The organism is Microbacterium sp. NPDC091676 (assembly GCF_044756645.1).
Lineage (GTDB): Bacteria > Actinomycetota > Actinomycetes > Actinomycetales > Microbacteriaceae > Microbacterium > Microbacterium paraoxydans_D.
The window spans coordinates 2267441-2321526 of sequence record NZ_JBIVTI010000001.1; the positions used below are offsets into that span (position 1 = coordinate 2267441).

Annotated in this window: 61 protein-coding genes (2 of these 61 running past the window's edge); 35 read left to right on the forward strand and 26 right to left on the reverse strand. The window is 71.1% G+C overall.

What is annotated here, in order from left to right:
- Positions 1-78 carry the start of a DeoR/GlpR family DNA-binding transcription regulator gene (locus tag ACIQID_RS11020; RefSeq protein ID WP_400284802.1) on the reverse strand. 672 nt of this gene lie to the left of the window's left edge, so 78 of the gene's 750 nt are visible here — the first part of the coding sequence; its start codon is at positions 76-78; its stop codon lies off the left edge, out of view.
- A 54-nt stretch (positions 79-132) separates the two neighbouring features.
- Here ACIQID_RS11020 and ACIQID_RS11025 point away from each other — a divergent pair, with 54 nt between their 5' ends.
- Both ACIQID_RS11025 and ACIQID_RS11030 read left to right on the forward strand, forming a co-directional pair.
- Entirely contained in the window at positions 133-498 is a 366-nt protein-coding gene (locus ACIQID_RS11025) for a DUF4406 domain-containing protein (RefSeq protein WP_400284805.1), read from the forward strand.
- A 9-nt stretch (positions 499-507) separates the two neighbouring features.
- Entirely contained in the window at positions 508-684 is a 177-nt protein-coding gene (locus ACIQID_RS11030) for a hypothetical protein (RefSeq protein ID WP_400284808.1), read from the forward strand.
- 95 nt (positions 685-779) lie between these two features.
- On the opposite strand, the gene ACIQID_RS11035 is transcribed toward ACIQID_RS11030, so the two are convergent.
- The 6 genes from ACIQID_RS11035 to ACIQID_RS11060 form a co-directional block, all read right to left on the reverse strand.
- On the reverse strand, positions 780-2147 hold the full coding sequence (locus ACIQID_RS11035) for an LLM class flavin-dependent oxidoreductase (RefSeq protein WP_331201480.1): 1368 nt from the start codon (positions 2145-2147) through the stop codon (positions 780-782).
- Between the two features lie 74 nt (positions 2148-2221).
- Complete coding sequence (gene pnuC, locus ACIQID_RS11040; protein WP_400284812.1) at positions 2222-2926, reverse strand: nicotinamide riboside transporter PnuC; 705 nt, start codon at positions 2924-2926, stop codon at positions 2222-2224.
- Between the two features lie 2 nt (positions 2927-2928).
- On the reverse strand, positions 2929-3456 hold the full coding sequence (locus ACIQID_RS11045) for a GNAT family N-acetyltransferase (RefSeq protein ID WP_400284815.1): 528 nt from the start codon (positions 3454-3456) through the stop codon (positions 2929-2931).
- Between the two features lie 74 nt (positions 3457-3530).
- The gene (locus tag ACIQID_RS11050; RefSeq protein ID WP_312674515.1) at positions 3531-3668 is read right to left on the reverse strand and encodes a hypothetical protein; all 138 of its coding nucleotides are present in this window, start codon (positions 3666-3668) and stop codon (positions 3531-3533) included.
- Between the two features lie 46 nt (positions 3669-3714).
- On the reverse strand, positions 3715-4632 hold the full coding sequence (locus ACIQID_RS11055) for a DUF808 domain-containing protein (RefSeq protein ID WP_400284820.1): 918 nt from the start codon (positions 4630-4632) through the stop codon (positions 3715-3717).
- 49 nt (positions 4633-4681) lie between these two features.
- Entirely contained in the window at positions 4682-5404 is a 723-nt protein-coding gene (locus tag ACIQID_RS11060; RefSeq protein WP_312674518.1) for a FadR/GntR family transcriptional regulator, read from the reverse strand.
- A gap of 130 nt (positions 5405-5534) precedes the next feature.
- Between ACIQID_RS11060 and ACIQID_RS11065 the strand changes: the two genes are divergently transcribed.
- The 10 genes from ACIQID_RS11065 (at position 5535) to msrA (ending at position 15613) form a co-directional block, all read left to right on the forward strand.
- Entirely contained in the window at positions 5535-7130 is a 1596-nt protein-coding gene (locus tag ACIQID_RS11065; protein ID WP_400284823.1) for an ABC transporter substrate-binding protein, read from the forward strand.
- 76 nt (positions 7131-7206) lie between these two features.
- A complete protein-coding gene (locus ACIQID_RS11070; protein ID WP_400284826.1) occupies positions 7207-8163 on the forward strand; it encodes an ABC transporter permease in 957 nt (318 codons plus the stop codon).
- 1 nt (position 8164) lies between these two features.
- Positions 8165-10216: a dipeptide/oligopeptide/nickel ABC transporter permease/ATP-binding protein gene (locus tag ACIQID_RS11075; RefSeq protein ID WP_400284829.1), complete on the forward strand. Its 2052-nt coding sequence runs from the start codon at positions 8165-8167 to the stop codon at positions 10214-10216.
- Positions 10213-11013, forward strand: a complete 801-nt coding sequence (locus tag ACIQID_RS11080) for an ABC transporter ATP-binding protein (RefSeq protein WP_400284832.1) — start codon at positions 10213-10215, stop codon at positions 11011-11013. Before ACIQID_RS11075 ends, ACIQID_RS11080 begins: the two co-directional genes overlap by 4 nt.
- 15 nt (positions 11014-11028) lie before the next feature.
- Positions 11029-11973, forward strand: coding sequence for a dihydrodipicolinate synthase family protein (locus tag ACIQID_RS11085; RefSeq protein ID WP_331201475.1), 945 nt, complete (start codon positions 11029-11031; stop codon positions 11971-11973).
- Positions 11973-12905, forward strand: a complete 933-nt coding sequence (locus ACIQID_RS11090) for an ROK family protein (protein ID WP_400284835.1) — start codon at positions 11973-11975, stop codon at positions 12903-12905. Before ACIQID_RS11085 ends, ACIQID_RS11090 begins: the two co-directional genes overlap by 1 nt.
- Positions 12902-13588, forward strand: a complete 687-nt coding sequence (locus ACIQID_RS11095) for an N-acetylmannosamine-6-phosphate 2-epimerase (RefSeq protein ID WP_331201473.1) — start codon at positions 12902-12904, stop codon at positions 13586-13588. The genes ACIQID_RS11090 and ACIQID_RS11095 overlap by 4 nt, the downstream gene beginning before the upstream one ends.
- Positions 13585-14502 carry a DUF4862 family protein gene (locus tag ACIQID_RS11100; protein WP_400284840.1) on the forward strand — a complete coding sequence of 306 codons (918 nt, stop codon included), beginning with the start codon at positions 13585-13587 and terminating at the stop codon, positions 14500-14502. The genes ACIQID_RS11095 and ACIQID_RS11100 overlap by 4 nt, the downstream gene beginning before the upstream one ends.
- A gap of 104 nt (positions 14503-14606) precedes the next feature.
- The gene (gene msrB / locus ACIQID_RS11105) at positions 14607-15074 is read left to right on the forward strand and encodes a peptide-methionine (R)-S-oxide reductase MsrB (RefSeq protein ID WP_312674531.1); all 468 of its coding nucleotides are present in this window, start codon (positions 14607-14609) and stop codon (positions 15072-15074) included.
- A complete protein-coding gene (gene msrA, locus ACIQID_RS11110) occupies positions 15071-15613 on the forward strand; it encodes a peptide-methionine (S)-S-oxide reductase MsrA (protein ID WP_025102782.1) in 543 nt (180 codons plus the stop codon). The genes msrB and msrA overlap by 4 nt, the downstream gene beginning before the upstream one ends.
- A gap of 86 nt (positions 15614-15699) precedes the next feature.
- Here msrA and ACIQID_RS11115 read toward each other — a convergent pair whose 3' ends face one another.
- The 5 genes from ACIQID_RS11115 to ACIQID_RS11135 form a co-directional block, all read right to left on the reverse strand.
- Positions 15700-16500, reverse strand: a complete 801-nt coding sequence (locus tag ACIQID_RS11115; RefSeq protein ID WP_400284845.1) for an alpha/beta fold hydrolase — start codon at positions 16498-16500, stop codon at positions 15700-15702.
- A 116-nt stretch (positions 16501-16616) separates the two neighbouring features.
- The gene (locus ACIQID_RS11120) at positions 16617-18086 is read right to left on the reverse strand and encodes a catalase (protein ID WP_136052327.1); all 1470 of its coding nucleotides are present in this window, start codon (positions 18084-18086) and stop codon (positions 16617-16619) included.
- A gap of 64 nt (positions 18087-18150) precedes the next feature.
- Positions 18151-18570, reverse strand: a complete 420-nt coding sequence (locus ACIQID_RS11125; protein WP_187662721.1) for a Fur family transcriptional regulator — start codon at positions 18568-18570, stop codon at positions 18151-18153.
- 69 nt (positions 18571-18639) lie between these two features.
- Positions 18640-19557: a DnaJ domain-containing protein gene (locus ACIQID_RS11130; RefSeq protein WP_400284850.1), complete on the reverse strand. Its 918-nt coding sequence runs from the start codon at positions 19555-19557 to the stop codon at positions 18640-18642.
- A gap of 65 nt (positions 19558-19622) precedes the next feature.
- The gene (locus tag ACIQID_RS11135; protein WP_400284853.1) at positions 19623-20276 is read right to left on the reverse strand and encodes an IMPACT family protein; all 654 of its coding nucleotides are present in this window, start codon (positions 20274-20276) and stop codon (positions 19623-19625) included.
- Between the two features lie 133 nt (positions 20277-20409).
- Between ACIQID_RS11135 and ACIQID_RS11140 the strand changes: the two genes are divergently transcribed.
- The 3 genes from ACIQID_RS11140 (at position 20410) to ACIQID_RS11150 (ending at position 22802) form a co-directional block, all read left to right on the forward strand.
- The gene (locus ACIQID_RS11140; protein ID WP_400284856.1) at positions 20410-21651 is read left to right on the forward strand and encodes a sensor histidine kinase; all 1242 of its coding nucleotides are present in this window, start codon (positions 20410-20412) and stop codon (positions 21649-21651) included.
- On the forward strand, positions 21648-22271 hold the full coding sequence (locus tag ACIQID_RS11145; protein WP_400284859.1) for a response regulator: 624 nt from the start codon (positions 21648-21650) through the stop codon (positions 22269-22271). The genes ACIQID_RS11140 and ACIQID_RS11145 overlap by 4 nt, the downstream gene beginning before the upstream one ends.
- Before the next feature lie 78 nt (positions 22272-22349).
- The gene (locus ACIQID_RS11150) at positions 22350-22802 is read left to right on the forward strand and encodes a DUF2871 domain-containing protein (protein ID WP_312674542.1); all 453 of its coding nucleotides are present in this window, start codon (positions 22350-22352) and stop codon (positions 22800-22802) included.
- Positions 22803-22806: 4 nt separating this feature from the next.
- Here the strand turns inward: ACIQID_RS11150 and cycA are convergent, their stop codons facing one another.
- Positions 22807-24276 carry a D-serine/D-alanine/glycine transporter gene (gene cycA / locus ACIQID_RS11155; RefSeq protein WP_396654645.1) on the reverse strand — a complete coding sequence of 490 codons (1470 nt, stop codon included), beginning with the start codon at positions 24274-24276 and terminating at the stop codon, positions 22807-22809.
- Positions 24277-24446: 170 nt separating this feature from the next.
- On the opposite strand from cycA, the gene ACIQID_RS11160 reads away from it, so the two are divergent.
- Together ACIQID_RS11160 and ACIQID_RS11165 are read left to right on the forward strand one after the other, a co-directional pair.
- Positions 24447-25919: an MATE family efflux transporter gene (locus tag ACIQID_RS11160; protein ID WP_312674545.1), complete on the forward strand. Its 1473-nt coding sequence runs from the start codon at positions 24447-24449 to the stop codon at positions 25917-25919.
- Between the two features lie 114 nt (positions 25920-26033).
- Positions 26034-26435, forward strand: a complete 402-nt coding sequence (locus ACIQID_RS11165; RefSeq protein ID WP_400284864.1) for a hypothetical protein — start codon at positions 26034-26036, stop codon at positions 26433-26435.
- A 3-nt stretch (positions 26436-26438) separates the two neighbouring features.
- On the opposite strand, the gene ACIQID_RS11170 is transcribed toward ACIQID_RS11165, so the two are convergent.
- Complete coding sequence (locus ACIQID_RS11170) at positions 26439-28148, reverse strand: AMP-binding protein (protein WP_400284867.1); 1710 nt, start codon at positions 28146-28148, stop codon at positions 26439-26441.
- Between the two features lie 42 nt (positions 28149-28190).
- Positions 28191-28658, reverse strand: a complete 468-nt coding sequence (locus ACIQID_RS11175; protein ID WP_025102769.1) for an Lrp/AsnC family transcriptional regulator — start codon at positions 28656-28658, stop codon at positions 28191-28193.
- A 112-nt stretch (positions 28659-28770) separates the two neighbouring features.
- Between ACIQID_RS11175 and ACIQID_RS11180 the strand changes: the two genes are divergently transcribed.
- Together ACIQID_RS11180 and ACIQID_RS11185 are read left to right on the forward strand one after the other, a co-directional pair.
- Entirely contained in the window at positions 28771-30009 is a 1239-nt protein-coding gene (locus ACIQID_RS11180) for a trans-sulfuration enzyme family protein (RefSeq protein WP_400284871.1), read from the forward strand.
- Positions 30010-30159: 150 nt separating this feature from the next.
- Positions 30160-31587 carry a hypothetical protein gene (locus ACIQID_RS11185; RefSeq protein WP_400284874.1) on the forward strand — a complete coding sequence of 476 codons (1428 nt, stop codon included), beginning with the start codon at positions 30160-30162 and terminating at the stop codon, positions 31585-31587.
- A gap of 94 nt (positions 31588-31681) precedes the next feature.
- Here ACIQID_RS11185 and ACIQID_RS11190 read toward each other — a convergent pair whose 3' ends face one another.
- Complete coding sequence (locus tag ACIQID_RS11190) at positions 31682-32152, reverse strand: acyl-CoA thioesterase (RefSeq protein ID WP_081811533.1); 471 nt, start codon at positions 32150-32152, stop codon at positions 31682-31684.
- Between the two features lie 136 nt (positions 32153-32288).
- Between ACIQID_RS11190 and ACIQID_RS11195 the strand changes: the two genes are divergently transcribed.
- Together ACIQID_RS11195 and ACIQID_RS11200 are read left to right on the forward strand one after the other, a co-directional pair.
- Positions 32289-32903 (forward strand): ATP-dependent Clp protease proteolytic subunit, encoded by a 615-nt coding sequence (locus ACIQID_RS11195; RefSeq protein ID WP_312674551.1) that lies wholly within the window; start codon positions 32289-32291, stop codon positions 32901-32903.
- A complete protein-coding gene (locus ACIQID_RS11200; protein WP_312674552.1) occupies positions 32900-33502 on the forward strand; it encodes an ATP-dependent Clp protease proteolytic subunit in 603 nt (200 codons plus the stop codon). The genes ACIQID_RS11195 and ACIQID_RS11200 overlap by 4 nt, the downstream gene beginning before the upstream one ends.
- Before the next feature lie 70 nt (positions 33503-33572).
- Here ACIQID_RS11200 and ACIQID_RS11205 read toward each other — a convergent pair whose 3' ends face one another.
- The 3 genes from ACIQID_RS11205 to ribA form a co-directional block, all read right to left on the reverse strand.
- The gene (locus ACIQID_RS11205; RefSeq protein WP_400284879.1) at positions 33573-33923 is read right to left on the reverse strand and encodes a helix-turn-helix domain-containing protein; all 351 of its coding nucleotides are present in this window, start codon (positions 33921-33923) and stop codon (positions 33573-33575) included.
- Between the two features lie 62 nt (positions 33924-33985).
- Entirely contained in the window at positions 33986-34456 is a 471-nt protein-coding gene (locus ACIQID_RS11210) for a MarR family transcriptional regulator (RefSeq protein ID WP_312674554.1), read from the reverse strand.
- A gap of 17 nt (positions 34457-34473) precedes the next feature.
- Entirely contained in the window at positions 34474-35124 is a 651-nt protein-coding gene (gene ribA, locus ACIQID_RS11215; RefSeq protein WP_400284883.1) for a GTP cyclohydrolase II, read from the reverse strand.
- A 106-nt stretch (positions 35125-35230) separates the two neighbouring features.
- Here ribA and ACIQID_RS11220 point away from each other — a divergent pair, with 106 nt between their 5' ends.
- Positions 35231-36070, forward strand: coding sequence for a sulfurtransferase (locus ACIQID_RS11220; RefSeq protein ID WP_400284886.1), 840 nt, complete (start codon positions 35231-35233; stop codon positions 36068-36070).
- On the opposite strand, the gene ACIQID_RS11225 is transcribed toward ACIQID_RS11220, so the two are convergent.
- Positions 36058-36984: a hypothetical protein gene (locus ACIQID_RS11225; protein ID WP_312674557.1), complete on the reverse strand. Its 927-nt coding sequence runs from the start codon at positions 36982-36984 to the stop codon at positions 36058-36060. The genes ACIQID_RS11220 and ACIQID_RS11225 overlap by 13 nt on opposite strands.
- Before the next feature lie 290 nt (positions 36985-37274).
- Between ACIQID_RS11225 and ACIQID_RS11230 the strand changes: the two genes are divergently transcribed.
- The 3 genes from ACIQID_RS11230 to ACIQID_RS11240 are packed head-to-tail and all read left to right on the forward strand — an operon-like array spanning position 37275 to position 39764.
- Positions 37275-37925, forward strand: coding sequence for an acyl-CoA synthetase (locus tag ACIQID_RS11230; protein ID WP_312674558.1), 651 nt, complete (start codon positions 37275-37277; stop codon positions 37923-37925).
- Positions 37922-38281, forward strand: coding sequence for a hypothetical protein (locus ACIQID_RS11235; RefSeq protein WP_400284890.1), 360 nt, complete (start codon positions 37922-37924; stop codon positions 38279-38281). Before ACIQID_RS11230 ends, ACIQID_RS11235 begins: the two co-directional genes overlap by 4 nt.
- A gap of 49 nt (positions 38282-38330) precedes the next feature.
- Entirely contained in the window at positions 38331-39764 is a 1434-nt protein-coding gene (locus ACIQID_RS11240) for an MFS transporter (RefSeq protein WP_400284893.1), read from the forward strand.
- A 12-nt stretch (positions 39765-39776) separates the two neighbouring features.
- Here the strand turns inward: ACIQID_RS11240 and purB are convergent, their stop codons facing one another.
- Positions 39777-41159 carry an adenylosuccinate lyase gene (purB, locus tag ACIQID_RS11245; protein WP_331201800.1) on the reverse strand — a complete coding sequence of 461 codons (1383 nt, stop codon included), beginning with the start codon at positions 41157-41159 and terminating at the stop codon, positions 39777-39779.
- Between the two features lie 14 nt (positions 41160-41173).
- Positions 41174-41632 (reverse strand): low molecular weight protein-tyrosine-phosphatase, encoded by a 459-nt coding sequence (locus tag ACIQID_RS11250; protein ID WP_396654660.1) that lies wholly within the window; start codon positions 41630-41632, stop codon positions 41174-41176.
- Positions 41633-41856: 224 nt separating this feature from the next.
- On the opposite strand from ACIQID_RS11250, the gene ACIQID_RS11255 reads away from it, so the two are divergent.
- Positions 41857-42111 (forward strand): hypothetical protein, encoded by a 255-nt coding sequence (locus ACIQID_RS11255; protein WP_400284896.1) that lies wholly within the window; start codon positions 41857-41859, stop codon positions 42109-42111.
- Complete coding sequence (locus ACIQID_RS11260) at positions 42108-43403, forward strand: hypothetical protein (protein WP_400284899.1); 1296 nt, start codon at positions 42108-42110, stop codon at positions 43401-43403. The genes ACIQID_RS11255 and ACIQID_RS11260 overlap by 4 nt, the downstream gene beginning before the upstream one ends.
- A 10-nt stretch (positions 43404-43413) precedes the next feature.
- Here the strand turns inward: ACIQID_RS11260 and ACIQID_RS11265 are convergent, their stop codons facing one another.
- The 3 genes from ACIQID_RS11265 to ACIQID_RS11275 are packed head-to-tail and all read right to left on the reverse strand — an operon-like array spanning position 43414 to position 44446.
- Positions 43414-43818 (reverse strand): phage holin family protein, encoded by a 405-nt coding sequence (locus ACIQID_RS11265; protein WP_312674569.1) that lies wholly within the window; start codon positions 43816-43818, stop codon positions 43414-43416.
- Positions 43819-43852: 34 nt separating this feature from the next.
- A complete protein-coding gene (locus tag ACIQID_RS11270; RefSeq protein ID WP_312674571.1) occupies positions 43853-44236 on the reverse strand; it encodes a type II toxin-antitoxin system death-on-curing family toxin in 384 nt (127 codons plus the stop codon).
- 3 nt (positions 44237-44239) lie between these two features.
- Complete coding sequence (locus ACIQID_RS11275; protein WP_312674573.1) at positions 44240-44446, reverse strand: ribbon-helix-helix protein, CopG family; 207 nt, start codon at positions 44444-44446, stop codon at positions 44240-44242.
- Positions 44447-44513: 67 nt separating this feature from the next.
- Here ACIQID_RS11275 and ACIQID_RS11280 point away from each other — a divergent pair, with 67 nt between their 5' ends.
- From ACIQID_RS11280 to ACIQID_RS11305, 6 genes are all read left to right on the forward strand, one after another.
- Entirely contained in the window at positions 44514-45581 is a 1068-nt protein-coding gene (locus ACIQID_RS11280) for a histidinol-phosphate transaminase (RefSeq protein WP_331201451.1), read from the forward strand.
- A 105-nt stretch (positions 45582-45686) separates the two neighbouring features.
- Positions 45687-46814: a thiamine pyrophosphate-dependent dehydrogenase E1 component subunit alpha gene (locus ACIQID_RS11285; RefSeq protein ID WP_400284905.1), complete on the forward strand. Its 1128-nt coding sequence runs from the start codon at positions 45687-45689 to the stop codon at positions 46812-46814.
- Positions 46815-46825: 11 nt separating this feature from the next.
- Positions 46826-47791 (forward strand): alpha-ketoacid dehydrogenase subunit beta, encoded by a 966-nt coding sequence (locus tag ACIQID_RS11290; protein WP_400285741.1) that lies wholly within the window; start codon positions 46826-46828, stop codon positions 47789-47791.
- Between the two features lie 28 nt (positions 47792-47819).
- Positions 47820-49184, forward strand: a complete 1365-nt coding sequence (locus ACIQID_RS11295; protein WP_331201449.1) for a dihydrolipoamide acetyltransferase family protein — start codon at positions 47820-47822, stop codon at positions 49182-49184.
- Positions 49185-49236: 52 nt separating this feature from the next.
- Complete coding sequence (locus ACIQID_RS11300) at positions 49237-49860, forward strand: flavin reductase family protein (RefSeq protein ID WP_136052303.1); 624 nt, start codon at positions 49237-49239, stop codon at positions 49858-49860.
- 17 nt (positions 49861-49877) lie between these two features.
- Positions 49878-50549 (forward strand): ArsR/SmtB family transcription factor, encoded by a 672-nt coding sequence (locus ACIQID_RS11305; protein WP_400284910.1) that lies wholly within the window; start codon positions 49878-49880, stop codon positions 50547-50549.
- Positions 50550-50780: 231 nt separating this feature from the next.
- Here the strand turns inward: ACIQID_RS11305 and ACIQID_RS11310 are convergent, their stop codons facing one another.
- A complete protein-coding gene (locus ACIQID_RS11310) occupies positions 50781-51995 on the reverse strand; it encodes an ROK family protein (RefSeq protein WP_400284913.1) in 1215 nt (404 codons plus the stop codon).
- A gap of 93 nt (positions 51996-52088) precedes the next feature.
- Here ACIQID_RS11310 and ACIQID_RS11315 point away from each other — a divergent pair, with 93 nt between their 5' ends.
- Together ACIQID_RS11315 and ACIQID_RS11320 are read left to right on the forward strand one after the other, a co-directional pair.
- Entirely contained in the window at positions 52089-53417 is a 1329-nt protein-coding gene (locus ACIQID_RS11315; protein WP_400284915.1) for an ABC transporter substrate-binding protein, read from the forward strand.
- Positions 53414-54086, forward strand: the 5' portion of a protein-coding gene (locus ACIQID_RS11320; protein WP_172400071.1) for a carbohydrate ABC transporter permease. The gene runs 272 nt beyond the window's last position; only the first 673 of its 945 coding nucleotides appear in the window; it begins with the start codon at positions 53414-53416; its stop codon lies beyond the right edge, outside the window. The genes ACIQID_RS11315 and ACIQID_RS11320 overlap by 4 nt, the downstream gene beginning before the upstream one ends.

Consider the following 54086-nt stretch of genomic DNA (forward strand, 5'->3'; position numbering starts at 1 on the left):
GGCCGCAACCTTCGCCACGACCCGTCCCTCGCGGGCGAGCACGTCGAGCAGGTGGTCCTTGCGCTGAGCAGCGAGCATACGTTTCCTCACGAAGTTGCACGTTTATGCATGATTCAGACTACAGTCATCTCCATGATGAAGCCACTCCTGATCCTGATCGCCGGCCCCTACCGTTCCGGCACGAACGGCGACCCCGTCCTGATCGCTCGGAATCTCGCGCGTCTGGAGGAGGCGTCCGGTCCGATCTTCCGCCTCGGCCACGTGCCGATGATCGGGGAGTGGGTCGCATTGCCGGTCCTGCGTACCCTCGAGCCGGGCGACTCCGGTGAGGGCGACGTCATGTACGAGACCGCTCGCCGACTGCTGCAGCACTGCGACGCGGTGCTCCGGCTGCCGGGGGAGTCATCCGGGGCGGACAAGGACGTCGAGATCGCCCACGAGCTCGGGCTGCCCGTGTACCGGTCGCTCGCGGAGATTCCCGCAGCTTCGACTCCGTAGGCTGGAGGCATGACCAAGAACCTCTGGACCATCCTCGGCGTCATCCTCGCCGTCGTGATCGCGTGGTGGATCGTGAGCGCCCTGTTCTCGGTCCTCGCGTTCATCTTCAAGCTCGGGATCGTCGCGGTCGTGGCCGTGGTGGTCTTCCTCGTGCTGCGAGGGATCTTCAGCAGCAGCGACGACTGACGTCTACGACCCTGGCTCGTATAGGGACTTTCGAATCGCGCAAATGGTGGGGAAACGGCGCCCGAAGCAACCAGTTGCGCGATTCGAAGGGGGGACTAGCCGACGCGATACCTCGCGGCGCGGTGCGTGGGCTGGACCCGGTCGCCGCGGCCGTGGAGCTTGTGGCGGAGCGTGCCGGGGACGTACTCCTCGGGGTAGGCGCCCCGCTCGCGCAGCACCGGGATGACGTGCTCGATGACGTCCTGCCAGGTGCCGGGCGTGACCGCGTAGGCGAGGTTGAAGCCGTCGATGTCGGTCTCCTCGACCCACGACTGCAGCTCGTCGGCGATCTCGACCCCGGAGCCGACGATCGTCGGACCGAGCCCGCCGATCGCGTTGTGGCGGCCGAAGTCGCCCACTGTCCACTCGCGCCCCAGGTCGGCCTCCTCCTTCAGGTGCTGCAGCACGGACTGGATCGCGTTCGACTCGACGTTCCCGACCGGCTCGTCCTCGGCGTACTGCGACAGGTCGACGCCCATCCATCCCGACATGAAGGTGAGCGCCCCCTCCGGGCTCGCGTAGGAGAGGTACTCGGCGTGCTTCGCGGCCGCCTCCTCGCTCGTCGCCGCGGTGATCACCGTCAGCAACGTGTAGATGCGGGCGTCGTAGCGATCGCGCCCCGCGGCCTCGAGGGCGTCCCGGATGCGCTTCACGGTGCCGGCGAGCACCTCCTTCGAGGGTGCCGCGACGAAGATGGCTTCGGCGTTCTCGGCCGCGAACCTCACCCCGCGCGGGCTCGCGCCGGCCTGATAGATCACGGGAGTCCGCTGCGGGGACGGCTCCGAGATATGGATGCCGGGCACGGAGAAGTGCTTCCCCTCGTGCCGGATCGGGTGCACCTTCGACGGGTCGGTGAAGATGCCGCGCTCGCGGTCCTCCACCACCGCGTCATCCTCCCACGAGCCCTCCCAGAGCTTGTAGAGAACCTCGACGTACTCGTCCGCGTGGTCGTAGCGGTCGTCGTGGGCGAGCTGGTCCTCCTGACCCATGTTGCGCGCGGCGCTGGGCAGATACCCGGTCACGACGTTCCAGCCGACACGGCCCTGAGTGAGGTGGTCGAGCGTGCTGAGTCGTCGAGCGAACGGGTAGGGGTGCTCGAACGCGGTGCCGGCCGTGACGCCGAACCCCAGATGCTCGGTCACCGCGGCCATCGCGCTGACGAGGAGGATCGGGTCGTTCACCGGCACCTGGGCGCCGTTGCGGATGGCGGCCTCGTTCGTGCCGCCGTAGACGTCGTAGGTGCCGAGGACGTCGGCGATGAAGATGCCGTCGAAGGTCGCGCTCTCCAGCAGCTTCGCCAGGTCGGTCCAGTACGAGATGGTGTTGTACTGCCGCGACCGGTCGTCGGGATGGCGCCACAGGCCGGACGACTGGTGGGCGACGCAGTTCATGTCGAACGCGTTGAAGCGGATCTGCCGGGTCATGGGCTCCATGAAACGGGACCGGACGCCATCGGGGCGAACGGCCTCGACACGCACCGAAACAATCCGCGCGCGGCTCAGGCCTCGTCCGGACGGCGGGGGCTCGGGTCGGGAGGGAGGATCTCGATCGGACGCGCGGCCTGTCGCTGCGCTCGCCACCAGATCACGAACCCGACCGCTGTGAAGACGCCGTAGAACACGTACATGAGGCCGGTCGCGTAGTAGCCGGAGCTGAACAGCAACGGCACCCCCACCACGTCCACGGCGATCCAGATGAGCCAGAACTCGGTCCAGCCCTTCGCCATGCCGTACGTCGCCAGCAGTGACCCGACGAAGGTCCAGGCGTCGGCCCAGACCGGTTCCCACGAACCGAGGGCGCGGAACAGGGGGGTGAGCGCCACGGTCCCGACGACGAGGACCACGACCAGACCGATGCGGGCCCCGGTCGGCGCCCACCGCGGCACGATGCGACCGCCGTCGGCATTGCGCCAGCGGATCCACCCGTAGATCGCGACGGCGATGAACATGATCTGCCGCCCGGCCTGACCGAGCAGATGCGGGAGCGACGGGTCGGGGCTCAGCGCGGATCCGAGGAACACCGTGAGCAGCAGGAGATTGCCGACGATGCCGACCGGCCACGCCCAGACCTTGCGCCGCATGCCGCCGAGGGCGCTCGCGAGTCCGAACGCGTTCCCGACGACCTCACGCACCAGGAGCGTCTGCCCACCCGGAAGCACCCAGGACGAGGAGAAGGCGTCGACGAGCCACTGCAGGAAGCCCATCGCTAGCGCGCCGCGTCGGGGGTGGGGCGCTCGTCGAGCACGAGCTGCAGCAGGCTGAGGTCGAGCCACCGGCCGAACTTCGCGCCGACCTGGGGCATGCGGCCCACCTCCCGGAATCCGAGGCGCTCGTGGAGGGCGAGGGAGGCGGTGTTGCCGCTCTCCACACCGCCGATCATCACGTGCATCCCGGCTGCCCGGGCCCGGGCGATGAGCTCGATCATGAGGAGCGTGCCGATGCCGCGTCCGCGCTGATCGCCGTGTACGTAGACGGAGTGCTCCACGGTGAGGCGGTAACCGCTGTGCGGGCGCCACTGGGCGTAGGACGCATAGCCCACGACGCCGCTCTCGTCGGCGGCGACGATCACGGGGCAGCCGCGCGCGGTCCGGTCGGCGAGCCACGCCTCACGGTCGGCGCGATCCACCTCCTCCTCGTTCCAGATCGCCGTCGTGTGCAGGACGGCGTGGTTGTGGATCTCGGTGATCGTGTCGAGGTCGGCGCTCTCGACGGGCCTGAGGTGCACGGCGGTCATCGCAGGTTCTTCCTTCTTCGCGCTTCGGGTGCGCACGCCGACGTTAGCAGGATCGGCGCAGGCGGCGGCTGACGTCAGCGTGCGCCGCGGCGGCCGAGCTCGTCGCGCACGAGGATGGCACGATGCATGTCGGCCATGATCGGGTCGAAGAAGCGCTCGCGGTACCGCGCCTCGCTCACGGCCGAGAAGACGAAGGGCAGCGCCGCGATCACCGCCAGCAGCGGATCGTCGAGACGACGTCACCCCGTCCCGACGGACTCAGACGTGGATGTCGGCGGGGGAGGCCTCGCCCTCGTGGAAGCTCGGCTTCCTGCCGAAGAGCTTCGCGATGCCGAGGACGACGCCGACGATCACGAGGCCCCAGACGAGACCGGCGATCGCGGAGATGATCGTGTCGACCACCCACACCACGAAGCCGCCGAGGGGCTCCAGCGCGTGCTCGACCGCGTGGAGAACGTCGGCCGGAGCGTGCAGCCCGACCTCGCCGAGGTTGATGAGGACGAGGTGTCCGCCGACCCACAGCATCGCGACGGTGCCGAGCACGCTGATGAAGCGGAAGACCGCGGGCATGGACCGGACGATCCGGGTGCCGGTGTGCCGGACGCGCTGTGCGGGGTTCTTCGCCATCTTCAGGCCGATGTCGTCGATCTTCACCAGGAGCGCCACGGCCCCGTACACCGCGACGGTCATGACCAGCGCGATCACGGCGAGGATCGCCAGGGTGGACCAGATGCCGAGTCCCTTGTCGAGGCTGGCGAGGGAGATGAGCATGATCTCGGTCGAGAGGATGAGGTCGGTGCGGACGGCGCCGAGCACGAGCTTCCTCTCGTCGCGGGCGCCCTCGTCGGCGTGGCCGTGCTGCACGCCGAACCACTCGAGCACCTTCTCCGCGCCCTCGAAGCACAGGTACGAGCCGCCGAGGATCAGGAGGTAGGGCAGCACCCACGGCGCGAAGGCCGTGAGCAGCAGCGCGATCGGGATGATGATGACGAACTTGTTCACCAGCGACCCGAGGGCGATCTTGCCGACCACGGGGAGTTCGCGGGCCGGGGTGAGGCCCTGCACGTACTGCGGGGTCACGGCGGCGTCGTCGATGACGACTCCCGCGGCCTTCGCCGACGCCTTCATCGCGGCGCTCAGGATGTCGTCGACGACGGCGAGCAGTCCAACGGACATGCGGGTCCTCTTTCCGTGGTGGGAAGGTCAGACTACCGAGTCCCCGGGCTCAGCCCCGCACGTCCTCCGCGGTCGCCAGCACCCGCTGCAGCGGCTGGTAGTGCTCGATGACGGCCTGGCGATAGCGCTCGACGTCGCCGGAGCGCGCGGCGTCCAGCATGTCGCCGTGCGCCTTGGCGGTCTTGTGGATGTCGTCGGGCTGCGCGATGCCGAGCTGCGGGAGCACGGCGGTGTGCACGTCCCAGAACGCTCCGACGAGCTGGCCGACGAGACGGTTGTCGATGGCGCCGAAAAGGCGGGTGTGGAACGCCCTGTCCTCGTCGAGGAAGTACTCGCCGCGGCCGGCCTTGTCGACCATGTCGGCGACGAGCTCGTCGAGCTCCGGGTCCGCCTGCGCCTGAGCGGCCTCGACCACGCGCTCCGCCATGGAGAGGTCGAGGGCGAGACGCACCTCCACGACTTCCCGCAGCGCCTGCAGCGACCCCTCGGGGGAGAGCACGCCGCGGAAGACGAGCGCCTCGACCATCGGGTCCAGCGACATCGGGCCCACGTAGGTGCCGTGTCCGTGCCGGACGTCGACGATGTCGAGGGTGGAGAGCGTGCGGATCGCCTCGCGGACCGAGGAGCGCGACACGTCGAGCTCCTCGCAGAGCTCGGCCTCGGTCGGCAGCGGATCGCCGGGGGTGAGTCCGCGAGTGAGGATGAGCTGCTTGATCTGATCCGCCGTCGTGGCTCGCCGCATCCGCGACGCCCTCCCCGTGGTGGACTTCATAGGGTCCCTCTCCTGCCTGCCGGAAACGCTCCGATCCTCTCACTCTTGTGATCCGGTCGAACGTGTGTTTAGAGTACATCAGACGTCTGATGTCCTCAAGGCGTCGCCCCCCCCACCACCTGGAGCACACATGAACCGACACAGCACCCGCCGCCGCGCGGGTCGTCTCGCGATGGCGGTCGCCGGCACGGTCGCCGCGTCCCTCGCCCTCGCCGGCTGCGGCGGCGGCGCCGCCAGCACCGCCGAGAGCCCCGCCGCGAGCGACATCGACCCGGACGGCATCATCGAGGCCGGGATCTCCTACACCCTGAACGGCAGCTTCGACCCGATGGTCGCGTCCGGCGCCGTGACGGTCTCGGCGAACTGGCACGTCTTCGAGGGACTCATCGACCTCGACCCCGTCACGCAGGAGCCCGCCCCCGCCCTCGCCGCCGACTTCCCGACGAAGGTCGACGAGACGACCTTCGACATCGACCTCCGCGAAGGCGCGACGTTCCAGAACGGGAACCCGGTCACCGCCGACGACGTGGTCTTCAGCTACGAGCGGGTCCTCGACCCGGCGAACAACTCCCTGTTCCGCTCGTTCGTCGAGTTCATCGACACGGTCACCGCCGTCGACGAGGACACCGTCCGGATCACCACCGACTACCCGTTCTCCCTCATCGACGATCGACTCGGGGTCGTCAAGATCGTGCCGAAGGCCGTGGTCGAGGCCGACCCCGAGGAGTTCGGCGCGAACCCGATCGGCTCCGGCCCCTACGCCCTCGTCTCCGCCGTCCCTGAGGACAAGATCGTCTTCGAGCGGTACGACGACTACAACGGCCCGCGTCCCGCGCTCGCCGCGGGCATGAACTGGAACCTCCTCGCGGACGCGTCCGCCCGCGTCACCGCGATGTCGACCGGCACGGTGCAGGCGATCGAGGATGTGCCGTACATCGATGCCGACGGACTGGCCGCCTCGGCCGAGGTCGAGAGCGTGCAGTCGTTCGGTCTGCTCTTCATGATGTTCAACACCAAAGCCGAGCCGTTCGACGACGTCCGCGTCCGTCAGGCCCTGCACTACGCACTCGACATGGACAAGATCATCGAGACCGGCATGCTCGGCAACGCCACCCCGGCCACGTCGTTCCTACCCGAGGACTACCCGAACTACCACGAGGCCTCCACGGTCTACTCCTACGACCCGGAGAAGGCGGAGGAGCTGCTGGCGGAGGCCGGGGTCTCCGACCTCGCGATCACGCTGCGCATGACCGACACCGGATGGGTGAAGGAGGTCGCCCCGCTGATCAAGGAGTCCCTCGACGCGATCGGCATCGACACCACCCTCGACATCAGCCAGTCGGCGTCGATGTACGAGAAGGTCGACTCCGGCGACTACACCGTCGCCATCGCCCCGGGTGACCCGTCGGTGTTCGGCGTGGACCCCGACCTGCTCATGAACTGGTGGTACGGCGAGAACGTCTGGACCCAGACGCGCACCGCCTGGGCCGACTCCCCGGAGTACGCCGAGCTGCGCACGCTGCTCGACACCGCCGTCACCCAGGAGGGCGAGGAGCAGCAGGAGTCCTGGAACCAGGCGTACGACCTGATCTCCGACCAGGCCGTGCTGTACCCGCTGTTCCACCGCAAGCTGCCCACCGCCTGGAGCTCGCAGGAGCTGGTCGGCTTCCAGCCGGTCCCCACGACCGGACTGTCGTTCCTCGACGTCGGCGTGGCCGCGAAGTAGCACCTGCCCGACAGGGCGGGGGCGCGCTCGCCCGAAGAGCGCGCCCCCGCCACCCCACCCCCGGAAGGAGCGGCACGTGTCCCACACGCTCCGCCTCGTCGGCCGGCGACTGCTGCAGTTGCCGCTGATGATCCTCGGCATCACGTTCCTGGTCTTCTTCGTGATGTCGTTCTCACCCGTCGACCCGGCACGCACCGCGCTCGGCGAGACCGCCTCCCCCGAAGCGCTGGAGGCGTACCGCGAGGACCACGGACTGAACCTCCCGCTGTTCGTCCGCTACGTGAACTTCCTGATCGGCCTCGTCCAGGGCGACCTGGGCACCTACTCCGCCCGCAGCCTGCCGGTGGTCGACGAGGTCGCCCGGGCCTTCCCGGTGACGCTGGCCCTGACCTTCCTCGGTCTGGTGATCGCGGTCCTCGTCGCGTTCGTGGTCGGCGTCCTCGCTGCCGTCTACCGCGACCGCTGGCCCGACCAGGTCATCCGCGTCTTCGGCGTCGCCGCGTTGTCCACGCCCTCCTTCTGGCTCGCCATCCTGCTCATCCAGGTGTTCACCCTGGCGCTCGGGGTGCTGCCGGCCTCGGGCCCGCTGCCGGCCTTCGCCGACGACCCGTCCGGGTGGCTCGCCCGGATGACCCTTCCCGCGGTCGCGCTCGCCGTGCCCGTGATCGGGCAGCTCTCCCGGGTCGTGCGCACCTCGATGGTCGAGGAGCTCGATCGCGACTATGTGCGCACCGCCCTCGGCGCCGGGATCCCGCGGGTGGTCGTCGTCGGCCGCAACGTGCTGCGCAACGCGCTCATCACCCCCGTGACGGTGCTCGGTCTCCGCATCGGGTACCTGCTCGGCGGCGCCGTGGTGATCGAGATCATCTTCGCGATCCCCGGGATGGGCACCCTCATCCTCAACGGGGTCACCAACAACGAACCCAACCTCGTGCAGGGCGTGACGCTCGCGGTCGCGCTCGCGTTCGTCGTGATCAACATCATCGTCGACCTCCTGTACGTGCTCATCAATCCTCGAATCCGGGCGGTGTGACATGCGACGCAGACTCACGGAACGGCTCTCCGTCCCCGGCCTCCGCTGGGGCCGTCTCTCCCTCGGCTCGATCATCTGCCTCGCCGTGCTCGCGATCATCGCGCTCGCCGCGATCCTCGCGCCGCTGATCTCGCCGTACGACCCGCTCGCCTCCGGCCCGCCGGTGCAGCCGCCGAGCGGGGAGCACTGGTTTGGCACCGACCGGCAGGGTCGCGACATCTTCTCCCGACTGGTCTACGGGGCCCGCTACTCCCTCGTGATCGGGCTCGGGGCCACCCTCGTCGCCCTCGCCGTCGCCTGCGTGCTGGGCACGATCGCCGCGACCGCGCCGAAGTGGATCTCCGAGACCCTCATGCGCGTCATGGATGTGATCATGTCGTTCCCCGGCATCGCGCTCGCCGCCGTGTTCGTGGCGGTGTTCGGCAAGTCGCTTCCGGTGCTGGTGCTCACGATCGCGTTCCTCTACGTGCCGCAGCTGACCCGCATCGTCCGGGCGAACATCCTCGACCAGTACGGCGAGGACTACGTCTCGGCCGTCCGCGTGATGGGCGCGGGGACCCCGCGGATCATCGTGCGGCACGTCGCCCGCAACGCCATGGCACCCGTGCTCGTCTTCGCCACGGTGCTCGTCGCCGACGCGATCGTGTTCGAGGCCTCGCTGTCGTTCCTGCAGGCCGGTGTGCCCGACCCCGAGCCGTCCTGGGGCAATGTGATCGCCGCGGGGCGCAACCTGCTCATGAGCGGGGCCTGGTGGGCGACCTTCTTCCCCGGCATCCTCATCATGATCACCGTGCTGTGCCTCAACATCCTGTCCGAGGGGATGACCGACGCCATGGTCTCGCCGCGCGCCAGGAAGATCACGGCCGATGCCGCGAACACGGAGGAGTCGACGCACGACCTGGAGGAGGCTGCCGCCCCGGACGACACCCACGTCATCCCGACGGTCGACACCGCGGTCAACCTCTCGGTGCCCAGCGGCGTCCCCGACGTGCTCGTGCCCACCGCGGAGGCGGTGCCGCTGGCGGAACGCCTCGCCGAGCTGCGCGCCCGCGAGCTCGCCCGCACCGATCGCCTGGTCTACACGGGAGACGCCGCGCCGCTGCTCGAGGTGCAGGACCTGTGCATCTCCTTCCCGCGCCACGGGGATGTCGACGTGGTCGACCACGTCAGCTTCACCGTGCGCCCCGGCGAGACCATGTCGCTCGTGGGGGAGTCGGGGTGCGGCAAGTCCATCACCTCGCTGGCGATCATGGGGCTGCTCGATCCGAAGGCCGACATCCGCGGGCGCATCCTGTTCGACGGGAAGGATCTGCTGCGGATGACGCCGAAGGAGCGCAACGCGCTGCGCGGCCACGACATCGCGATGATCTACCAGGACGCGCTGAGCTCGCTGAACCCCGCGATGCTGATCCGCGCGCAGATGAAGCAGCTCACCTCCCGGGGCGGCACCCGCACGGCCGAGGAGCTGCTGGAGCTCGTCGGTCTCGATCCGAAGCGCACGCTCGCCTCGTACCCGCACGAGCTCTCGGGCGGCCAGCGGCAGCGCGTGCTCATCGCGATGGCCCTGACCCGCGACCCGCGGCTGGTGATCGCCGACGAGCCCACCACGGCCCTCGACGTGACGGTGCAGGCGCAGGTCGTGGAGCTGCTGATGCGTCTGCAGCGGGAGCTCGGGTTCGCACTGGTGTTCGTCTCGCACGACCTCGCCCTCGTCGCCGAGCTCTCGCACCGGATCACGGTGATGTACGCGGGCCAGGTCGTGGAGCAGGGCACCACACGCGAGGTGCTCACGCAGCCCGTCCACGAATACACCCAGGGCCTGCTCGGGGCGGTGCTCTCGATCGAGGCCGGTTCCGACCGCCTGCACCAGGTGTCCGGTGTCGTCCCCTCCCCGCGGGACTTCCCGCAGGGCGACCGCTTCGCGCCGCGCTCGACGGACCCCGCCCGGTACGCCGGAGTGGAACCCGTGCGGCGGCACATCGACGGGACCGAGCACTACTACTCCGCGCATCCTGCCGATGCGCCCGTCGAACCGATCGGAGCAGGACGATGAGCGAACCCGTCATCCAGCTGCAGGACGTGCACGTCCGCTACCGGGCCCGCAGCTCGTCGTTGTTCCGCCCGCACTACGTCGACGCGCTCGCCGGGGTCTCGCTCACGGTCCGCCGCGGACAGACGCTGGGCATCGTGGGCGAGTCCGGCTCGGGCAAGTCCACCTCCGCGAAGGTGCTGATCGGCCTCGAGAAGCCCACGAGCGGTCAGGTCGTCTTCGACGGGGAGACCGTGCGCTCCTTCACCCCCGCGGTGCGCAAGCGCCTGGGACGCATCCTCTCCGTGGTCTTCCAGGACCCGGCGACGGCTCTGAACGCCCGCATGACCGTGCGGGACGCGCTGCTGGATCCGCTGCAGGTGCATCGCCTCGGCTCCCCGGCGAGCCGCGAGCGCAAGGTGCGCGACCTCATCGGGCTCGTGGGGCTGCCGTCGTCGGCGCTGGAGGCGCTGCCCAGTCAGCTCTCCGGCGGCCAGCGGCAGCGCGTCGCGATCGCCAGGGCCCTCGTCCTCGACCCGCAGGTCATCGTCGCCGATGAGCCGACCTCGGCCCTCGACGTCTCGGTGCGCGCGCAGATCCTGAACCTGCTGACCGACCTGAAGCAGCAGCTCGGGCTGGGCATGGTCTTCATCTCCCACGACATCCAGACCGTCCGCTATCTCTCCGACGAGATCGCCGTGATGAACAAGGGCCGCGTCGTCGAGCACGGCGACGCCGCCCGGGTCTTCGACGACCCCGCCGATCCCTACACCCGCACGCTGCTGGGCGCCGCGCCCTCGCTGCTCGAACCCCACTACTGAAAAGACGGAACACCTATGCCTTCCCCCGCTCCCGCCCTGTCGTTCTCCGGCGTCGTCCCGCCGGTCGCCACCCCGCTGCTCCCCGACGGGACGATCGACCACGCGTCGCTCACCCGCCTCGTCGAGCGCCTGATCGGGGAGGGCGTCTCCGGACTGTTCGCGCTCGGCTCCACCGGCGAGACCGCCTACTTCACCGACGACCAGCGCGTCGAGCTGCTGCAGACGATCGTCGCCGCGAACGCCGGACGCGTGCCCGTCATCGCCGGGGCGATCGAGCTCACGGCCCCGCGCATCATCGAGACGGCCCGCCGGCTCGCCGCCGCGGGCGCGCAGGCGATCGTCACCACCGCGCCGCTGTACACGCTGAACTCGCCGGCCGAGATCGCCGCGCACTTCCGCACGATCGCCGCCGCGATCGACGTGCCGCTGTGGGCCTACGACGTGCCGGTGCGCGTGCACTCCAAGCTCGGCATCGACCTGCTCGTGCAGCTCGGCAGGGAGGGCGTGATCCAGGGGGTGAAGGACTCGTCCGGCGACGACGTCGGGTTCCGCCGACTGATCGCGGCGAACGAGGCCGCCGGTCGCCCGCTGCAGCTGCTCACCGGACACGAGGTCGTCGTCGACGCGATGGCCCTCGTCGGTGCCGCGGGTGTCGTCCCCGGCCTGGCGAATGTGGAGGCCGCGGGCTACGTGCGCCTCTGGGAGGCCGCGCAGCGCGGTGACTGGGCGACCGCCCGGGCCGAGCAGGAGCGCATCAACCGGCTCTTCGACATCGTGTTCCAGCCGCAGGGGCTGTCCGGCGACGCCACCGGCGTCGGGGCGTTCAAGGCGGCGATGCATGCGCGCGGCATCATCGACCACGCGGCGATGGCCGACACGGTGGAGCCGCTCACGCCGGAGGCCGTCGCCGGCATCCGCACGATCCTCGACGAGCTCGGTCTGCTTCCGGTCGCCGTCTGATGCGCGAGGTCGTCCTCGCCGTCGACATCGGCGGCACCAAGACGGCCGCGGCGCTCGCCGACCGTGCGGACGCGCTGCTGCGCACCACCGCGGCGCGGACCCCCGCGAGCGCGGGACCCGCCGCGGTCGTGGCGACCGTCGCCGCGCTCGCGGAGGAGCTGCTCGACGAGGAGTCCGCGCTCGTCGGCGTCGGCGTCGGCACCGCGGGCGTGGTCGACGCACGGACGGGGACGATCGTGTCGGCCACCGACACGTTCGCCGACTGGCCGGGCACTCCGCTGGCCGCTCTGATCCGGGAAGCCCTCCGGGACCGCCTCCCCGCCGATGCGCCGGTCGCCGTGCAGAACGACGTCGACGCGCACGCCACGGGGGAGTACCTCCACGGGGCCGCCGCCGGAGCCTCGAGCGCCCTCGTCGTCGCCGTCGGCACCGGGGTCGGCGCCGGCATCATCCTCGACGGCCGTCCGGTGCGCGGCGCCCATCACGTCGCCGGCGAGCTCGCGCATCTCCCGATCCCGGGTGCCGCGCACCTCCGCTGCCCCTGCGGCCGGAGCGGACACCTCGAAGCCCTCGGCTCCGGCATCGGCCTGCACCGGCACTACCTCTCGCTCGGCGGCGACGCGGCGCTGCGCGATGCGCGCGGGGTCGCCGCCGCGGCCGGCACGGGGGACTCCCTCGCCGTCCGCGCCGTCCAGGACGCCGCCGCCGCCGTCGGCCGCGCACTCGCGGGAGCCGCGACCCTCCTCGACCCGGAGCGGATCGTCGTCACCGGCGGCGTGCCGCGCATCGGCGAGCTGTGGTGGGACTCCCTGCGGGCGGCCTTCCACGCGGAGGCCATCGACGCCCTGCACGACACCCCCATCCTGCCGGGAACCCTCGGCGACGACGCGCCGCTGCGGGGAGCGGCGGCATCCGCCTGGAGGCGACCATGACACCGAACCCCATCCTCGAACGCCTGCACGGCGGACTCATCGTCTCCTGTCAGGCGTACCCCGGGGAGGCGATGCGCGACCCGCGCACCATGGCGCAGGTCGCCGACGCCGCCCTCGTCGGCGGTGCCGCCGGGATCCGCGTGCAGGGCATCGACGACATCCGCGCGGTCGCGGACCTCCCGGTGCCGATCATCGGGCTGTGGAAGGACGGCGACGCCGACGTCTTCATCACGCCGACGCTGGAGCATGCCGTGGCCGTCGCCGACGCGGGCGCGGACATCGTGGCGATCGACGGCACCCGACGCCCGCGGCCCGACGGCCGGACGCTCGCGGAGACCATCGTCGGCCTGCGCGACCATTCCGACGCGCTCATCATGGCCGACTGCGGTTCGCTCGACGATGCGATCGCCGCCGAAGCCGCGGGTGCCGACATCCTCGGCACGACCCTGTCCGGCTACACCGGGGAGCGTCCGAAGAGCGACGGTCCCGACCTCGAGCTCATCGGCCTCATCGCGGCACGCTGCACGCGCCCGATCGTCGCAGAGGGCCGCATCCACACCCCGGCGCACGCCGCCGCCGCGATCGCCGCGGGCGCCTCTGCGGTCTGCGTCGGCACGGCCATCACCCATCCGGCCACTATCACGTCCTGGTTCGCGCGGAGTCTCGCCGAGGCCCGTCCGTGACCCCCGTGCTCCTCAGCGCCTACCCGCTGTCCCCTGCGCACGCGCGGTGGGATCCGGCATTCGAGGCCGCGCTGCTGCCGGAGCTCTGCGCGCTCCCCGGGGTGGCCGGGCTCGAGGTGCCGTGGATGGGGGCGGTGCATCCTCACGACCCGTCCTGGTTCCTCGGCCACGTGCCGGGTGTGCCGCTCGCGGTCACCCCGGTGCCGTACGTGATGCGGCGGCTCGGCGAGGACCCGTCGTACGGACTCGCCTCGCCGCAGGAGGAGGGGAGGGCCGCGGCGGTGGCGGATCTGCGGCGCGTGGCGGACGACGTCGCGCGGCTCACCGCCGAGAGCGACGCAGCGGTCGCGGTGGTGATGCTGCACACCGCGCCCCGCGGGAGCGGAGACGGGGATGCGCTCGCCCGGTCGCTGGAGGAGGTCGCGGCGTTCGACTGGAGCGGAGCCCGGCTCGTCATCGAGCACTGCGACGCCGTCGTTCCCGGTCAGACGCCGGAGAAGGGATTCCTCCCGCTCGCCGCGGAGATCGCGGCCATCCGGTCCGCCGGCGCCCCGGTCGGCCTCTGGCTCAACTGGGGGCGGTCGGCGATCGAGCTGCGGGATGCGAACGCGGTGACCGCGCAGATCGCCGACGCGGCGGCCTCTGGGCTGCTGACCGGGCTCGCGTTCTCCGGGGCCGCGCCGATGGAGAGTCCGTACGGCCCCGCCTGGGTGGACGCGCACCTGCCCCTCGCCGAGACCCATCCCGCGTCGGCCTCGCTGCTCGACGCGGCGCACGTCCGCGCGGGGCTCCGCGCCGCGGGCGACGTGCCCTGGCTCGGCCTCAAGGTCGCGCGACGGCCGGAGGATCGCACGGTCGCGGAGATCGTCCGCACCGCGAAACGGAACCTCGCCGTCGTCCGGGATGCGGGCTGAGCGGAAACTCCCAGCCCGCTCCCAGCCCCGCGGGACCAAAAGCCAGGCCCCCGTGGTTCTCCTCTGTGACGCCGCAGCCAGCGGCGTCGGACAAGGAGCCACTCATGTCGAACGACTACGGCAGGACCCCCGAGGCCGTCAGCGGTCTCACGCACCTGCAGTACGAGGTCACGCAGCAGGACGCCACCGAGCCGCCCTTCCGCAACGCCTACTGGAACACCCACGACGACGGCATCTACGTCGACGTCGTCTCCGGCCAGCCGCTGTTCTCCTCCCGCGACAAGTACGACAGCGGCACCGGCTGGCCGAGCTTCACGCGCCCGATCGACGCCGACGCCGTGACCACGAAGACCGACCGCACGCTGTGGATGACCCGCACCGAGGCGCGGTCGTCCGGCGCCGACAGCCACCTGGGGCACGTCTTCGACGACGGACCCCGCGCCGAGGGCGGCCTGCGCTACTGCATGAACTCGGCGGCCCTCCGCTTCATCCCGGCGGAGGATCTCGAGAAGGAGGGGTACGGTCGCTACAGCCCCCTCTTCACCACCGACACCTCTGAGGAGCAGTCATGACCGACACCGGAACCATCACCCGCACCCCCGGGACCGAGACGGCCGTCCTCGCGGGCGGCTGCTTCTGGGGCATGGAAGACCTCATCCGCCGCCAGCCCGGGGTGATCGACACCCGCGTGGGCTACACCGGCGGGGAGAACGACCACGCGACCTACCGCAACCACCCCGGTCACGCGGAGGCCGTGGAGATCGTGTTCGACCCGAGTGCGACGACCTATCGCGACATCCTGGCGTTCTTCTTCCAGATCCACGACCCGTCGACGCTGAACCGTCAGGGCAACGACATCGGCTCGAGCTACCGGTCGGCGATCTTCCCGCTCACCCCCGAGCAGGAGCAGGTCGCCCGCGACACGATCGCCGACGTCGACGCCTCCGGGCTGTGGCCGGGGAAGGCCGTCACGACGATCGAGCCCGCTGGTCCGTTCTGGGAGGCCGAGCCCGAGCACCAGGATTACCTGATCAAGTACCCGAACGGCTACACGTGCCACTTCCCCCGCGCCGGCTGGGTCCTCCCGAAGCGCGAGGACGCCACCGCCTGATCCCCGAGACCCCGCTTTCGCGCCGAGACCCCCTCCTGCACACGCGTGTGGGAGGGGGTCTCGGCGCGTAGCCGGGGTCTCGGGGATCAGGACTCGGCGAAGAACGCGAGCGCGGCCTCCTTGAAGTCGCGGGAGCCGGGGGCGTTGAAGTGGTGGCGGTTCGGGAGCTCGACGAAACGGGCATCGGGAGCCGCGGCCGCCAGTGCCCGGGAGCCCTCGATGATCGCGTCCTTCGATCCCGTCGCGAACAGCAGCGGCACGACCGGCGCGTCCGCGGGATCGGGATCGATCGTGCCGGAGCCCCGAAGTCCCTCGGCCAGGGCGATGAGCGCGCGCAGATCGTTCCCGGGCACCCGCTCGGTCAGCGCGATGTAGTTCTGCGTCGTGCGGTCCTCCACCGGGGTGCCGTCCGCGATGTACGCGCGCACCTGGTCGAGGTCGAGACGTGCGAGGGGGATGCCGTCGGGGACACCGCCCAGGACCGCCCGGCCGATCCGATGCGGGAGCTCGCGGGCCACCTCCCACCCCACCCGGGCGCCGAGCGAGTAGCCGAGGTAGAACGCGTCGTCGACGAGGTACGTGTCCATGACGGTCTCGACGTCGGTCACGAGGTTCCGGATGGCGTAGGCGTCGGACTCGTGCGGCTTGTCGCTCTGCCCGTGGCCCCGCTGGTCGAGTGCGAGCACGCGGTACCCGGCTCTGGTCAGTTCGCGCACCCAGCCGGTGAGAACCCAGTTGTCGCGCGCTCCCGAGGCGAAGCCGTGCACGGTCACCACAACCGGGGCGTCGAGCTCCCCCCACGTGTACGTCGCCAGTCGTGTGCCGTCCGCCGCGTAGACGTGCTGCGGGTCGGGCATCTCGGTGAGGTCGGAGAGGGAAACAGCCACCCCACCATCCTCCTCCCCCTCTCCCTTCCCTGGCGCCGAGACCCCGGTTACACGCCGAAACCCCCTCCCCGCGGTGTCGCGGAGAGGGGGTTTCGGGGAGAACCTGGGGTCTCGGGTCAGACGCGGTCGCGCAGAGCGGCGCCGAGCTCGGCGTCCACGTTCGTCCAGTACTGGAAGAAGCGCTCGCGGATGGCGTCGACCGTGATCGAGCGGCCCTGACCGGTCAGCACCTCCAGGAAGCGCGCGCGCTGCGGGCCGTCGAAGACCTCGCGGTACAGCGTGCCGGCCTGACCGAAGTCGTCATCCTCGGCGTGCAGCGTCGCGGCGGAGCGGGTGAGCTCGCCGTCCGCCGACCAGTTCACCTCGATGCCCTTCGCCGGGTCGGCCTCGGGGCCACCGGGGGTCCCGAAGGAGTTCGGCTGGTAGGTGCGGTGCGCGGCGTCGTTGTACTGGTACCGCATCGAGCCCTCGTGCTGGTAGTTGCGGGTCTCGGCGGCGTGCGGCTGGTTCACCGGCAGCTGGTTGTAGTTCGCGCCGATGCGGTGCCGCTGGGCGTCCGGGTAGGCGAACATCCGGCCCATGAGCATCTTGTCGGGGGAGATGCCGGTACCGGGCACCTGGTTCCCCGGCGCGAAGCCGGCCTGCTCGATCTGCGCGAAGAAGTTCTCCGGGTTGCGGTTCAGGGTCAGCGTGCCGACCTTGATGCGCGGGTAGTCCTTCTTCGAGATCGTCTTGGTGAGGTCGAAGGGGTTGAAGCGGTAGTCCTTGGCCTCGTCGTACGGCATGATCTGCACGTACAGGTCCCACTTCGGGAAGTCGCCGCCGTCGATCGACTGGAACAGGTCGCGACGGTAGTGGTCGGCGTCGGAACCGGCCAGCTGCTCGGCCTCCTCCGGGCTCATCGCCTCGACGCCCTGGTGGGAGATGAAGTGGTACTTGACCCAGAACACCTCGCCCTCGGCGTTGATCCAGGAGTAGGTGTGCGAGCCGTAGCCGTTCATGTGACGCCAGCTGCGGGGGAGGCCGCGCTCGCCCATGAGGTAGGTGACCTGGTGGGCGCTCTCCGGCGAGAGGGTCCAGAAGTCCCACTGCATGTCCGCGTCGCGCAGGCCGGAGTCGCCGAGGCGCTTCTGCGAGTGGATGAAGTCGGGGAACTTGATGGCGTCGCGGAGGAAGAACGTCGGGGTGTTGTTGCCGACGATGTCCAGGTTGCCCTCGGTCGTGTAGAAGCGCAGCGAGAACCCGCGCACGTCGCGCCAGGTGTCGGGGGAGCCCTGCTCACCGGCGACGGAGGAGAAGCGGAGGAGGGTCTCCGAGGTGGCGCCCGGCTGGAACACGGCCGCGCGGGTGTACTTCGAGACGTCCTCGGTGACGACGAACTCGCCGAACGCGCCGCCGCCCTTGGCGTGCGGGTTGCGCTCCGGCACCCGCTCGCGGTTGAAGGAGGCGAGCTTCTCGACCAGGTAGTGGTCGTGCAGCGCGGTGGGGCCGTCGGGGCCCACGGTCAGCGAGTGGGTGTCGCTCGCGATCGGCGCTCCGGCCTGCGTCGTCGTGGCCGGACGGCCCGCGTCGGTGGGGTTGGTCATGGTCTTCTCCTTCTCCGCGCGGACATGCCGAACGGACCCTCGGGGAGGGGATCGGTGGATGCGCCTACGCGGCGTTCTGGCAGCTGGGGCAGAGGCCCCAGAAGGTGACTTCAGCTGTCTGCACGGTGAAGCCCCCCGTCGAGGACGGGGTGAGACACGGTGCCTCGCCGACGACGCAGTCCACATCGCCGACCGCACCGCAGGAGGTGCAGACGATGTGGTGGTGGTTGTCGTCGATGCGCCGTTCGTACAGCGCCGCGGAGCCTGCCGGTTCGATCCGGCGGATGAGGCCCGCCGTCGTCAGGTCCGCGAGGATGTTGTGCACCGACTGGATCGACGTGGTCGGAAGCACGTCGGACACGGCGCGGTAGACCCGCTCCGCATCCGTATGGGCCATGGAGCCGAGAGCCTCGAGAACGGCGACGCGGCCCGCAGTCGCACGCAGCCCGGCGTCGCGCAACGCCGAGTCGAGTTCCGTCTCCATGCCCTCGACTCTACACGTGTTTTGAGTGATTCAAAAGAGCATGCCGGGATGCCGGGCGCGTCGCCACCGTCAGACGAAGCGGACCGTCTGCTGCAGCCGGGTGCGGACGTCGAACAGCTCGTTGCCCCCGATGGCCCGCGCCCCGGGGACGCCCTGCCGCAGCACCATCGCCAGCGCGCTGCGCCGCACCACCACGACCGGGACCCCGCGAGTGCTCCCGAGCGGGGTGACCGCCTGGGCGAGGTCGTCGTCGGGGAGCACCACGATCGCGCCGCCGAACTTCACCTTCGCGGCCTTCGCCACCGTGCGCATCCGGGCGAGAGCCGCCGTGACCGGGGCTCGCGTGCCGAGGCTCGGGCCGGTGATCTCCCCGCGGCGGAACCCCACGACCCCGCCGAAGTCCTCGGACATGACGCCATAGAGGCCGGAGGGACTGAGCACCACGTGGTCGAGCTTGTCCTCGGGGCTCTGTCCGGCGGCGACGTCGTGCCAGACCGTGAAGCCCATGCCGAGGTCGGAGACCGTGCGGGCCGTGGCCTCCTCCGCGAGCGCGTCGGCGAGCAGCCGCCGGAGCTCCCTCGGGGCCGCGCGGACGAGGACCGGGGCGTATGGATCGGGGACCTCGACCCCGTGACCCGCCCACTCGCGGATCAGGGAGAGGTAGCGTTCGCGGCGCCAGCCGCCGGGGTGTCCGTAGGAGCGGGCGCGCGGCCGGGTGTCGGTGCGCACGGTCTGCGGGCGCCAGCCGCTCCATTCGCCGCCGTCGTCGGTCAGGCCCGCGCGGCGGTCGTACGCGGCGCGGTCCTCCGCGGTGCCGATGAGCTCCCACGCGCGCTGGACCTGGATGAACACGGCCGCGTCGCCGCCGGTGTCGGGGTGGGTCTGCCGCAGTCGCAACCGATACGCCCGCCGGAGCTCGGCGTCGTCGACGGCCGGATCCACGCCGAGGATCTCGTACGGCGAGGCCGAGAGCGGACTGTCGAACATCGCTCTCCTTCCGCGACCGCGGCGTCCAGGATATCCGGCGGACGGTGTGCGGCCGCCGGGAGGCCTCAGTCCGCGACGTCGACGATCCGCTCGATGCCGGGGACCGGGGCCACGGCGCCCCCGGACGCGGCGGCGAGGTCGGCGGTCAGGCGCGGAAGCGCGGCGGCGGGCACCCACAGCTCCAGCTGCGCGGAGGCCCCGTAGGTCGGCGTGCCGAGCGTGGCCCCGTGTGACGCCGCCCAGTCGCGGAGCAGGTTGTCGTAGCGGCCGGCCTCGGCGTGCGGGACCTCGACGGTCGCCTGGGTGAGCGCCGCGCGGCGGACGAGTGCGGCACGGTCGAGCGTCTCGGACACCGCCGTGGAGTAGGCGCGGATGAGGCCGCCCGCCCCGAGCTTCACCCCGCCGAAGTAGCGGGTCACCACCGCGACGACGTCCGTGAGGCCGCGGCGCCGGAGGACCTCGAGCATCGGGACCCCGGCCGTGCCGGAGGGCTCGCCGTCGTCGGAGGAGCGCGCCTGATCCCCGTGCAGACCGGTCACCATCGCGGTGCAGTTGTGGTTCGCGTCCCAGGCGCGCTTCCGGATCGTCGCGATGACGGCTTCGGCTTCGGCCACCGAAGACACCGGTGCGACGTGCGTGAGGAAGCGCGACTTGCGGATGACGAGCTCGTGGTCGACGGCCGCCGCGATCGTCGCCGGGAACGGGTGCGGTGTCGACATCGGCCCCAGGATACATTCGTTCGAATCGCCTGATTGGTCCCAAATCCGGGCCGGATGCCGCCAATCGGGCGATTCGAACCGGGTCGACCGAACGATGGAGGCGCGCAGCGGCCCGGCGGACGAGAATGTCAGCATGCCGACCGGAGACATCGCGGAGATCGACCACCCCGGAGGGCGGACGGGACGCACGCGCTCCTGGGGGCGGCTGGTCACGTCGCTCCGTATCGGCCAGGCCGTCATCACCGTCGTGCTCACCGTCGTCGGCGTCGTCCGCTCCCTCGCCGACGGCGTCCCGGTGCCGTGGCTGCTCGCGACCGCCCTCGCCTTCCTCGGCTGGTACGGCGGCGGACTCCTGCTCTCCTCCCGGACGGACGACCGGGCGCTCGCCACCGGCTGGCTGCTGGGGCTCACGGCCATCTGGCTGGGGGCGGTGGCGCTGTCGCCGGAGTTCGTCTGGCTCGCGTTCTCGCTGTGGCTGCTCGCCGGCTTCCTACTGCGACTGCGGTGGGCCGTGCTGCTCAGCATCGTCATCCTCGCCGTCGTGATCGTCGCCCCGCTGCTGCACACCGGGACGACCACCTACGCGAACGTGATCGGGCCGCTGGTGGGCGGCATCTTCGCCCTCGGGATCTCCCGCGGCTACCTGGAACTCGTCCGCGACGGGCGGGAGCGGCGGCGACTCATCGCCTCCCTCGTCGCGACGCAGCAGGAGATGGCGGCCCTCCAGGACGAGCTCGCCCGGACCCAGCGCGAGTCCGGCGCCGCCGCCGAGCGCACCAGGGTGTCGCGCGACATCCACGACACGGTCGCCCAGAGCCTGTCGTCCATCGTCCTGCTGGCACGGTCGGCCGCCGAGCACGAGGACGGCCGGGATCGGGCGCTCGGGCAGATCGGGGCGCTCGCCGCGGAAGGGCTCGCCGACGCCCGACGCATCGTCGACGACCTCATGCCCGCCGAGCTGGACGGCTCCGCGCTGAGCGACGCCCTCGCCCGCATGCTCGAGCGCCTGACCGCCGAGACCGGGATCGCGGCCACCTTCCATGCCGACGAGGATCTGCCCGCACTCGGCCTCGATGCGGAGGTCGCCCTGCTGCGGACGGCCCAGTCCGCGCTCGCCAACGTGCGCAGCCACGCCGGCGCCACTCGCGTCGTGGTGACGCTCGCGGACGCCGGCGACGCGGTGCGGCTGGACGTGGTCGACGACGGTCGCGGCTTCGACCCGTCCCGGCTGGAGTCGGCGGGGCCCGGCGGCGGTTACGGCCTGCGGGCGATGCGCGCCCGGCTGCGCGAGCTCGGCGGCGGTCTCGACGTGGAGAGCGCCCCCGGCGACGGCACCGCGCTGTCCGCCCACCTGCCCCTCGGAGGCCGGTCGTGACCCCCGTGCGGATCCTGCTCGTCGACGACCACCCCATCGTGCGCGCCGGCGTGCGCTCGCTGTTCGACCGCCGCGACGACGCCGAGGTCGTGGGCGAGGCCGCGTCGGGGGAGGAGGCGGTCGTGCTCGCCCGGCACCTCCGTCCCGACGTCGTCCTCTGCGATCTGCGGCTGGGGGCGGGCATGGACGGCGTGCAGACGACGGCGGCGCTCCGGGCGCTCGACCCGGCGCCGGCGGTGCTCATCCTCACGACGTTCGACCGCGACGCCCAGATCCTCGGCGCGATCGAGGCAGGGGCGGCGGGGTATCTGCTCAAGGACATCGCCCCGGAGGACATCGTCCGGGCCGTGCGACAGGCCGCGTCGGGCGGGCAGGCGCTGACGCCGGAGTTCACGGCGCGCGTCGGCCGCGCCCTCCGCGCCCCGCGGGTGCAGCTCACGGGGCGCGAGCTCGACGTGCTGCGGCTGCTCGACACCGGGGCCTCGAACCGGGAGATCGCGAAGGCGCTGTTCGTCACGGAGGCGACGGTGAAGACCCACCTCGTGCACGTCTTCGAGAAGCTCGGGGCCGACAGCCGCGCGAAGGCGGTCGCGATCGCCAGGGAGTCCGGTCTGCTCTGACGCCCGCGGTCTCAACCGTTCGATGGATCCGCGGCGACGGTCCCCCGGCGAGGCTGGAGGCAGACAGAAAGGACTCCCATGCGCAGGCTCTTCACCGCCGCGTTCGCCTCCATGCTGGTGGGCGTCGCCTCCGGACTCTTCTACCGCGAGTTCACCAAGATCAACGGCTTCCCCGAGGGGGCGCCGACGCAGCTCGGACTCGTGCACACGCATCTGCTCGTGCTGGGCTTCGTCGTCTTCCTCGTGGTGATGCTCCTGGAGAAGGCGTTCGCGCTCTCCGAGAGCCGCCTGTTCGGCTGGTTCTTCTGGACCTACACCGCCGGGCTCGTGCTGACCTCGGCGATGCTCGTCTGGCACGGCTGCCTCACGGTGCTCGGCCAGGAGTCCACGAAGATGATCGCCGGCATCGCGGGCGTGGGGCACATGCTGCTCGCCGCCGGCATGGTGCTGCTGTTCCTCGCGCTCCGCCCCCGTGTGTTCGCCCCGAAGGTCGCGGCCACACAGTCCGCGACCCTCGAGTCGGTGGCCTGACGCCTCAGTCGGCCGGGATCGTGTCGTCGCGCAGGTACGCGATGTGCGCGGCGTGGCGCTCCAGGTGGTGCGGCGACTTCCGCACGAACAGCCAGGCGACGATGAGGATCGCGAACCAGATCGGTGTCACGAGCAGCGCGATCAGGGTGTCCGGCTGGGTGGTCAGCGCCCAGAGGATGAACAGGAAGAACGCGAGCACCACGAACACCATGAACACGCCGCCCGGCATCTTGAACGCCGAGGTCGCCGCCTTCTCCGGACGACGGCGCCGGTACACGAGGTAGCTGCAGAGGAAGATCGTCCACACGAACATGAAGCACACGGCCGACACCGTGGTGACCATCTCGAACGCCGTGCCGATGTCCTTGCCCGCGTAGAGCAGCACGACGCCGGACAGCAGCAGGATGCAGGACAGGAACAGCGCGTTCTGCGGCACGCGGCGCTTCGAGAGCCGGCCGAAGAACCGGGGGGCGTCGCCGTCCTGCGCGAGGCCGAAGACCATGCGCGACGTGGAGTAGATGCCGGAGTTCGCGCTGGACATCGCCGAGGTGAGCACCACGAGGTTGACGACGGTGGCGGCGATGCCGAGCCCGGCGAGGGCGAACATTGCGATGAAGGGGCTCTCGCCGGCGACGTACTCGGTCCACGGCGTGACGGCCATGAGGATGATGAGCGCGCCCACGTAGAACAGCAGGACCCGGATCGGGATGGCGTTGATGGCCTTCGGGAGGTTGCGCTTCGGGTCCTTGGTCTCCGCGGCGGCGGTGCCGACGAGCTCGATGCCGACGAACGCGAACACCGCGATCTGGAAGCCGGCGACGAAGCCGAGGAAGCCGTGCGGGAACATGCCGCCGTGGTCCCACAGGTTCGAGAAGCTCGCGGTGCCGGCGTCGTGGGAGAACCCGGTGAGGATCATCACCAGGCCGGTCACGATGAGGGCGACGATCGCGACGATCTTGATGAGCGCGAACCAGAACTCCATCTCGCCGAAGGCGGCGACGGTCGGCAGGTTGAGCGCCAGGAGGATCACGACCACGAGGAGACCGGGGATCCACAGCGGCACGCCGGGGATCAGGGCGTCGGTGTACCCGGCGATCGCGATCACGTCGGCCACGCCCGTGACCACCCAGCAGAACCAATACGTCCAGCCGGTGAAGAAGCCCGCCCACGGGCCGAGGAGGTCGCTCGCGAAGTCGCTGAACGACTTGTACTTGAGGTTCGACAGCAGCAGCTCGCCCATCGCCCGCATGACGAAGAACAGCATGAACCCGATGATCATGTAGACGAAGATCACGGAAGGGCCGGCGACCGAGATCGTCTTGCCGCTGCCCATGAACAGGCCCGTGCCGATCGCCCCGCCGATCGCGAGGAGCTGGATGTGCCGGTTGCTGAGCGCGCGCCGCAGGTGCTCCTCGCCTCCGGCTCCGTTCTGCCCCTGGCGGATGGCCCCCGTGTCTTGCTTCGTCACGCTCATCTCCTCCGGTCGTCGTCGACTGATGCAGAGTAACCACCGCGGCCCGCTCGCCCGAAATCGAGGCCCCGGCGACGGCAATCCGTCCAAGGGTGTTCCGTTCGCCCGAAACGATTCGATAAACTGGGCGCACCCCCGATCCATCCCCTCCTTCCCTGCGAGCCCCTTCCTTCATGGCCACCACCCTCACCACGGGCCGTCCGTGGCGCGTCATCCTCGCGTTCTCGATCCCGCTCCTGCTCGGCAACGTCGTGCAGCAGCTCTATCAGTTCGCCGACGCGATCGTCGTCGGACGCCACCTCGGCGTCCAGTCCCTCGCCGCCGTCGGCGCGACGGGCAGCCTGCTCTTCCTGCTCCTCGGCTTCGCCTGGGGCCTGACGAGCGGCTTCGCCATCCCCATCGCCCAGGCCTTCGGCGCGCGCGACGACGCCGCCGTGCGCCGCTCGGTCGCGACGGGTGTGCTCCTCAGCGGCATCACGAGCGTGGTCCTCACGGTGGTCGCCCCGCTCATCGCCGGGCCGATCCTGGCGCTGCTGCAGACGCCGCCCGAGCTCATGGCCGAGGCGACGGTGTTCACGCAGATCAGCTTCCTCGGCGCGGGCGCGACGATGTTCTTCAACTACCTCTCCGCCATCATCCGCGCCATCGGCGACTCGAAGACCCCGCTGGTGTTCCTCACGGTCTCCTGCGCGCTCAACGTCGGGCTCGTCGTGCTCATGGTCGGTCCGCTGGAGTGGGGTGTCGGGGGTGCCGCGCTCGCCACCGTGGTCGCGCAGGCCGTCTCCGTGATCCTGTGCCTGGAGTTCGTGCGCCGGCGGCTGCCCATGCTGCACCTGCGTCGTTCGGACTGGCGCATCTCCCGCACGGACATCGCCGACCACCTGCGCCTCGGCCTCCCCATGGGCTTCCAGGCCTCGATCATCGCGATCGGGACCCTCACGGTGCAGGTCGCCCTCAACACGCTCGGCGCCGACGCGGTGGCGGCCTACACGACGGCATCCCGGGTCGACAGCCTGGCGGTCGCCCTGCTCTCCTCGCTCGGGCTCGCCGTGTCGATGTACGCGGCGCAGAACCACGGCGGTCGCCGCCCCGACCGCATCCGGCGCGGTGTGGTCGAGGCCACCTGGATGGCGGTCGCCGCGGCGATCGTCCTGGGCGGCCTGCTCATCGCGTTCGGCGCGCCGATGGTCCGGCTGTTCGTCGGCGACGGCTCGGACGACGTCGTCGACATGGCGCACCGCATGCTCATCATCAACGGCTGCGGCTACTGGGCGCTCGGCATGCTCTTCGTGCTCCGCGGCGCGCTCCAGGGGCTCGGTCACACGCTGGTCCCGACGGTCACCGGCGTGATCGAGCTCGTGATGCGCGTCGTCGCCGCGGTGGTCCTCGGCGCGATGATCGGGTTCGACGGCGTGGCCCTCAGCAACCCGCTCGCCTGGGTGGGCGCGATCGTGCTCCTCGTGCCGGCGTACGTCAAGGCGCATCGCGCGCTCGCGAGGCAGCCGGTGGCCCCGGCCGAGGCCACCGAGACCTCCGCGATCGCGATCGTCGGCCCCACCGACGGCTCGATGGTGGTCGACGCGGTCGTCACCCGCCCGGTCCGCGTCGTGCGGCCGCGCCGACTGCGGTGGCCGGTCCGGCGCTGATCCGCGGATATCCACCGGAAGGATGACCCGGATCGGACTTGAGACGGATGGCCTTCCGGAGAGACACTTCTAGTGTCGAAGGTGCGGAGGGGTTCCGCCGGACGGGGGGTCGTCATGACGACATTGGGAGTGGCCAGAGATCTGGCCGCCATTCTGGTACCGATCGGATACGTGGGTGCGGCGCTGGCCGCGGTCTGCGCGATCGTGGCCGCGATCGCGATCATCCGCGGAGCCGGGGGGCTCGCGGGCGGCGCGGTCGGACTGTGGATCGTGTGCGCGCTGATGAGCTTCACCGCGAGCTTCGCGAACCAGTGGCTGCCGCTGATCGCGGCGGGCGCGTCGCTCGTGGGCATGCTCGTGATCGGCGGGATCGTGCGCGCGATGCTCACGGCCGGCGGGTTCGAGTCGCGACGCCGGGCCGCGCGCGTGAAGCCGGCGCCGGCGACCACGACGACGGCCACGCTCAAGACCGGCTCGCCCGCGACGCCCACGGCGCCGGTCGCCGTCGTCTCCTAGCGCTCAGCGGTAGTCGCGGTCGCGGTGCTGCCGCGCCTCGTCGCCCGCGGCCACGCGGGCGCTCTCGCGTGCCCGCAGCTCGACGCGGCGGATCTTCCCGGAGATCGTCTTCGGCAGCTCGGGCACGAACTCGATGATCCGCACCCACAGGTGCGAGGACAGCCGTTCGTGCGCGTAGCCGAACACGGCGCGCGCGGCGGCGGCCTCGTCCGCGCCCGCGTCCGGCGTCAGGCACACGTACGCCTTCGGCACCGCGAGGCGCGTGGGGTCGGGGCTGGGGATGACGGCCGCTTCGACGACGAGGTCGTGCTCCAGCAGCACGGACTCGAGCTCGAACGGCGAGATCTTGTAGTCGGAGGCCTTGAACACGTCGTCGGAGCGTCCGATGTAGGTCAGGTAGCCGTCGGCGTCGCGCACGGCGATGTCCCCGGTGTGGTGGAAGCCCCCGGCCCGCGACTCCGCGGTCTTCTCCGGATCGTCGTAGTACCCCGCCATGAGGCCGAGGGGCGGCTGCGCGAGGTCGAGCGCGATCTCGCCCTCGTCCTCCACGACCTCGCCCGTCGACGGGTCGAGCAGCACGACCGGGTAGCCGGGCAGCGGACGGCCCATCGACCCCACCTTGACGGTCTGCCCGGGGGAGTTGCCGATGCAGGCGGTCATCTCGGTCTGGCCGAAGCCGTCGCGGATGGTGCCGCCCCACGCCTCGCGCACCCGGTCGATGACCTCGGGGTTCAGCGGTTCGCCGGCGCCGACGAGCTCCCGCGGAGGGTGCGCGAGCCGCGAGAGGTCGGCTTGGAGGAGCATGCGCCAGACCGTGGGCGGGGCGCAGAACGTCGAGACGTGGTGGGTGTCCATGACCTCCATGAGCGTGTTCGCGTCGAAGCGGTCGTAGTTGTAGACGAACACCGTCGCCTCGGCCAGGAACGGCGAGTAGAAGCTCGACCAGGCGTGCTTGGCCCACCCGGGGGAGGAGATGTTGAGGTGCACGTCGTCCGGGCGCACGCCGAGCCACCACATCGTGGAGAGGTGGCCGACGGGGTAGGAGACGTGGGTGTGCTGCACGAGCTTCGGGCGGTTCGTCGTGCCGGACGTGAAGTACAGCAGGGCCGTGTCGCCGGCGGGTGTCGGCCCGTCCGGGACGAAGGGCTCCGTGGTGGCGGTGGCGTCGGCGAACCGCTTCCACTCCCCAGGCAGTGACGCCCCCACGCCGATGCGCAGCACGTCGGGGGCGATCCCTTCGAGGCGGTCGGCCAGGGCGCCGAGGGTGACGACGGCGCCGGCGCGGCCGTGCTCGATGCGGTAGGCGAGGTCGGAGGCCGACAGCAGCGTCGAGGTCGGGATCGACACCGCGCCCAGCTTCGTGATCGCGAGCATCACCTCCCACAGCTCGATCGTGTTGTTGAGCATGACGATCACGTGGTCGCCGCGGCCGATGCCGAGGCTGCGCAACCAGGCGGCGACCTGGTCGGAGCGGGCGGACAGCTCGCCGTACGTCCAGGAGCGGAGGCTGAGGTCGGCCTCGACGATCTGCACGGCCGGACGGTCGGGGTTCTCGCCGGCGATGACGTCGAACCACTCGAGCGCGAAGTTGAATTCGGCGAGGTTCGGCCAGGCGAACTCGCGGCGCGCGGCGTCGTAGTCCGTGGCGTGCGTGAAGAGGAGGTCCCTCATCCCGCGGATCGCTTCGGTGGCGGGGGTGGCACGACGGCTCATGGTGCTCCTTTGCAACGGCGTCCCTCCATCCTGCCCCCTCGTTCAGCGGGGGAGGAAACCCGTGCCGTCGCGGAGCTCGAACACGAGCTGGGTCTCGGTGCCGCGGACCACAGGGTGGACGGTGATGTGCTCGAGCACGATGTCGCGCAGAGCGGTCGCGTCCTGGACGGCCACGTGCACGAGGAAGTCGTCGACGCCGGCGACGTGGAACACCTGGAGCACCCGGGGGATCGCGACGAGCGCGTCGAAGAGCGCCGTGACCTTGGGTCCGGTGTGATGCGCGAGGCGGACCTTGATGATCGCCTGCAGCGGGTAGCCGAGCGCGGAGCCGTCGAGGCGGACGCGCGTGTCGCGGATGACTCCCCGCTCGCGCAGTCCGCGGATCCGGTGGGCGCAGGTGGACTCCGCGAGTCCGAGGCGGTGGGCCAGAGCCTTGTTGGTGACGGCCGCGTCGCGACTCAGGGCCGCGAGCAGCTCCAGATCGATCTCGTCGAGTTGCGCTTTCGCCAACGTGCCCTCCTTGATGCGACCGGATGTTGCAGAGAATAGCGGGGATCCTCGACTTCATGACGTGTTCTGTCGATGATCTGCGAAAACGTCGCGATTCGGCCAGCGTGGGGGGATGACTGCACCGCTGCATCCCGACACCGTCGCCGTTCACAGCGGCCGTGCCGACCTCGAGGCACTCGGGGTCCACGCCCTGCCGATCGACCTCTCCACGACGAATCCGCTGCCCGACGTCGAGCGCGGCGGCGACTCGTACGAGGCGATGGCCACCGGGGGGCGGCCGCCGCAGGACGGCAGCATGGTCTACGCCCGCCTCTGGAACCCGACGGTCGCGCGCTTCGAGGACGCCCTCGCCGAGCTCGAGCACGCCGAGGCCGCCGTCGCCTTCGGTTCCGGGATGGCGGCCATGACCGCCGTGATCCTCGCGCACACCGGTGCCACGGGGGCGCGGCACGTCGTCGCGGTGCGTCCGCTCTACGGAGGGACCGACCACCTGCTGGGGTCGGGCCTGCTCGGCGTGGAGGCGACGTACTGCCGTCCCGACGAGGTCGCCGCCGCACGGCGTGCCGACACCGGACTCGTCGTCGTGGAGACGCCGGCGAACCCGACCCTCGAGGTCGCGGACATCGCCGAGGTCGTGCGGCAGGCGGGGAGCGTGCCGGTGGTGGTCGACAACACGTTCGCGACCCCCGTGCTGCAGAACCCGATCGACCACGGCGCGGCGATGTCGTTGCACAGCGCCACCAAATACCTCGGCGGCCACGGTGATGTCATCGCCGGCGTCGTCGCCTGTGACGAGAGGACCGCGGAGGCGCTGCGTCGCGTGCGTGCGGTGACCGGGGGGCTCCTGCACCCGCTCGGCGCGTACCTGCTGCACCGCGGTCTCACGACCCTGCCGGTCCGCGTGCGGCACCAGCAGGAGAGTGCTCGTCGCATCGTGCAGTGGCTGGTCGATCGGCCCGAGGTCGCCGAGGTCTTCTATCCCGGGCTCGACGGGGATCCGCGCGGCATCCTGGAACGGCAGCTCCGCGGGCCGGGGGCGATGATCGCCCTGCGGGTGCGCGGCGGCTATGCAGCGGCCGCGGCGGTGGCCGGGGCGACCCGCCTCTTCACGCACGCCGTGTCGCTGGGAGGCGTCGACTCGCTCATCCAGCACCCCGCCGCGCTCACGCACCGCCCGGTCCCCGCGGAGGCGCGTCCCGCCGCCGACGTCCTGCGTCTGTCCGTCGGCCTCGAGAACGTCGACGATCTCCTCGCCGACCTCGCGAACGCCTTCGCCACTCTCGCGGACCCACCCCCTTCCGTGCCTCCCACCCCGGAAAGTGCGTCACATATGCGGGTGGCTCGCACATAGGGGGCCGGGTCGGCGATTGTGTGAGAGTGACAAGAAACTGAGTACCGCCTGAGGTGGGACTTGGTACCTCGCGGCAAAACCGGGGGGTCCCGGAGAGGGCGGGCCTACAGTCGCGGGTGGCAACGACGCCACTGACCTCGGGAGTCCTCAATGACGAGTGAAAAGACCCACGCGCACGGCCTCGGCATGCGCATCGCCGTGATCGTCCTCAGCCTTCTGCTGGCGGCGATGGTGCTGTTGTTCTTCGCCACGATGAGCAAGGTGTCCGCGGGCGCCTCGGAGCTCGCGGAAGGCACGACCACCGCGCAGGGGGGATCCTCGGACCTCGCCTCGGGCGCTGCCGACCTCGCCGCGGGAGCCGACGAGCTGGCCGCGGGCACGCAGGATCTCGCGGCAGGCACCGCGACGGCGCAGCAGGGATCGGTGAAGCTCAGTGACGGGGCGACCACAGCCGCCGCAGGTGCCACCACGCTCGCCGAGGGCGCGGGCACCCTCGCCGCGGGAGCCGCCACCGCCCTCGACGGTGCGGGACGGGTGAGTGGCGGAGCGCAGACGGCGCTCGCCGGATCGCAGGAGCTCGCGGCGAAGATGGCGGCGGCGGACGCCGGGGCCCGGCAGCTCGTCGACGGCGCGAGCACTCTCGCCGCGGGGGTCGCCGGCGCCCACCAGTATGCGAACGGCGTGCTCGAGGGCGCGACCACTCTGAGCACCACGCTGCGCGCCGGAGTGAGCGCCGATGTGCAGAAGCTCGCCCATCCGGAGACGAAGGCCCTGCTGACGGGCGTCGCCACGACCGCTCCGGGCAATGCGCGGACCCTCGCCGCCGGTCTGCAGGGCCTCCTCGCCGCGAACCCTGCCGATGTGCAGCTCCAGCAGCTCGCGGCGCTCGCCGCCGGCGTCGAGAAGCAGGTCGGAGCGCTGGCGGCCCCCGCCGCGGCTGCTCCTGATCTCGCGCAGGGGCTCATCGGCGCCGCCGACGGCTCCGCTCGCGTCACGGCCGGCGTCGGAGCGCTCATCGACGGCGATCCCTCGAAGGGCTGGCCGGGGACCGTGGCGCTGGTCTCCCCGCAGGGCGCTCCCGCCCTGGCCGCCGGAGCGCAGACGCTGCAGGACGGCACCTCCCGGCTCGCGGCGGGTGCGGCGGATCTGGCGTCCGGGCTGCAGACCCTCTCGACCGGAGCATCGTCGCTGTACTCCGGCACCGCGGAGCTGAGCGCCGGCGCGGCGCGGCTCGACGAGGGCGCCGGGTCTCTGGCGACGGGTGTCGGCGCGCTGCAGTCGGGCGCCGGCGACCTCCGGTCCGGGATGAGCGAACTCCGCACCGGCGCCGACGCGGTCGCCGAGGGCTCGGGCACCCTCGCGGCCGGGAGCGCGAAGCTCGACGCGGGCGCCGCGGACCTCGCGGCCGGCAACGGACGCATCGCCGACGGCTCCGGCACCCTCGCGACGGCCACGGCGGGCGCCGCACCGTCCCTGCTCCCGTGGATCCTCGGGATCGGCCTCGTCGGCCTGATTGCGGTCGGCTTCTGGATCGGCCACCGCGTCACCCACCGGCGCGCGGTCCTCGGCCTCGCCTGACCGTCGACCCACCCCCTTCCGCGCGACCCACCCCCGTAAGTGACGCACTTTCGGGGGTGGGTCGACCGCAAGGGGGTGGGTCGGCGAATGAGGGTCAGCGCTTCGGGAGCGGGATCGTGCCGGTGGCGATGCGCTCGGTGGGCATGCGGTCCCGGTCGTAGGTGATCTCGTCGTAGCCGTGCGGGGTGGGCAGGCCGTCCTCGCCGATGCTGACGAACACGATCTCGTCGATGGTGAGGATGCGCTTGCGGGTGATCATGTTGCGCGCGACGGCCCGCATGGTGAGCGACGTGGTGCCGAAACGGGTGGCCTGCAGCCCGATCTCGATGAGGTCGCCCTGCACCGCCGACGCCTCGAACGTGATCGCGGAGATGTGCCGGGTGACGACACGGTAGTTGCCGAGTTGCACGATCGCGTAGATCGCGGCCTCCTCGTCGATCCACTTCAGCAGGCTTCCGCCGAACAGCGTGCCGTTCGCGTTGAGGTCTTCCGGGCGCACCCACTTGCGGGTGCGGAAGTTCAGGCCGTCCTCGGACTGCCATGCGGGTGCTTTCTGTTTCGCCATGCCCCGAGGTTAGGCGGGTCGTGCGTCGGCGGTGTTACGTCGCGTTTTCCGGCGGGTGCACCCGCCGCCGCTCACAGCGGATCTGCTCCGGGCGGATTCGCTCCCGCCAGCGCCGGGGGAGCCGGAGGCTGGGGACATGAGCGAAGACAACCCCCTCCCGCAGTTCGGCCCCGAGGCCCGGCGCGCCCTGTTCCACGAGCGGGTGCTCGTCCTCGACGGCGCCCTCGACGACGACAACGGCACCCTCCTGATGACGCAGCTCCTCGGCCTCTCCGCCGAGGATCCGGCGGCCGACATCGCCCTCTGGATCCACTCGCCCGGCGGGTCCGTGCCGTCGATGCTGGCGATCCGCGACCTCATGCACCTCATCCCGAACGACGTCTCCACCCTCGCCCTCGGCCTCGCCTGCAGCGCGGGGCAGTTCCTGCTCTCCGCGGGGACGAAGGGCAAGCGGCGCGCTCTCCCGCACGCCCGGATCCTCATGCACCAGGGCTCGGCGGGGATCGGCGGCTCGGCGGTGGAGATCGAGGCGCAGGCCGACGACCTCCGGCACATGCGCGACACGGTCCTCGGCCTCATCGCCGACGACACCGGTCAGCCCGTCGCCCGGATCTTCGAGGACTCCCTGCACGACCGCTGGTACACGGCGGCCGAGGCGCAGGACTACGGGTTCGTCGACGAGATCGTGCGGTCGACGGCGGAGATCATGCCGCGCCGTCGTGCGCGGGTGGGGCTGGGGGCGGAGGCATGAGCAGTTACACGATCCCGAACGTCATCGCCCAGCATCCGCGGGGTGAGCGGGTCATGGACGTGTACTCGCATCTGCTCGCCGAGCGCGTCATCTATCTCGGCACCGGCATCGACGCGGGGGTGGCCAACGCCCTCATCGCGCAGCTCCTGCACCTCGACGCGGACAGCCCGGAGACCGGTGTGCAGTTCTACATCAACAGCGAGGGTGGGGATCCCGGTGCCGCGCTGGCGATCTACGACACCATGCAGCACATCCGCCCGCGGATCGCGACGACCTGCGTCGGGCAGGCCATCGGCCCGGCGGCGCTCCTCGTCGCGGCGGGAGCGCCGGGGGAGCGGGCGGCCCTCGCCCACGCGCGCATCGTGCTGCATCAGCCGGCCGGCCAGTCGCGCGGAGCCATCCCGGACCTCATCCTCGCGGCCGACGAGGTCGTGCGGGTGCGCGCGGACATGGAGACGATCCTGGGGCGGCACACCGGCCGCTCCCTCACGGAGCTCCGCGCCGACACCGACCGGGACCGGGTCTTCACCGCCGCCGCCGCCCTCGACTACGGCCTCATCGACACCGTGCTCGGTCCCCGTGATCCGGAGGCACGATGAGGTGACGGGTGCACGACGGAGCCCCGGGGTCCGTCGTGCACCCGGACCCCGGTCGTGCAGGTGAGGCGGGTCAGGCGGCCAGGGCGAAGGCGCCGCGGGAGGCCGACACCGCCGCCGCGGCGGGGGTGGCCTGACGAAGCTCCTCGGCGACCGCGCTCGTGAGCTCCACGAGAGTGGCATCCAGGGCCCCGGCGATCGCGGCGATCATCTCGCTGGACGGCTCCTTCCGACCGCGCTCGACCTCGGAGAGGTACTGCGGCGAGACCCCGGCCTTCTCCGCGGTCTCGCTGAGCGTCTCCCCGCGGTCATGACGCCGCCGCCGGAGCTGATCCCCGAGCAGGTCGCGCCACAGCGGCTCGGGGCCGTCCGACGGCGGGCGGACGGGACGCGGGGCACGGGGGAACGGGACGATGTCGGCCATGCCTCACGATAGGCCGCCGCCCGCCGGGTGATCGACACGTTCTGCTCAGAGCAGAACGCGGCTCAGAGCGCCGCCGTGACGCCGGGCAGCAGCACCCCCAGGATGTCCTGCAGCCGCTGTCGATCCTCCGCGGACAGCGGGTCGAGGATGAGTTCGCGGATCTGGGCGACGTGGACGGGCGCGGCCGCCCGGAGCATCTCCCGGCCGGCCGGGGTCAGCGTCGCGGACAGGGTGCGCTTGTCCGTGCGGCAGGACGTCCGCTCCACCCAGCCGCGCGCCTCGAGGGAGTCCAGTGCGTGGCTCAGACGCGACCGGCTGAGCCCGGCGATGCGCGCGAGCTCGGTCATGGTGATGGCGTCCTCACCCTGGCCGGCCAGCGTGACGAGGATCGCGTAGCGGGCGTGGTTCAGGCCCACCTCGTCCTTCAGCGCCCGGTCGAGGACCTGGGGCAGCAGCTGGACGAACCGGATGATCGGCAGCCACGTCGCGAGCTCGTCGTCGTCGAGTCGCCGCAGGGGCCGCGTCTCGCTCATGTCGTGCTCCTCGGAGGTCACGCCGCGGTGAGGTCGATCGTGTGGTCGGTGTGGTCGCGCTTCGCCTGGAGGTAGCGCGAGTTCGCCTCGGACAGGTGTACCTCGGTGCGGACCCGTGCGGTGACGTGGATGCCGAGCCCGTCGAGCTGCGCGGCCTTGTCGGGATTGTTGCTGAGCAGCCGGATGCGGTCCACGCCCAGCGCGCGCAGCATCTGCGCGGCGACGGTGTAGTCCCGCTCGTCCTCGCCGCGCCCGAGGGCTACGTTCGCCTCGTAGGTGTCCAGGCCCGCGTCCTGCAGGGCGTACGCGTCGAGCTTGGCGTAGAGGCCGATGCCACGGCCCTCCTGCCGCAGGTAGAGGAGGAAGCCCCCCTCGGCGGCGATCCGCTCGACGGCCTCCCGCAGCTGCGGTCCGCAGTCGCAGCGCTCGGAGCCGAACACGTCTCCCGTGAGGCACTCGCTGTGCGGACGGACGAGCGGGGCATCCCCGCCGTCGGCGGAGCGGGCGAGGGCCGCCTGCCAGTCGCCGAGCCCGAGCAGCAGGTGCTCGCGTCCGTCCACGAGGCCGTCGAAGGTCACCACGTCGGCCGTCGTGGCGAACCCGTCTGCGAAGCGCAGAGGCACCCGCACGCGGGTCCGCTCCGTGGCGACCGTTGAAGTTTCAATCATGTGGGGGGAAACACCGGGGACGCCTGGCTATTCCCGGGCAGCGAGGACCGTGTCCGTCCGTGACGGCGACGGACGCGCCGCGACCCGCACTCGGTAGCCTCGCACCATGAGTCACTTCGTCTCCGCGACCGAACTGCACGACCTCCTCGAGAACGGCGCCCCGATCCGGGTCGTCGACGTGCGCTGGCGCCTCGACCGCCCCGAGGCGGGCCCCGGCGACTACCGCTCGGGTCACATCCCCGGCGCGGTGTTCGCGTCGTTGGATCAGGAGCTCTCCACACCCGGAGCGCCCACCGAGGGGCGGCATCCGCTCCCGTCGACGGAGACCCTGCAGGCGGCGGCCCGGCGTTGGGGCGTGCGGCAGGGCGACACCGTCGTGGCCTACGACGACACCAAGGGGCTCGCGGCGGCTCGGGCGTGGTGGCTGCTGCGGCAGGCCGGGGTCGACGTCCGGGTGCTCGACGGCGGGCTGCGGGCCTGGACCGCGGCCGGATACGAGCTGGCGACCGACGACGTCGTGCCGGAGACCGGCGACGTCGTCCTCGCAGATCCGGGCCAGGACGCTCTCTCGATCGACGAGGCGGCGGCGTTCCCGGAGACCGGGGTCCTGCTCGACGTGCGCGCCCCCGAGCGCTACCGCGGCGAGACCGAACCGCTCGACCCCATCGCCGGACACATCCCCGGTGCCCGGAACCTCCCCACCACGCGGCACCTCGACGAGAGCGGGCACCTCCGCGACCGCGACTCGGTGCGGGCGACGCTCGCGGAGGTCGGGATCACCGCGGAGACGCCGGTCGCGGCCTACTGCGGATCCGGCATCACGGCGGCGCACACGGCTCTGGTCCTGCACGAGGTGGGCATCCCGGCGAAGGTCTTCCCCGGCTCCTGGAGCCAGTGGTCGAACACGCCGGGGCGGCCGGTCGCGACGGGCGATCAGCCGGGCTGATCACCCTCGCGAGGACCGTACCCCCAGCGCAGGCCGAGGGCGCCGGGACCGAACGCCCGGCGCACCTGATGCACCGACGTGCCCCGAGGCCGGGGGAGCGCGGTGACGACGGTGCCCCCGGCGGTCTCGACGAGTTCGTCGCACCAGTCGGGGACGGCGTCGGGGTGGAAGCGCGTCCACACGAGCAGCTCCCGCGCCTGGCGGGACAGGGCGTGCCCGGTCTCCCGATCCGAGGGATGGCCGGGCTCGTACTGCACTGACCACTCGACCACCGCGGTGTCCGGGGCCGCGAGGGGCACGTCGAGCTCGATCAGCGCACCGTGCGCCTCGCCGTTCGGGTGGGAGTAGCGGGCCGTGACCCGTCCGCCCGCCACGGCCGTCAGGAGCGGCGGAGGTCCGGGGACGCCGGGCGTGAGGTCGAGGACGGGGATGGCCGTGATGACCCCGGTGGTGGACTGCACGATGCTGCGGGTGAGGCACGAGGACACCTCGCCGTCGGCGTCCACGTCCGTGACCGAGTGGACGGTGAGCTCCCGCGACGTGTCCGGATAGGTGGCGCCGAGGGCGGCGTAGACCTCACGCACCGCCCGCTCCATGTCGACCTGCTCCAGCGGGAACCCCTGGGGGCCCAGCGGCCCCGTGCGGTGCGGGCGCAGGAGGCGGCTCAGCGCCCCGGCATCGAGGCAGAGCAGGTCCTCGATGTCGGCGAGGGCGGCGAGCGACTGGGGTCCTTCCGGGCGGCGGGCTCCGGACCGCCAATAGCTCAGCGTGGCCATGGAGACGCGGTTGCCCCGGTCGCGGAGCTGCCGCTGCAACCACGACAGCGTCACGGGTCTCGCGTTGATCGCGTCGCGCAGTGCCGCGGCGAACGCGTCCGGCGTCGCCCCTCTTTTCTCGCCGTCCCCAAAACCCATCACAGCCCCCACCCGGTATGTGAAGAACACATCTCTAGAGTGAGCATACGACCGCACGCGCACACCTCAGGGGACCAGGTGGGCACGTGGGTCACGGGGCTGCGATGTCGCGGGGAGGGTGCCCGACCCTGCGGCAGTGGCCCGACGCAGTGATGCCCCCCTTGCTGCGTATGTCGTGAAGCCCGGCAATCGATCTGGGGAGATCCGCCGGGCTTCACGAGCATCCCCGGGCGCTTCCGGCTCCTGGCCCCGCGTAGACTGGTGGGGAAACCCCGGAGGATCTGGCCGTCATGTCTGCCCCTGCTCGCGCGTTCACCATGCGCCACGTGCAATTGCTGCGCGCGCTGTTCGCCGCCGTCGCCGCCCTGATGATCACCTTCTCCTCGGATCACTCCGCGGCGGTCGGTCTCGCCGTCTTCAGCGGTTTCGCGCTGGTGACCGCCCTCGTGCACATCCTCGCCGCGTGGCTCGTCCTCCCGGCCGGGTCGCGCTGGTCGGCGATCCTCCTCGCCGTCGTGAGCGCGATCGCCGGTATGGCCGGCGGCGTGCCGGCCTGGCGCACGGACGACATGTTCTTCATCGTGCTCATCGCCTGGGGCGTGCTCAGCGGCGGCCTCGAGCTGCTCGCCGGGATCCGTGCCCGCCGTGTCGGAGGTGCGCTCGCCACCGACGCGATCACCGTCGGAGCACTGGGTCTGCTCCTCGCGGTCGTCCTGCTGTTGATCCCCTCGGGCTTCGTCCAGGAGTACACGATCGAGAAGGCGGGCACGTTCGAGCTGTCCGGCATCATCCTCGGCGTGGGGATGTTCGGAGGGTATGCGGCCATCGTCGCCGTCTTCCTCGGCATCGCCGGCCTCACCCCGAAGCGCGCGGACGCCGATGACGTCGCTGCCGCCCCCGAGAACGATGCGGCTCCTGTGGAGCACGGAGGAGAGCGATGAGCGACGACAAGCCCACCCGGCGGGACATCCTGCGGCCGCTCCACCTGCTCGGCATCGCGCTCGGCTGCGGCGTGTTCGCCCTGGTGGTCACACTCGTCTCCACCGGCGCCTTCACCCTCCGCGTGAACACCGCCATCGCGAACGGCACCTATGAGGGCCTCACCCCCGTGGCGCTGAGCCTCGTCGTGGGCGGCGGCGCCTTCATCGCGACCCTCCTGATCCTCGCGATGCTCATGCTCGCCGTCGATCCCGCCGACGTCACCAAGACCGTCGACCGCCCCGTGCTGTACGACGCGGAGGACGAGGGCGCGGGCGACGGCACAGCCGACGAGCCGGGACGCCCCGCATCGTCGTGACGCGGACACCAGGCGGAATATCGGTGAGGTCGTTCCGCTTGTCCCTGAGGTGACTGCCTCCGTCGACCGCGCCTCCATCGGACTCCGGTCGGAGCGGGGACCCATCCTCGGCGCGCTCATGCTCGCCACCGGCCTCATCGCCATCGACGCGACGATCCTCGCCACCGCGGTGCCGAGCATCGTGCGCGACCTCGGCAGCTACCAGCAGTTCCCGTGGCTGTTCTCGGTGTACCTCCTGGCGCAGGCCGTGAGTGTGCCCATCTACTCGCGGTTCGCGGACACGGTCGGCCGCAAGCCGATCATCCTGCTCGGCATCGCCCTGTTCCTGCTCGGATCCATCCTCTGCGGCATCGCCTGGAGCATGCCGGCGCTGATCGCGTTCCGCATCATCCAGGGCCTCGGTGCGGGGGCGGTAGCCCCGATGGCGATGACGATCGTCGGCGACATCTACACGGTCGCCGAACGCGCCAAGGTGCAGGGGTACGTCGCGAGCGTCTGGGCCATCTCGTCGGTGGTCGGCCCGGCGCTCGGCGGCATCTTCGCCCAGCTCGACGCCTGGCGGTGGATCTTCTGGATCAACGTGCCCCTGTGTCTGATCGCCGGATGGATGCTGCTGCGCACCTACAAGGAGCAGAAGCAGACCCGGCGGCACAGCATCGACTACGGGGGAGCGGTGCTGCTCACCGTCGGGCTCACGGCGCTCATCCTCGGCATGCTGGAGGGCGGGAACGCCTGGGCGTGGCTGTCCGTGCCGAGTGCCCTCTGCTTCGGGATCGGGGCGGTCGCGCTGGTGGCCTTCGGGGTCGTCGAGCGTCGGGTGGCGGAGCCGATCGTCGATCTGCGCCTCGTGACCCGTCGGCTCATCCTCACGACCACGATCGTCTCGCTCGGCATCGGAGCGCTCATGCTCGGCGTGACCAGCTTCGCCCCGGCCTACCTCGAGGGGTCCATCGGCATCGCCCCCCTGTTGTCGGGTCTCGCGGTGGCCGCCCTGACCCTCGGCTGGCCGCTCGCCGCTGCGAACGCCGGACGGCTGTACCTGCGCATCGGCTTCCGCCGCACCACGCTCATCGGCATGAGTATCACGACCGTCGCCGCCATCGCGCTCGCCGCCGTCGCCTCCTGGCCCAACCCGTTCGTCGTCGCGGGCATCGCTTTCCTCCTCGGCTTCGGCCTCGGGTGGAGTGCCGCCCCGACCCTCATCGCCGCACAGGCCTCGGTCGGCTGGGGCGAGCGGGGAGCGGTGACCGGGATGAACGCCTTCGCGCGGTCAGCGGGAAGCGCCGTGGGCGTGGCGGTGTTCGGGGCGATCTCGAACGCGGTCATCGCGCAGGGCGCGGGACCGGACGACCCCGACACGATCGTCCACGCCTCGGTGTGGGTGTTCGTCGCGGTCGCGGTGACCGCGGTTCTCACCCTCCTGGCGGCGTCGTTCATGCCGAAGGACAGGGTCGAGGAGCACTCCGGGGAGTCGGGCTCCTAGCTCCTGCCGGCTTCAGCGGGCGAGGCGCTCCGCGATGCCGGTGTAGGTCGCGGGGGTCAGCGCGAGCAGCCGCTGCTTGGCGGCGTCGCCGATCTCCAGGTCCTGCACGAACGCGGCGAGGTCGGCGGCACCGACCCGGTGACCGCGGGTGAGCTCCTTGAGGAGCGCGTACGGGTCGGTGATCGTGGAGCGGCCGGCCACGACCTCGGCACGGATGACGGTCTGGATCGCCTCGGCGAGCACCTCCCAGTTCACGTCGAGGTCGGCGAGCAGCACGTCGCGCGACAGGGAGATCGCGTTCAGGCCGCGGCGCAGGTTGTCGAGCGCGAGCAGCGAGTGCCCGAACGCGACGCCGATGTTGCGCTGCGTCGTGGAGTCGGTGAGGTCGCGCTGCAGACGGCTGGTGACGAGCGTCTGACCCAGCGAGGCGAGCAGGGCGCCCGAGATCTCGAGGTTGGCCTCGGCGTTCTCGAAGCGGATCGGGTTGATCTTGTGCGGCATCGTCGAGGAGCCGGTGGCCCCGGCGACCGGGATCTGCGCGAAGTAGCCGAGCGAGATGTAGGTCCAGATGTCGGTGGCGAGGTTGTGCAGGATGCCGCCGGCGTGACGCACCCGGTCGTACAGCTCCACCTGCCAGTCGTGCGACTCGATCTGCGTCGTCAGGGGGTTGAAGCCGAGACCCAGCCCCTCGATGTACTCGCGGGCGATGGTCGGCCAGTCCGCATCGGGGTCGGCTGCGAGGTGGGCGGACCAGGTGCCGGTCGCCCCGGAGAACTTCGCGAGGTACTCGGAGCCGGCGATCTGCGCACGCACGCGCTCCAGGCGCCAGGCGAAGACCGCGAGCTCCTTGCCCATCGTGGAGGGCGTGGCGGGCTGGCCGTGCGTGCGCGAGAGCATCGCGGCGTCGGCGTGCTCGACCGCGAGCTCGCGCAGCTTCGCGATCACGGTGTCGAGGGCCGGGAGCCAGACCTCCTCGACCGCGCGCTTGACGGTGAGGGCGTAGGACGCGGAGTTGATGTCCTCGCTCGTCGCCGCGAAGTGCGTGAGCTCGGCGATGTGGTCGAGGCCCAGTGTCGAGAGCCGGTCGCGCACGAGGTACTCGATCGCCTTCACGTCGTGCTGCGTGACGGCCTCCTTCTCGGCGAGCCAGTCGATCTCGGCCTGCCCGAAGTCGCGGTACAGCGCGCGCAGGCGCTCCTTGTCGCCGTCCGACAGCGGACTCGTCTCGAACAGCGAGCGGTCGGTGAGGGCGATCAGCCACTCCACCTCCACCTCGACCCTGGCGCGGTTGAGTCCGGCCTCGGAGAGGAAGTCCGCGAGCCCGGTGACGGCGGCGCGGTAGCGGCCGTCGAGGGGGCTGAGGGGCTGGGGCGGGAGCGAAGGCTGGAAAGTCAGGGGAGTCCTCCTGATCAGGCCCCGAAGGCTCGGGGCGTGCGGGGCAGGCGCAGGGCGGGTTCGAGCTGGCGGAACAAGCCGCGAGTCGCCGTCTCGATCATACCGAGCACCGAATCGAACATCTCCGGGCCCGCGTAGTACGGGTCGGGGACGTCGTGCGTCGAGGCATCGGGATCGAACGCGAGGAGGAGGGTCACCTTGCCGTCCTCGTCCTCGTCCCTGGCCCATTCGCGGAGGATGCGCTCATGCGTGCGGTCCAGGGCCACCACGAGGTCGTTCTCGGCGAAGGAGGCGGCGGTGAACTGGCGGGCGCGGTGCAGGGAGCCGTCGTATCCGCGGCGGGCGAGGGCGTCGATGGTGCGATGGTCGGCGCGCTCTCCGAGGTGCCAGTCCCCGGTGCCCGCGCTGCGCGAGACGATCTGAGAGCCGAGGCCCTGCCGTTCCGCGAGGTCTCGGAACACGACCTCCGCCATGGGGGAGCGGCAGATGTTGCCCGTGCAGACGAAGATCACGCGGAAGGGATCTCGGGCTGTCACGGATCCATTCTGCCGGTCGATGCCGTTCCTGCACAGCGGGACCGGTTCGCGGAGCGCCGCGACCTCCTGCACCGTCGCGTGCCGGAACCGGCTGTCCACCGGTCGTGGCCGTCCGCGGGGCCCTGGCGCCGCCGGGCGCGGCCCGGCGGAAGGCTGGCTCCATGTCGCCCTTCGTCCTCACCGCCCTCTCTCCCGGCGTCGATCCTGCGCTGCGGGCCGGAGTGCTGTCCGAGCTGGACGGCGCTCTCGCGGGGCTCGATGACCTGGCTTCGGCTCTGACCGCGCTGCGTGACGCGTGCGCCTGGGAGTCCGAAGGCGTCGAGGCCCTGCGGTGGGCCCTCTGGCGGCTGTCGGACGACACGGCGACCGTGCGCAGGATGCTGCAGGGATGTCGCGCGGAGGTCGAGGGCGCATGAGCGGGCTCAGCATCGATCACGGCGGCGCGATCGCGGTGGATACGACGCAGCTCCGCGAGCTCGCGGCGCGGGTGCGGGGTGTCGTGCCGGTCTGCGCGGAGGTGGAGGGATCGGTAGGGCGGGTCGAGGCGCTGCTCGGCTCGGCGGCGTGGACCCCGCTGGCCTCCGCGGCCTGGTCCCTCCGCTCCGCCGTGAGGGCGCTGGAGACGCTGACGGCCCGCGTCCAGGAGACGGCCGCCGATCTCGACCTCATGGCGGAGGTGTACGAGGTGGTGGAACTGCGAGCCCAGAGGGAGGCGCTGTCGCACACCGACGCGATGGCGGCCGCCGCGGTGGAGGCGCGGCTGCGACAGCTCCTCGCCGCCGACGAGCGCCTGGCCCCGCTCGCCGACTCGCAGGAGCGGGCCGCGGATGAGCGGCGCTTCCGGGGCTTGGGCGATCAGTTCGACGTCGGAGGGCTGCTCCCGCCGATGTTCCTGGGCGGCGCCGTCGTCGGCGTGACGTCGGGGCTGGGGCGCGTGCGGCCCGGGATGGTGCTCGGCGCGTCGGCGGATCCGGTGCGCGTCTCCGCGGCCTCCCACTCGCGTCCGGCCGGGGCGCCGAGCGGGCTGGCGAGCGCCTTCCGTCGCATGCCGTCCGCCGGCGGCGCGCAGGTGGCGATCGAGAAGTACACGGTTCCGGGTGAGTCCCCGCGCTACGTCGCCTACGTCTCGGGAAGCCGTTCGATGTCGCTCCGGGAAGGCGGGGGTGTCGAGGCCTGGGACATGAAGTCGAACATCGAGCTCTACACCGGGGGCCGGTCCGCGTCGTATCAGGCGACCCTCGACGCGCTGGCCGCGGCCGGTGCGAGGCCGGGCGATCGGGTGGACGTCGTCGCCCACTCGCAGGGTGGCATGATCGCGGCGCACCTGGCGATCGAGAGCGCGTTCACGGTGACGACCCAGATCACCGCCGGGAGCCCGGTCGAGCCGACGCTGTCCGCCGACCAGACGCTCGTGCAGCTCCGGCACACCGACGACGTGGTGTCCGCGCTCGCCGCAGGAGGGGCGAGGGAGGGCACGGGGTCCGCCGACAGCTTCACCGCCAGTCGAGTGGGTGACCCCGACCCCGGAGGCCAGGACCTCGCGCTCGAGACGCATGCGCTGGAGAGCTACATCGAGACCGCGGCGATGGTGGATACCTCCACCGACCCGCGGGCGGTGGCTCTCGAGGCCTATTGGGCGGACCTCGATCGCGCCGTCACCGTCGAACGCACCGAGTACCGCGCGGAGCGTGTGCTCCCCGATCCGTGAGCCGTACGGGTCAGTCGCGGCGGGAGCGCTTGTTCTGCGGGCGCAGGATGAAGCCGAAGAGGCCGTTGATGATCGAGATGATCAGGGCGGCGAGAACGCCCCACCAGAACGACTCGACCGACAGGCCCCACCCGAAGCTGCTGGTGATCCAGGCGGTCAGCCAGAGCAGGAAGCCGTTGATGAGGAAGCCGATGAGGCCGAACGTGAGGATGTACAGCGGGAAGGCGACGATCTTCACGACCGTGCCGATGATGGTGTTCACCAGCGCGAAGAGGGCTCCGACCGCGAGCAGCGTCAGGACGAGCTGGAGCGTCTCGCCCGGCGGGAAGGCGCGCACCGTGACCTGGAGCACGGGGATGAGCGTGACGACCCAGATGGCGAACGCGTTGACGACGACCCGGATGATAAAGCGCATGATGCGTTCAGTCTCCCACGCGGGGCTCGCGGTGTCAGCCGCGGTCGTCCACGGGGCGGATGTGGGCCGCGAGGGCCTGGGTGATCTCGCCGAGATCCATCCGGCTCTGCGCGACATCGATCACGAACTCGAAGGCTTCGTCGTTCGTGAAGGTGACGTCGTAGCCGTTCAGCCGGATGAAGATGAAGGTGAGATAGAGCGCCGTGCGCTTGTTCCCGTCGAACAGTGCGTGATTCTGGGCGACGGAGCTCATCAGGGCGGCCGCCTTCTCCGCGAACGTCGGATACGCATCGACGCCGAACATCCCGGCGGCAGGGCGCGCCAGAGCGGAGAAGAGCAGTCCCTCGTCGCGCACATGCAGGCCGAGCTTCGCGATCAGCGCGAGGGCCTGCTCGGGCTCGATGTACTCGGTGGCCATCGATCAGGCGTCTTCGAGGCGCGTGATGGCGTCGCCGTAGCGTTCGGTCACCTCGTCCGCGAGCGCCAGAACTCGGTCGGTCTTGGACTCGCTGTCCGCGAACCGGGTGGCCGCCTCGATGATCACGGCGTGCTTGGAGACGTGCCGGGCGCGCGCGATGTCTTCGAGCCGCGCATCGAGTTCCGCAGGGAGTCGCACCGTCATAGCCATACCAGAATGGTATCAGTGCACCCTCGGCCTCGAAAGGGTGGCGGGCCACACGTCCTAGACTCGACGCGTGACCGAGCCGACCCTGCCCCGCATCCGTCCCGCCATCGCCTCCCTCGCGCCGTACCGCCAGGGCAAGCAGGCCGGTCCCGAGGCCTTCAAGCTCTCCAGCAACGAGAACCCGTTCGATCCGCTGCCCTCGGTCCTCGACGCACTGCAGCACACGACGCCGATCAACCGGTATCCCGACGCCACGGCCGGCCGTCTCCGCGCGCGGCTCGGCGCCCGCTACGGGGTCGAGCCCGAGCAGGTCCATGTCGCCTCCGGTAGCGTCGCGATCCTGCACCAGCTCGTGCTCGCCACGGCCTCCGTCGGCGACGAGGTCGTCTACGCCTGGCGGTCGTTCGAGGCGTACCCGAGTCTGCCGCTCGTCGCCGGGGCGACAGGGGTGCAGGTGCCGCTGACGGCCGACTCCCGTCATGACCTCGACGCGATGGCCGAGGCCGTGACCGACCGCACGCGGGCGATCATCGTCTGCACGCCGAACAACCCGACCGGACCCATCGTCACCTCTGCCGAGTTCGCGGCGTTCGTGGACCGCGTGCCGTCCGACGTGCTCATCATCCTCGACGAGGCCTACGCGGAGTTCGTCACCGCCCCCGATGCCGTCGACGGCCTGGCCGAGCGCGTCTTCGAGGCGCACCCGAACGTGGTCGTCCTCCGCACGTTCTCCAAGGCCTACGGTCTCGCCGGGCTCCGGGTCGGCTACGCGATCGGCCACGAGAAGGTGCTCGACGCGGCACGGACGACCGGTATCCCGCTGTCGGTCACGTCCGCGGCCGAGAACGCCGCCATCGCGAGCCTCGACGCCGAAGCCGAGCTCCTGGAGCGCGTCGCCGTGATCGTCGAACGCCGCGCCCGTCTCGTCGAGGGGCTCCGCGCGCAGGGCTGGGAGGTGCCGGACGCCCAGGGCAACTTCGTCTGGCTGCCGACCGGAGCGCGCACCGACGAGGTCGCGGCGGCGTTCGTCGACGCCGACCTGATCGTGCGCCCGTTCTCCGGCGACGGCATCCGGATCTCCGTCGGCGAGGAGGCGGCCGTCGCCCGCGTGCTCGAGGTCGCCTCGACGCTCCGCTGAGCGCGACACCGCCCTGCGAACCGCGGAATCTCGGGGTTCCGCGGAAATACGAGGGCGTCCTAGGTATGCGTGACCCGGCATGCCGACGCCGGTACCGTGGGGGTCGTGAGCACCTCTGAGACCCCCCTCGTGCGCGTTCTGGACGAGACCGGAAAGGTCGCCCCGACGCCGGCCGCGGAGCAGTACCTGCCGCTCATCGAGGCCATCCCCGACGACGAGCTCGCGCAGTTCTACCGCGACATGGTGGGCATCCGCGCGATCGACACCCAGGCCACCAACCTGCAGCGGCAGGGCCAGCTCGCCCTGTGGCCGCCGAGCCGCGGACAGGAGGCGGCGCAGGTCGGCTCGGGCCGGGCCGCCCGCGCGCAGGACACGATCTTCCCCTCGTACCGCGAGCACGCCGTCACGCGGATCCGCGGCGTGGACCCGGTCGACATCATCAAGCTCATGCGCGGTGTCTCCCACGGCGGCTGGGACCCGACCGATCCGAAGAACGGCAACACCCGCCTGTACACGCTCGTGCTCGGCTCCCAGGTGCTGCACGCCGCCGGCTACGCCATGGGCCTCACCTTCGACGGCCGCACCGGCACCGGCGACCCCGCGCGCGACGAGGCGGTCGTCGTGTACTACGGCGACGGTGCCTCCAGCCAGGGCGACGTGCACGAGGCCATGGTGTTCGCGGCGAGCTACCAGGCCCCGACGCTGTTCTTCCTGCAGAACAACCACTGGGCGATCTCGGTCCCCGTCAGCACGCAGTCCCGGGTGCCGCTCGTGCAGCGCAGCGCCGGGTACGGCATCCCCAGCGTCCGCGTGGACGGCAACGACGTCCTCGCCAGCTACGCGGTGTCCCGGGTGGCCCTCGACGAGGCGCGCGCCGGCGGCGGTCCCCGCGCCATCGAGGCCGTGACCTACCGTCTCGGCGCGCACACGACCAGCGACGACCCCACGAAGTACCGTGGCGACGACGAGGAGCTCGCGTGGGCCGGGCGCGACCCGATCGTCCGCATGCGCGCGTTCCTGGAGAACCGCGGCGCCGAGGAGAGCTTCTTCGCCGACGTCGACGCCGAGGCCGCCGACGCCGCGGAAGACCTCCGCGCCCGCACCGTGCAGCTCGGCCCGCCCCGCGCCGACCTCATGTTCGACCACGTGTACAGCGAGCCGCATCCGCTGATCGAGGAGCAGAAAGCCTGGCGCGCCCGCTACGAGGCGTCGTTCGAAGGAGAGGGCCAGTGACCCGGGAGACCATGCCGCTGGGCAAGGCGCTGAACGCCGGAATGCGCAAGGCGATGGAGGACGACCCGAAGGTCCTCCTCATGGGCGAGGACATCGGCAAGCTCGGCGGCGTCTTCCGCATCACCGAGCACCTGCAGCGCGACTTCGGGGAGCAGCGCGTGCTGGACACCCCGCTCGCGGAGTCGGCCCTCGTGGGAACCGCGATCGGCCTCGCGATGGCCGGGTTCCGTCCCGTCGTCGAGATCCAGTTCGACGGCTTCGTCTTCCCCGCGTTCGACCAGATCACCACCCAGCTCGCCAAGCTCACCAACCGGCACGAGGGGTCGCTGCGGCTGCCCGTCGTGATCCGCATCCCGTACGGCGGGCACATCGGCGCGGTCGAGCACCACCAGGAGAGCCCGGAGGCGTACTTCACGCACACCCCCGGTCTGCGCGTGGTGTCGCCGTCCACCGCGAACGACGCCTACTGGATGATCCAGGAGGCCATCGCGTCGGACGACCCGGTGATCTTCCTGGAGCCGAAGAGCCGGTACTGGCCGAAGGGCGAGGTCGAGCTCGACGCCCCCGCCGTCCCGCTGCACACCTCGCGGGTGGTGCGGACCGGGACCGACGTGACACTCGTCGGACACGGCGCCATGGTCACGACGCTGCTGCAGGCCGCCGCGCTCGCCGAGGCCGAGGGCACGAGCTGCGAGGTCGTCGACGTGCGCTCGCTGTCGCCGGTGGACTACGAGCCGATCCTCGGGTCGGTGCGCAAGACCGGACGCATGGTCTACGCGCAGGAGGCTCCGGGATTCACGAGCCTCGGCAGCGAGATCGCCGCGACCGTCATGGAGCGCGCGTTCTACGCCCTCGAAGCCCCAGTGCTGCGCGTCTCCGGGTACGACACCCCGTTCCCGCCCGCGAAGCTCGAAGGCGCCTACCTGCCGGATGCCGACCGCATCCTCGAGGCCGTCGACCGCTCCCTGGCCTACTGACACCCGGCATCCGCCGAAAGGACCCGTCATGAGCACGCAGAACTTCCCCCTCCCGGACGTCGGCGAAGGGCTGACCGAGGCCGAGATCGTCGCGTGGAAGGTGGCCCCGGGCGACCGGGTCGCCATCAACGACGTCATCTGCGAGATCGAGACCGCGAAGTCCCTCGTCGAGCTGCCCTCCCCGCACGCGGGCGTGGTCGGCGAGCTGCTCGTCGACGAGGGCGCGACGGTCGAGGTCGGCACCCCGATCATCACCTTCGTGACCGACCCCGCGGCCGGCTCGGGGACCGGTGCGGTCGCGCCCGGCACCGTCGCGACGGCCGAGGCACCCGCGCCCGAGGAGGGCGGCGGGTCGGTGCTCGTCGGCTACGGCTCCGGAAGCGGCGCGACCTCGCGACGCAAGCGCCCGGCCGAGCGCCCGGTGCGGTCGTCGGTCGGCGTGATCGCGAAGCCGCCGATCCGCAAGCTCGCCCGTGACCTCGGCGTCGACCTCACGAGCGTGACGCCCACGGGCGCCGACGGCGAGGTCACCCGCGACGACGTGATGAAGCACGCGTCCCAGGCCAGCGTCTTCCGCAACATCGAGACCCCGGAGTGGGGGAGCGTGCGGGAGGAGACGGTGCCGGCGCCGCAGGCCCCGTCCGGCCTGGCGCGTGGCCTCGCGCCCGTGCGCCCGTCGGCGGCGGGCGACGACCGCACCGAGTCCATCCCCGTGAAGGGCGTGCGCAAGGCGACGTCGTCGGCGATGGTGCAGAGCGCGTACTCCGCCCCGCACGTGACGGTGTGGAAGGAGATCGACGCCACCCGCACGATGGAGCTCGTCAAGCGCCTCAAGGCCTCGCCCGACTACGCCGACATCAAGGTCTCGCCACTGCTCATCATGGCCCGCGCGGTGATCTGGGCGGTCCGCCGGACGCCGATGGTCAACGCGGCCTGGATCGACACGGAGGCCGGGGCCGAGATCGCCGTGCGCCACTACGTGAACCTCGGCATCGCCGCCGCCACGCCCCGCGGTCTGCTCGTGCCGAACATCAAGGACGCACAGGACCTCAGCATGAAGGACCTCGCCCGCGCCCTGAACCGGCTCACGCTCACGGCGCGCGAGGGCAAGACCCCGCCGGCCGACCAGCAGAACGGCACGATCACCATCACGAACATCGGCGTGTTCGGGATGGACGCGGGCACTCCGATCATCAACCCGGGCGAGGCCGGCATCGTCGCCATGGGCACGATCAGCCAGAAGCCCTGGGTCGTCGACGGCGAGGTGCGTCCGCGCTGGGTGACCACGGTCGCCGGCTCGTTCGACCACCGCGTGATCGACGGCGACGGCATGAGCCGCTTCATCGCCGACGTCGCCTCCATCCTCGAGGAGCCCGCGCTCCTGGTGGACTGAGGGAGTCCACACTTCGGCGCGGCCCGAACGATCGGGTGGCGAGAATGGACGGATGAGAACCACGCGGAGCGTCGACCTGCCGGTGTTGTACTTCGGGACTCCCGTCGCGCTGATCACCACGGTCAACCCGGACGGGTCTTCGAACATCAGCCCGATCTCGTCCGCATGGGCGCTGGGGACGCGGTACATGCTCGGGCTAGGTGCCGAAGGGCAGGCGGCCGCGAATATCGAACGGGTCAGGGACCTCGTCATCAACCTCCCCTCCGCCGACCTCGTGCACGCCGTGGAGGCGATCGCGCCGACCACCGGCCGCTCGCCGGTTCCCGCCGAGAAGGTTCCCGCTTACCGGCATGAACCGGACAAATGGAGTCTCGGGGGCTTCACCCCCATGCCGTCGGACGTGGTCATCCCGTTCCGGATCGCAGAATGTCCGGTGCAGATCGAAGCGCGCGTGGCGCAGATCATCCCGATCGACGGCGGCGACGCACTGGCGGTCGAAGCGGAGGTCCTGCAGGTCCACGTGCACGAGGACATCCTGAAGGCGCACGGACCGGACCGCATCGACACGGACAAGTGGGACCCTCTCTCCTACGCCTTCCGCCACTACTTCGCCCAGGGGCCTCGGGTCGGCTCCAACTTCCGCGCGCCGCTCCTCGACGACCCCGTCGTGGCGTGATCGTCGATCCCTCGTCCGTGTCCCAGCTGGGACACGCGCTCAGCAGCCCGACGCGGGTGCAGATGTGTCTGGCGCTCCTCGACGGCCGGGCATGGACGTCCGGCGAGCTCGCGCGTGCCGCCGGGGTGTCGAGGTCGACGGCGTCGGAGCACCTGACGACGCTCCTCGACGTCCGGCTCGTCGCACTCCGCCGACAGGGGCGTCACTCCTACGTCACCCTCGCGTCTTCTGACGCCGCGCACATCATCGAGGCCGCGACGGCATACGCCGGGAAGGCGGCTGCCGTCTCGAGCCTTCGTTCAGCGACGGCGCGAGACGGCATGGCCCTGGCCCGCACCTGCTACGACCACCTCGCCGGTCGCCTGGGGGTCGCCCTCTTCGACGCGCTCGTCGAGCGGGGGCACCTCACGCCGGACCTCGCGGTGACCGCGACGGGGCGCGACCTGTTCGAGAGCATCGCGGGGCCGGACGCGTTGGTGCCGTCGTCTCGTCGTCCTCTTGTGCGGAGCTGCCTCGACTGGACCGAACGGCGCTCGCATCTCTCGGGTCACCTCGGTGCCGTCCTCCTCCGCGCCGCACGCGACCGGGGCTGGATCCATGCTCAGCAGACCTCGCGCGCCGTGACGATCTCTCCCGCCGGCTCGGCCGCCTTCCACAGCCTCTTCGGTATTCCGCCGACACTGTCCTGACCGCGAGCACTCCGTCCGTGCGACGCGTGACACAGGCGTTCGCGCGGGAACAGGCTGCCAGGGGTGGGAGAGCCTGAACTCCCGCGTTCGCCTGAATCCGCGCGGGGGCCTGTTCTCACGACAGGCTGCCGACACAGGCGTTCGCGCGAGAACAGGCTGTCAGGGGTGGAGGGGCCTGAACGCGCCCGCTTGCCTGTTCTCGCGAGAGGGGGAGGGAAAGGGAGAGGAGGGTCAGGCGGTGAGACGCTGTTCCGCGAGGCGCGGGACAGCACGCTCCCGGGCGGCCCTGCGGGCGGTCGCGATCGCCCCGGCCGACACGACCTCCGCGCCGAGGGTCGAGGCGAGGATCTCGGGTGCGGGCAGGTGGAGCTCGTCCGGGAGGATCCGGCGGGCGGCGGCCAGCACGGGTTCGATGCTCTCCGCCACGGCGCCGCAGATGATCACGCGCGCGGGGTCGTACATGCTGCCGAGCACGCCGACGACGCGGGCGAGGGTCGCGCCCACGCGCTCGGCGACGGGGAGGGCGTCGGGGTCTCCGGAGGCGGCGAGCGTCAGCACCAGTCGGGGGTCGACCGGCCCGCCCGCCACGAGCCGGCCGAGGGCTCCATCTGCGGGGGCCTCGCCGTCCGCCACCGCGCCCCGGGCCTGCTCCTCCAGCGCATACCGAAGCCCCACCGCCGAGCCGACGCCGATGATGTGGTCGAACACCACGCCCTCGCCGACGCCGCCGTGGGCGCCGTGCAGCACGTGCCCGTCGACGACCACGCCGCCGCCGAAGCGCTCGCTGGCGAGCAGGGCCACGTAGTCGCGGCAGTCGACGGCGACTCCGAGCGTCCCCTCGGCGATCGCGGCGAGCTGGGCGTCGTTCTTGACCTCGACCACCGGGGCCCAGTCGCGCAGAGCCTCCGCGAGGCCGGGGTTCGTGCGCTCCCAGAAGCCGTCGGGGTGCGGGGGCGAGATGCCGTCGCGGTTCACGGGGGCGGCGACGCCGGCGCACACCGCGAGCACGCGCTCCGCGGGCACCCCGGCCTCGTCGCGCGCGGCGGCGAGGTGCTGCAGGATCGTCGCCCGACGGTCGTCGGCGCTCTGCGCGGGGTCGACCTCCACGCGATGATGCACGAGCGTGCGATCGAGCAGATCCGCGACGGTCACCGCGAGGTGCGTGTCGCCGGCGTCGATCCCCATCACCACGCCGAGGTCCGCCGCGAGGGCGAAGCGGCGCGCGGGTCGTCCCGAGCGGTAGTCGCCGATGGCGCGGGCGTTCGGCAGCTCGCGCAGCACCTCCGCGGTGACGAGCGTGTCGATCGCGTCGATCGTGGTGGAGCGCGTCAACGAGGTGCCGGCCATGGCCTCGGTCGCGGTGAACTCGCCCGCCGTCCAGGCGAAGTCGAGCACCGCGCTCACGCTCGCGCGGCCGGTGCCGAGTCCCGTCGAGACCTCTGTCACTCCCCTTGACCTTTCTGTCGCCCAGATGAGACAGTACCTCTAGACGGACTAAATTCGCTCACTAGATTTACTCCGCGGATCTACGAAAGGACGATGGTGTCTGCAACACGACCACGAGTGGTGCGCTGGACCGCCGGAGCGCTCGGCCTCGTGCTGACCGGCGCCGCGCTCACCAGCTGCGCCGCGGGCGGGGGAGCGGAGACCATCCGCTTCACGTTCAGCAAGCGCGAGGCGATCCCGTTCATGACGGAGCTCGTCGCGGAGTACAACGCGTCGCAGGACGACGTGCGAGTGGAGATCGACACGTCCGGCGTCGACGTCGTGTCGGCGAGCTTCGTCCGCGGCAATCCGCCGGACATCATGCTCGCCAACTACAACTACGAGGTCGCCCGCTTCGTGCAGCGCTGCGCGCTCACCGATCTCTCCGACACGGAAGCCGCCGCCGGCATCCGCGACGACCTGCAGCCGCTCATGGACCAGTACGGCTCCTGCGCAGGGCGCACCAGCGCGCTGCCGTACTCGGTCATGGCCGCCTCCGTCATCTACAACAAGCAGATCTTCGCCGAGCAGGGCCTGGAGGTGCCGCAGACGTGGGACGAGCTCCTCGCCGTCAGCGACAGCCTCCGTGAGGCCGGGATCGACCCGTTCTACGCCACCTTCAAGGACGACTGGACCGTCGGGCAGGGGTGGTACGACTACGCCGTCGGCGGCTCGCTCGACGTGCTGGCGTTCTTCGACGCGCTCGCCGCCGAAGGCACCGACGTCGGTCAGGACTCCGAGGTCTCGTTCGAGAAGGACTTCGCGGAGCCGATGGACCGGATGATGGTGCTCGCGGAGGAGTACACGAACGAGGACGCCGCGAGCCGGGCGTACGGAGACGGGAACCTCGCCTTCGCGAAGGGCGAGGCCGCGATGTACCTGCAGGGGCCGTGGGCGTTCAGCGAGATCGCCAAGACCGACCCCGACCTCGACCTCGGGACCTTCCCGCTGCCCATGACCGACGACCCCGCCGACCTCGCGGTCCGCGTGAACATGGACCTCGCGGTCATGATCCCGGAGGAGTCGAAGCACCAGGAGGCGGCGCGCGACTTCCTGGAGTACCTCTACCTCCCCGAGCACATCGAGGAGTACAACGCGTCGCAGCTCGGGTTCACCCCGACGACCGACGCGGCGCCGCCGGACGACCCGCGCATCGAGGGCATGATCGAGTACTACGACGAGGGACGGATCTACCAGGGCCCCTCGGTGCTCGTCCCGAAGACCCTCCCGATCTTCAACTACGCGCAGGCCATGGTCCTCGGCGCCGCCCCGTCGTCCATCCTCCGCACCATGGACGCCGACTGGGCCCGCATCGCCTTCCGCGCCCCCATCCCGAGCTCCGAGGATTCCGCATCGGGCGAGACAGAGGAGTCCGCGCCATGAGCACCACCACGACCACCGGCGCCGACGCCGGGACGAGCACCACCGCGATCCTCACCGGCGGGCCGCGGAAGATCCGCCGCCACACGCGCCGTGTCGAGCCGATCTACTACCTGTTCCTCCTGCCGACCCTGGTGATCTTCACGCTCGCGATCACCGTCCCCGGCGTGATCGGCATCTTCTTCAGCTTCACCGACTCCATCGGCATCGGCGAATGGAGCTTCAACGGGCTCACGAACTACATCGCGCTGTTCAGCGATCCGGCGATCCTGCAGAGCTACCTCTTCACGTTCGGGTTCTCGATCGCGACCGTGATCGTCGTCAACGTCATCGCGTTCCTGCTGGCGGTCGGCCTCACCTCCCGCATCCGGTTCAAGACGGGCCTGCGCACGATCTTCGTGATCCCGATGGTGATCTCGGGCATCATCATCGCCTACGTCTTCAACTTCCTGTTCTCGAACTCGATCCCCGCAGCGGGCGCGGCCACCGGCATCCCGTGGCTGGAGACGAGCCTGCTCGCCAACCCCGATCTCGCCTGGGTCGCGATCGTCATCGTCACCGCCTGGCAGGCGGTCCCCGGCACGCTCCTCATCTACATCGCCGGACTCCTGTCGGTGCCGGGCGAGGTGTACGAGGCGGCGAGCATCGACGGCGCCAGCCGCACGCAGCAGC

Excerpts from the sequence above, each read along its gene's own strand:
- ACIQID_RS11210 (WP_312674554.1), bottom strand. The coding sequence starts at position 34,456 with ATGAGCGAGACGCGGCCCCTGCGGCGACTCGACGACGACGAGCTCGCG.
- ACIQID_RS11140 (WP_400284856.1), top strand. The coding sequence starts at position 20,410 with ATGCCGACCGGAGACATCGCGGAGATCGACCACCCCGGAGGGCGGACG.
- ACIQID_RS11055 (WP_400284820.1), bottom strand. The coding sequence starts at position 4,632 with ATGTCCGTTGGACTGCTCGCCGTCGTCGACGACATCCTGAGCGCCGCG.
- ACIQID_RS11160 (WP_312674545.1), top strand. The coding sequence starts at position 24,447 with ATGGCCACCACCCTCACCACGGGCCGTCCGTGGCGCGTCATCCTCGCG.
- ACIQID_RS11125 (WP_187662721.1), bottom strand. The coding sequence starts at position 18,570 with ATGGAGACGGAACTCGACTCGGCGTTGCGCGACGCCGGGCTGCGTGCG.
- ACIQID_RS11085 (WP_331201475.1), top strand. The coding sequence starts at position 11,029 with ATGCCTTCCCCCGCTCCCGCCCTGTCGTTCTCCGGCGTCGTCCCGCCG.
- ACIQID_RS11135 (WP_400284853.1), bottom strand. The coding sequence starts at position 20,276 with ATGTCGACACCGCACCCGTTCCCGGCGACGATCGCGGCGGCCGTCGAC.
- ACIQID_RS11295 (WP_331201449.1), top strand. The coding sequence starts at position 47,820 with ATGAGCACGCAGAACTTCCCCCTCCCGGACGTCGGCGAAGGGCTGACC.
- ACIQID_RS11065 (WP_400284823.1), top strand. The coding sequence starts at position 5,535 with ATGAACCGACACAGCACCCGCCGCCGCGCGGGTCGTCTCGCGATGGCG.
- ACIQID_RS11165 (WP_400284864.1), top strand. The coding sequence starts at position 26,034 with ATGACGACATTGGGAGTGGCCAGAGATCTGGCCGCCATTCTGGTACCG.
- ACIQID_RS11315 (WP_400284915.1), top strand. The coding sequence starts at position 52,089 with ATGGTGTCTGCAACACGACCACGAGTGGTGCGCTGGACCGCCGGAGCG.
- ACIQID_RS11190 (WP_081811533.1), bottom strand. The coding sequence starts at position 32,152 with ATGGCGAAACAGAAAGCACCCGCATGGCAGTCCGAGGACGGCCTGAAC.
- ACIQID_RS11170 (WP_400284867.1), bottom strand. The coding sequence starts at position 28,148 with ATGAGCCGTCGTGCCACCCCCGCCACCGAAGCGATCCGCGGGATGAGG.
- ACIQID_RS11195 (WP_312674551.1), top strand. The coding sequence starts at position 32,289 with ATGAGCGAAGACAACCCCCTCCCGCAGTTCGGCCCCGAGGCCCGGCGC.
- ACIQID_RS11300 (WP_136052303.1), top strand. The coding sequence starts at position 49,237 with ATGAGAACCACGCGGAGCGTCGACCTGCCGGTGTTGTACTTCGGGACT.
- ACIQID_RS11260 (WP_400284899.1), top strand. The coding sequence starts at position 42,108 with ATGAGCGGGCTCAGCATCGATCACGGCGGCGCGATCGCGGTGGATACG.
- ACIQID_RS11235 (WP_400284890.1), top strand. The coding sequence starts at position 37,922 with ATGAGCGACGACAAGCCCACCCGGCGGGACATCCTGCGGCCGCTCCAC.
- ACIQID_RS11250 (WP_396654660.1), bottom strand. The coding sequence starts at position 41,632 with ATGGCGGAGGTCGTGTTCCGAGACCTCGCGGAACGGCAGGGCCTCGGC.
- ACIQID_RS11225 (WP_312674557.1), bottom strand. The coding sequence starts at position 36,984 with ATGGGTTTTGGGGACGGCGAGAAAAGAGGGGCGACGCCGGACGCGTTC.
- ACIQID_RS11255 (WP_400284896.1), top strand. The coding sequence starts at position 41,857 with ATGTCGCCCTTCGTCCTCACCGCCCTCTCTCCCGGCGTCGATCCTGCG.
- ACIQID_RS11150 (WP_312674542.1), top strand. The coding sequence starts at position 22,350 with ATGCGCAGGCTCTTCACCGCCGCGTTCGCCTCCATGCTGGTGGGCGTC.
- ACIQID_RS11080 (WP_400284832.1), top strand. The coding sequence starts at position 10,213 with ATGAGCGAACCCGTCATCCAGCTGCAGGACGTGCACGTCCGCTACCGG.
- ACIQID_RS11075 (WP_400284829.1), top strand. The coding sequence starts at position 8,165 with ATGCGACGCAGACTCACGGAACGGCTCTCCGTCCCCGGCCTCCGCTGG.
- ACIQID_RS11290 (WP_400285741.1), top strand. The coding sequence starts at position 46,826 with ATGCCGCTGGGCAAGGCGCTGAACGCCGGAATGCGCAAGGCGATGGAG.
- ACIQID_RS11060 (WP_312674518.1), bottom strand. The coding sequence starts at position 5,404 with ATGAAGTCCACCACGGGGAGGGCGTCGCGGATGCGGCGAGCCACGACG.
- ACIQID_RS11185 (WP_400284874.1), top strand. The coding sequence starts at position 30,160 with ATGACGAGTGAAAAGACCCACGCGCACGGCCTCGGCATGCGCATCGCC.
- ACIQID_RS11035 (WP_331201480.1), bottom strand. The coding sequence starts at position 2,147 with ATGACCCGGCAGATCCGCTTCAACGCGTTCGACATGAACTGCGTCGCC.
- cycA (WP_396654645.1), bottom strand. The coding sequence starts at position 24,276 with ATGAGCGTGACGAAGCAAGACACGGGGGCCATCCGCCAGGGGCAGAAC.
- ACIQID_RS11230 (WP_312674558.1), top strand. The coding sequence starts at position 37,275 with ATGTCTGCCCCTGCTCGCGCGTTCACCATGCGCCACGTGCAATTGCTG.
- ribA (WP_400284883.1), bottom strand. The coding sequence starts at position 35,124 with ATGATTGAAACTTCAACGGTCGCCACGGAGCGGACCCGCGTGCGGGTG.
- ACIQID_RS11090 (WP_400284835.1), top strand. The coding sequence starts at position 11,973 with ATGCGCGAGGTCGTCCTCGCCGTCGACATCGGCGGCACCAAGACGGCC.
- msrB (WP_312674531.1), top strand. The coding sequence starts at position 14,607 with ATGTCGAACGACTACGGCAGGACCCCCGAGGCCGTCAGCGGTCTCACG.
- ACIQID_RS11265 (WP_312674569.1), bottom strand. The coding sequence starts at position 43,818 with ATGCGCTTTATCATCCGGGTCGTCGTCAACGCGTTCGCCATCTGGGTC.
- msrA (WP_025102782.1), top strand. The coding sequence starts at position 15,071 with ATGACCGACACCGGAACCATCACCCGCACCCCCGGGACCGAGACGGCC.
- ACIQID_RS11045 (WP_400284815.1), bottom strand. The coding sequence starts at position 3,456 with ATGACCGCCGTGCACCTCAGGCCCGTCGAGAGCGCCGACCTCGACACG.
- ACIQID_RS11200 (WP_312674552.1), top strand. The coding sequence starts at position 32,900 with ATGAGCAGTTACACGATCCCGAACGTCATCGCCCAGCATCCGCGGGGT.
- ACIQID_RS11270 (WP_312674571.1), bottom strand. The coding sequence starts at position 44,236 with ATGGCCACCGAGTACATCGAGCCCGAGCAGGCCCTCGCGCTGATCGCG.
- ACIQID_RS11205 (WP_400284879.1), bottom strand. The coding sequence starts at position 33,923 with ATGGCCGACATCGTCCCGTTCCCCCGTGCCCCGCGTCCCGTCCGCCCG.
- ACIQID_RS11130 (WP_400284850.1), bottom strand. The coding sequence starts at position 19,557 with ATGTTCGACAGTCCGCTCTCGGCCTCGCCGTACGAGATCCTCGGCGTG.
- ACIQID_RS11095 (WP_331201473.1), top strand. The coding sequence starts at position 12,902 with ATGACACCGAACCCCATCCTCGAACGCCTGCACGGCGGACTCATCGTC.
- ACIQID_RS11025 (WP_400284805.1), top strand. The coding sequence starts at position 133 with ATGATGAAGCCACTCCTGATCCTGATCGCCGGCCCCTACCGTTCCGGC.
- ACIQID_RS11030 (WP_400284808.1), top strand. The coding sequence starts at position 508 with ATGACCAAGAACCTCTGGACCATCCTCGGCGTCATCCTCGCCGTCGTG.
- ACIQID_RS11120 (WP_136052327.1), bottom strand. The coding sequence starts at position 18,086 with ATGACCAACCCCACCGACGCGGGCCGTCCGGCCACGACGACGCAGGCC.
- pnuC (WP_400284812.1), bottom strand. The coding sequence starts at position 2,926 with ATGGGCTTCCTGCAGTGGCTCGTCGACGCCTTCTCCTCGTCCTGGGTG.
- ACIQID_RS11275 (WP_312674573.1), bottom strand. The coding sequence starts at position 44,446 with ATGGCTATGACGGTGCGACTCCCTGCGGAACTCGATGCGCGGCTCGAA.
- ACIQID_RS11180 (WP_400284871.1), top strand. The coding sequence starts at position 28,771 with ATGACTGCACCGCTGCATCCCGACACCGTCGCCGTTCACAGCGGCCGT.
- ACIQID_RS11220 (WP_400284886.1), top strand. The coding sequence starts at position 35,231 with ATGAGTCACTTCGTCTCCGCGACCGAACTGCACGACCTCCTCGAGAAC.